The sequence below is a fragment of the Acinetobacter nosocomialis NIPH 2119 genome (genome assembly GCF_000368085.1).
Classification (GTDB): Bacteria; Pseudomonadota; Gammaproteobacteria; order Pseudomonadales; family Moraxellaceae; genus Acinetobacter; species Acinetobacter nosocomialis.
Genome location: NZ_KB849239.1, coordinates 130544 through 188214, shown reverse-complemented (window position 1 = coordinate 188214; position 57671 = coordinate 130544). Strand labels below are relative to the sequence as shown.

Sequence of the window (57671 nt, the reverse complement as noted above, 5' to 3'; positions counted from 1 at the left end):
CATCAACCGCGCCATCATCTATGACCAGACGACCTGCTGTTTGTAAATGTGCAGCAAGCCACTGTTGATGTGCTGTCATACGGTCTTTATCAGTCGTGAACAATGTGCCAAGCATTTCACCAGCCATGACTCGTGACAATACATTATCACTTTCACCACTAGCGATCAGTGTTGGACAGCCCGACTTAGCCGCTAAACGGGCAGCACGGACTTTAGTGACCATGCCTCCTCGCCCAAGTACACCACCACCGCCAGCCATTTCAAATAAAACATCATCCATGGCACGAACAGTTGATAACAGCTTTGCATCAGGGTTGTGACGTGGGTCTGAGTCAAACATGCCTTGCTGATCTGTTAAAATGATCAGTAAATCAGCATGTACTTGACCAGCAACCATTGCCGCTAAGGTATCGTTATCACCAAAACGAATCTCGTCAGTAGAGACTGTATCGTTTTCATTAATAACCGGAATAACACGCCAGTCAATCAAGTTCTGCAACGCATCGCATGAGTTCAAATAACGACGGCGATCTGCCAAATCGTCATGTGTTAATAACACTTGAGCTGTTCGAATACTATGATTTTCAAGCACGCTAGACCATGTATGAATTAGGCCCATCTGCCCAATTGCGGCACATGCTTGTAAACTGGGTAGATCGGTGGGTCGACTCGCAAGCTTCATACGAACCATACCTTCTGCTACAGCTCCTGAAGACACTAAAATAATTTCGTGCCCAGCATTGTGTAAATCTGCAATCTGTTTCGCCCAATGCGAAATAGCATCCAGATCTAGCCCCTGCCCATTTGCTGTGAGTAAAGATGATCCGATTTTAACAACGATTCGTTTACATTCACTGAGCTTACGTTGCCCATCGACCACTTCTATCATGTTTTCCTCGGTTTTTTAGTCACGAACGTAGATGCTTTCTACATCATTGTCGTCTTCATCATCGTCAAAATCATCATCATCATCCATCATGCTTTCAAGACGTTGTGCTCGACGCATTGCACGATATGCTTCTTTTGCCGCAATGGTTTGTTCACGTGTTTCAACTTCTAGTTGTTCACGGAAAGCTCTTACTTCTGCTGCGTACTCAGGATCTTCAACTTCGCGTTCACGTTGCTGTTCAATCTGATCCATCAGGTAGTACACAACTTCCTTTGTACCTTCACTTAATAAGCCCGATGTTTTAAAGACAGGTCCAGTCCACTCTAATTCATCTAGAATGTGCTGACACCACTCTTCACGGCTTTCCTCAGCAATTTGATCCAGTTTATTGAGCACTAAAACAACTGGTAGTTTCGCCAAAGTAGGTGAGAACTTAACCAACTCATTCATAATTGCTTTTGCATTATGAGCTGGATCTGAACCATCAATTGGTTGTACATCAATAATATGTAAAAGAATACGAGTACGCGCCAAATGTTTAAGGAAACGAATTCCTAGACCTGCACCTTCTGCCGCACCTTCAATAAGGCCCGGAATATCGGCCATTACAAATGAACGATGACGGTCAGCATCTACAACACCCAAGTTTGGAACCATGGTTGTAAATGGATAGTCTGCCACTTTTGGCTTTGCAGCACTTACAGCACGAATGAAAGTAGATTTACCAGCATTTGGCATACCTAATAAGCCAACATCTGCCAATACTTTCAACTCAAGACGAATTTCACGAAATTCACCTTTAGTACCCGTAGTACATTTACGTGGAGCACGGTTAGTTGATGATTTAAAGTGTGTATTTCCCAAACCACCTTCACCACCACCTGCAACCAGAATTCTTTGGCCGTCTTCAACCAAGTCGCCAATAATATCGCCAGAATCTGTATCAACAATTGTTGTACCAACAGGTACTTTTAAAACCACATCTTCACCACCGCGTCCGGTACAGTTAGCACCTGCACCGTTTTTACCACGTTCAGCGCGGAATTTACGGGTGTAACGGTAATCGACTAAGGTACTTGTATCATCATCGGCTTGAATATAGATACTTCCACCACGTCCGCCATCACCACCATCTGGGCCACCAAATGGTACAAATTTTTCACGGCGAAAACTGGCTACGCCATTGCCACCGTCGCCAGCCTCTACGGTAATGACTGCTTCATCAACAAAGCGCATTTGCCAATCCTCTAAAAACTCTAAAACCGCCTATTCTGCCATATTTTCATAAAATTCTCGAATAGAAAATCGAGAGAATTCTACTTTCCCAGGTCTTATTTTATTACTTTTTATATTGATAAAAACTTATAGCAGAACATAGCCTCTCTTTATGTATTTATTCCTTAAGGATGTACATTACGCAGAGGTAAATCCATCTTCATATCTAAATTAGCTTTAGTGTGTTGCACAGAGTTATACATAATGGCATTAAAGCTTGAGATATTGCCCATTTCCATTGCATCATTAATTTTTAAGCTTGGATTAAATTGGTGTTTAATCGGTAAATTTACCGATTCATCGAACTCGAAATAAACTGGACCATTAAAAGCAATCTTAACAGGAATGGTATAGCTACGTTTTAACTGAAATGGAATATCCAGATTGATGGGTATATTTAGTTTTAGTGGAAACCTAGGTAACAACTTATTTTGGTATATTAAATCGGTTGTTGTTTCCAAAGGCATCACCTGATCAACTTTCAGCGTTGTTGCATAATCAACACTTACTGTAATTGGAGTCTCAACTTCAAACGCTAAATCAGCCAAATATCTCCCCTTTAAAGGCACCGAAATCTGACGATTAATATCAATTGATGTATCTAGTTTACCTATGGACTGGACCTGTAAATTATTACCAACATGTATTTTAGTTTCTAATGATTCTGGTAATCGAATATCTGATTCGTGCGCAGAAACCACTACCGAAGCTTGTATATTTAAATAGAGCCAAAATAAAATTGCCGTGAGTACCATAATCAGAAAGAAACTGATGAGCATACTTTTTATTGAACCCAGCATAAGTCACCTTCCTACTTATTCTGGTTCTGTGCAGGTAAAGATGTAGAGTTATCATCTTTAACACGATTAAGGCTCATGCTTGATAGAGGTATTTTTAACTCGCCATGCTCAATTTTAACTGGCAAAGTATTTTTGACATCTACTGAAGCATTTAAAGCAGTTTTTACAGGTACATTTAAACTACCCTGAATTGGAATATTTGTTTTTAATTGGGCATTTAGTGGAATATGAAGATCTTCTTTTAAAACCGTTTTAACTGGAGCATCAAACTTCAAATGAACTTTTTGATCGAGCGGTACTTGAATATCAATAGGTACATCAAGCTTTAAGGGAATATTCCCTTTTAATGGTAAAGTAATATCCTTACCCAATACTCTGACTTGAACTTTGGTGTCTATCGGTAGGCTTTGATCAACTTTTAACGTTTCTTTTACAGGAATAACTGTACTGATTGGCACCATATTATCGAAATAGACACGAGGAGTTAACGTCTGTGTTAAAGGTATCGTTAACTTTTCATTAATAGGAATATTCGCATTTACTCGGCCTTTTACATCGACATTTAAAGCATCTTTTACTTTGACCTGTACCTGTAATGGTTCTTGTAAATCAATCGCTACAGCTTGGTTTTTCAGCGGAATATAAATATTAAAATGCTTGAAAACCCAAATGGCGATGAGCACACCACATATATTCGCGATGATGATGAAAAAGAAGACTATCAATAATCTTTTAAACTGCTGCAATTCCAATCCCTTACTATTTCTTTTTGTTCCTTAAATCCTATTCTCATTGATTTCCAAAAAATAATCAGCATATATTTTGTACGGTTGTAAAAAAACCCAGTCTAAACTGGGTCTTTTTGTCACATACTTTTATCTAACGTTAAATCAAATTAAGCATTAGTTTCTGCAGGGATTTTTGTATAGCTTACGCCACACATTTGTTCAGCAATACGTAATACTTGGCAGCTATAACCTACTTCGTTATCGTACCAAACATATGCAGTTAAACGGTTACCTGAAGTAATTGTTGCTTGAGCATCATATACACCAGCAGTACGAGAACCGATAAAGTCACTCGATACAACTTCTGTAGAGTTGGTATAACCGATTTGTCCTTGAAGTTTAGAGTTAATCGAAATTTGACGAATGTATTCGTTCACTTCTTCGCGATCAACTTCTTTATCAAGTGTTAAGTTTAAGATTGCAAGAGATACGTTTGGTGTAGGAACACGTACAGAGTTACCAGTTAACTTACCTTTTAATGCAGGTAATGCTTTAGCAACAGCTTTAGCAGCACCAGTTTCAGTAATAACCATGTTCAATGTAGCAGCACGACCACGACGATCAGCTTTGTGATAGTTATCAATTAAGTTCTGGTCATTTGTAAATGAGTGAACTGTCTCAACGTGACCATTAAGAACTTTATATTTGTCATCCAATACTTTAAGAATTGGAGTGATCGCATTTGTTGTACAACTTGCAGCAGAGATGATTTTGTCTTCATCTAAGATGTCAGAGTTGTTTACACCAAATACAACGTTTTTCATTTCGCCTTTACTTGGTGCAGTTAATACAACACGTGCAACACCTGGGCATTTCAAATGTTGGCTTAAGCCTTCAGCATCACGCCATTTACCAGTGTTGTCGATTAAAAGCGCGTTTTCAATACCGTATTGAGTATAGTCCACTTCACTTGGGCTAGATGCATAGATCACTTTGATGAAGTTACCGTTAGCAATGATTGCTTCGTTTTCTTCATCAACAGAAATTGTACCAGCGAAAGTACCGTGAATAGAGTCACGACGAAGTAAAGAAGCACGTTTTGCCAAGTCACCGTCAGAAGACTTACGAACAACAATCGCTTTAAGGCTTAAACCACGACCTAAACCTGATTGGCTAATGATTAAACGAGCTAAGATACGACCAATACGACCAAAACCGTAAAGAACTACATCTTTAGGTTGTTCAGAAGTTGCGCTACCTTTAATTGACTCAACTGCTTGAGCAACAAAAGCGTCAACATCACCGCCTTTTTCTTTATATTCAACTGCAAGTTTACCGATATCAACTTCTGCAGAACCAATGTTTTCAACTTTTGCTAAAGCTTCTAAAATTGGGAAAGTATTTACTACAGAAAGCTCAACATCTACAACACGTGTACGACGGTGAGTTTTCAAAATTTGAATAACAGAACGGTTAATTAAAGAGCGACCGTAAACAGATACGACAATATTTTTTTCACGGTATAATTGACCGATTAATGCAATCATACGTTCCGCGATTTCTTCACGGTTTTTCCAACGGCCTTGGTGTTCAGCGTGCAGGGCGATGATAGTGTCTTTGCTCACAGATACGTCCTCTAATTAATTATATCTAGGCGTGATTTTTAAAACCCCGTAATTGTAATGGAATTATTAGCAAGAATGAATCAAAAGCTGACGTTAGTGACTAGATTTTCCCAAAATTCATCATAAATTCATAAAATACCTATAATTATTTTTTATTATCTTATTGTTTAAAGCAGCTAAATTTTTGCTTTTTCTTACTTTTTAGATTCTGCTGCTCTAATCATGAGCATCATTTTTTAATCTTTTTTGATATTTTTCGAGATTTAATTGCAAATTTTTGGCTTTTTTCTGCTGCTGATAAAGATGGAATGCACCTTCTAGCACAAGTACAAATACAGCACACCAAATTGGAATATAAGTAAACCATTCTTCTTGACCAATGCTTTCCCCTAGCACTAAAGATGCTAAAGCAAGTAACACTGGTTCAAGATATCCAAGTAAGCCAAACACAACTAAAGGTAAAAAACGACTTGCTAATATGTAACATCCCAAGCCTATAGCACTAAGTACTCCTAATCCTGCAATTACTAAGGCAAGAGTTGGTTGATCGAAAAATTTACTATATGGCAATAATCCTGTATGTGTTAGATAAATCGCCACAGGCATGATGATCAAAAGGTCCCACCAAAAACCACCTAAATTATCTGTTTTAATTTTCTTGCGTAACAAGAAATAAGCTGAGTAACCAATGGCCACCAAAGCAGTTTCCCAAGCAATACTTCCTAAACGAAAAATCTCATGGCCGACACCAACTATTGCCAGAATAATAGCGACCCACTGAAATTTTGATATTTTTTCCCCATATAGCACACTACCAGCCAAAACCAGCACAAGCGGTAGAAGGAAATATCCCAAAGATACTTGTAAACCACGTCCATGCATGGGTCCCCATAAAAAGAGCCATAGCTGTACCGACGTTAAAATCGAGGTTGTTATGAGTAACAAAAGTAAAGAAGGTTTTGCCAAAATACGTTGATAGATATTTTTAATATGACTTAAGTCACCACTCCACCACATAAATAGAGTTAAAAATGGCAAAGTAGCAATAATACGCCACCCAAATGTTTGCTCGCTATCAAGTTGACCAAGTAGTTGAGTATAGAAATAAAGAACACCGAAAGTTAATGATGCCATGACAGAGAAAATCACGCCTTTTAACATCACTAACCTCTTTACACTTTAAGAAAAATAAAGCGATACAATACTTGATTTATCCACTATAAAAAAGAAAAAACCATGCGAAAACATGGTTTTTTATTAAGCAGAATTTATTTATTCTTTGTGCTCAGTATGAATAACATCACGAATATCAAATCCTAATGTTTTGGCATAATTTAGATATTCATCAATCAATTCTTTTTTAGGATGTGGTGTCCTAGATAATACCCAAAGATACTTACGTGAAGGCTCCCCTACTAAAACAGTTTGATAGTCTTCATCCAGCTTTAAAATCCAGTAATCTCCACGAATAACCGGAATCCATCTCACAGCTTCAGGTAAAAAACTTACTTTTAATTTTGTGTTATAGGGTGGATTGACTACAAAAGCTTCGCCAATAGATTGCTGTAATTGCTTCTGATTATCGTAGCAGCGATTATCTACAACGATATTTCCATTTTCATTTAAAGTGTAAGTTGCAGATACGTTGTAAGCACATTTTTTTTGGAAAAAAGCCGGTTTACGTGCGACTTCATACCACACACCTAAATAACGGTCTAATTCAACTTTATCGACAGTTGGTAAAGGCTTCTGCTGGGCATAGGCATATGTTCCAACGGCTAAGCCAGTTAGAACAATCCCGCCCAATGCAATTTTTGCCAAGCGCCAACTGGCTTGCGGAACATTATTTCGAAACGCCATTGTTGCCCTCAACTATTAGTTGTGAATACAAAAATAACTTAAACATCTACAGTAGCTTGTTTTTTAAACAAATCATGTAGTGTTATGTATCCATTTATTGCAACATTTGCGCTTTTAAACGAACGATTTCATCACGAATACGAGCCGCTTGCTCAAATTGTAGATCTTTAGACGCCTTTAACATTTCTTTTTCAAGCTTAGTAATATGCTTACTGAACAATTTAGGATCAGAAAGAATATGACGGTCATCAGCACTTAGTGCTTGTGCCTGCTCCAATATTTTCTCATCAATTTGATCATCTGAAAGCACCTCACCCGTATCAATTTCTTTCACAGCCTGACGGACTGCACTACGTGGTGTAATACCATGCAGCTCGTTAAACTCGATTTGTTTAGCTCTACGGCGTTCTGTCTCATCAATTGCTTTTTGCATAGAGTCGGTAATTCTATCTGCATATAAAATTGCTTTACCTTTCACATTTCGCGCAGCACGACCAATGGTCTGAATAAGTGAACGTTCTGAACGTAAGAAGCCCTCTTTATCTGCATCTAAAATAGCAACTAAAGAAACCTCTGGCATATCTAAGCCTTCACGAAGTAAGTTAATACCGACCAAAACATCAAATACGCCTGTACGTAACTCATGAATAATTTTGACACGTTCAACCGTATCAATATCCGAGTGCAAATAAGCAACCTTAACACCATATTCTTTTAAATAAGATGTTAAATCTTCCGCCATACGTTTTGTTAAAGTCGTCACCAATACACGTTCATTTAAGTTCTTACGAATATTAATTTCAGACAGAACATCATCGACTTGGGTAAGCACTGGACGAACTTCAATTTCAGGATCAATCAAACCTGTAGGACGAACGACCTGCTCAACCACTTGTTCTGACTTCTCCAACTCGTATTTGGCTGGCGTTGCACTCACAAAAATAGTGGTCGGAACAATACGTTCCCACTCTTCAAATTTCATTGGACGGTTATCAAGCGCACTTGGTAAACGGAAACCATAATTCACCAAGTTTTCTTTACGTGAACGGTCACCTTTATACATTGCGCCAATTTGAGGAACAGTTACATGTGACTCATCAATAATAAGTAAAGCATCGTCCGGTACATAATCAAATAATGTCGGTGGTGCTTCACCTGCTGGACGGCCTGATAAATGACGAGAGTAGTTTTCAATACCATTGGTATAACCTAACTGCTGCATCATTTCCAAATCATAACGAGTACGCTGTTCGATACGCTGAGCCTCAAGCAACTTGTCATGTTCACGGAAGAACTTAAGCTGGTCTTGAAGTTCATCCTTAATGGTATCAATAGCACGCGTTAAATTGTCTTTTGGCGTTACATAATGACTTTTCGGATAAATCGTAACACGTGGTACTTTGCGCACCATCTTACCGGTGAGTGGATCAAACCAACGGATTGAATCTACTTCATCATCAAAAAGTTCAATACGAATTGCGTGTTGGTCAGATTCTGCCGGGAAAATATCAATAATTTCGCCACGAATTCGATAAGTACCACGTAAAAATTCAAGCTCATTACGGGTATATTGCATTTCAACCAAACGGCGAATAATTTCGTCTCGACTCACTCGGTCACCCTGAACCACATGCAATAACATTTGCATATAGGCATTTGGGTCACCCAAACCATAAATAGCAGAAACAGAAGCTACAATAATTGCATCACGACGCTCTAACAAGGCACGTGTTGCAGATAAACGCATCTGGTCAATATGGTCATTAATTGCTGCATCTTTTTCAATAAATGTATCTGAAGACGGAACATAAGCCTCGGGTTGATAGTAGTCGTAATAACTTACGAAGTATTCAACTGCATTATTTGGGAAGAAGGCTTTAAATTCACCATAAAGCTGGGCTGCTAATGTCTTATTGTGCGCCATCACAATGGTTGGTCGCTGTGTTTGGGCAATCACGTTTGCCATGGTATAGGTCTTACCGGAACCAGTCACGCCCAAAAGTAACTGATTACGAAAACCTTTTTCGACGCCATTTACCAGCTTTTCAATTGCCTGTGGCTGATCACCCGCTGGCTGGTAATGAGTGACCAAATCGAAAGGTTGATTTTCGTTCACAGTTCTCTCTCTTTATAAAAAATTTGAATTTATCGTCTAGCAATTTAATGGGGATTTTTTCCCTAATTTAAAGTCTGTAGCCAGATTAATATACAGCGAAAATATTAAGCATCTTGACACTTGACCAATGCTTTAAACGGTTGCAACATGAACTTATCCATTAGATAAAAAGCATAACCATGACCTATCAATATCATGATGAAAGTATTGTAACTGAACTCCCTGAAGATACAGTGTTTGTCTTCGGTAGTAATATGGCTGGGCAACATGGTAGTGGAGCCGCACGTGTTGCCAGTCAGCATTTTGGGGCTGTAGAAGGTGTGGGACGTGGCTGGGCTGGACAAAGCTTTGCAATTCCAACCTTAAATGAACACATTCAACAAATGCCTCTCTCCCAAATCGAGCATTATGTTGAAGACTTTAAAATTTATGCAAAAAATCATCCTAAAATGAAATACTTTGTCACTGCTTTAGGATGTGGGATCGCGGGTTATAAAGTTTCTGAAATTGCCCCGCTTTTTAAAGGCATATATCACAACGTGATTTTTCCTGAATCATTTAAACCTTATGTTGAAGATAATGCTGTTTCACAGTTTCCGACACTCACTCAAAAAATGGTTCAAAGTTTTATTAACGATGAGGTTATTTTTTACTTTAATCATGGCAGTGAATCTTTTGAAGATGCTTTAGATAAAACTGATTTATCAGATGCTGAAAAAGCAATAGCGCTGATTGTTTTAAATGAAGAGTTGTACCCTCGTGACCGCTATGGCAGAGGCCGAGAGCACGAATTGAGTGATATTTTAGGGAAGCTCAATGGCAAGATTTTCAATATTCATGGTAACTCAGAAGGCGCAATAATTTTTGTCAGTGTCATTGTGGCACTGATGGAACTTTATGATTTTGATGAACAAGACTTTATTAAATTATGGCGCGGCGAGAAAAATATCGACCACCCGATTAACCGTTAATTTATTTTGATATTTTATGAGTAAAGCAGATAAATTCTGCTTTCTCATTATTTTAATTATTCTAAAGATTTAAATTGATTATTTTCCCAAATCCTAATTTTTCTCATTATACTTTAAGACAAACTGAATACTTAAAGAAACAAATGGAAACTTTAGATTCTTCAATTTTTGACCTAACCCCAATTCCAATGTGGATTGAGGACTTCAGTGAAGTTAAACAGCTATTTGATCTATGGAGAAATCAAGGGGTCGAAAACCTTTATGAATTTCTAAGTCAAAATGAAAATTTGATTGTCGAATGCGCCCATAAAATTAAAATTATTAAGGTCAACCAAAAAGTATTAGAACTCTTTGAAGCAAAAAACCAAGAAGAATTATGCGCCAATTTAAATCTTATTTTTAAAAAAGAGATGTTTGAAGCTCATATTCATGAACTCGAAGCGTTATGGAATGGCAAAACTCATTTCTCAAGTACCACTATAAATTACACGCTCTCTGGTAAACGTATTGATGTACAACTACGGGGAGCAATTTTACCGGGTTCTGAAACTACATTTGACCGTATTTTAATTACCACCGAAGACATTACGCCTTATCAAAATGCACTTCGTCAGGAAGAGAAAAATCGACGCCTAGCAGAATCAATGTTTATCTACTCCCCGACTTCTCTTTGGGTTGAAGATTTTAGCCGTATTAAAAATAGAATTGATCAGCTTAGGCTATTAGGTATTGAAGACTTTAGAACTTTTCTAGATGTACATCCTGAGTTTGTGCGTCAATGTATCGAAGATATTTTAATTTTAGATGTTAACCAGTCGACTCTTGATTTATTTAAAGCACCCGACAAAACCTCTCTTTTAAAAAATACGCATAAAATTTTTGCTGAAGAGATGGTGGAAACTTTTAGAGAACAACTAATTGAACTCTGGCAAGGAAATATTCACCATAAGCGTGAAGCCGTTAACTATGCATTAGATGGCCAAATCAGAAATGTTTTACTGCAATTTACCGTATTCCCCGGTTATGAAGATACTTGGGGATTGGTACAGGTTGCTCTTACAGATATTACCGCACGAAAGAAAGCTGAAAATTATTTAGAATATTTAGGTCAGCATGATGTACTGACTAAACTTTATAATCGTGCTTTCTTTACAGAAGAGCTTAATCGTTTAAACCGCAGCATTATTCGTCCTGTTTCTTCAATTTTTTTAGACATGAATGGTTTAAAAGAAACGAATGATCAACTTGGCCACGATATTGGTGACGGTTTATTACGTCGTGTGGGGAATATTTTAAACCAAGCTATTACGAATACTGCTTATACTGCCTCCCGAATTGGTGGAGACGAGTTCGTAATTTTGATGCCTGGTGCAGATGAGGCAAATGTATTGATTATGCTTCAAACTATTCAGGAGCTTTTTAATATCGATAATCAATATTACTCAAGCCATCCTATTAGTATTGCAATTGGACACGCAACGACAAAAGAAAATGAACAAGTGGAAGAGATGTTAAAACGCGCAGATCATCACATGTATCAAAAGAAAAAAATTTATTATCAAGAAGTACTACAACAATAAAAAAACAGGCATATTGCCTGTTTTTTTAATTAACGCTTACCCATAGAACGACGAGTACCACGAGGCGGCATCCAAGTTCTATCTGCATATTGCTCTGGCTTCGGACGCACTTGGTTGTGTACAGCATCGCCAGCTTGGTTGCTTTCATTAGGCATTGGGAATGGCAATTTCACCAAAGCCTTTTTCTGTTTTGGCTGTTGCTCAGTCATAATTCAGTCTCGATATTTCGATTGCGATTTATTATAAAGGATTTTTCTCATTTCTTTCGAAAAAAGCTTCAATTGAATAAAACCGCAACAAGATCGTTTCTAAATTAAACTTTTTTACATCTAAAAATACCCACATCCGCAAATTACTTAATTTTTGCGATAAGATAGTATGCTTTTTATTTTTTAATCCCATAAGAGGAATATTGCCGTGGACGTACGTCTTTCTGATCGTGTCAATGCCATCAAACCGTCCCCTACACTTGCTGTAACTAATAAAGCAGCTGAGCTTAAAGCTGCTGGCAAGAATGTGATTGGTTTAGGTGCTGGCGAGCCAGATTTTGATACCCCTCAACACATCAAAGATGCTGCAATTGAAGCGATTAATAATGGTTTCACAAAATATACGGCTGTAGATGGTACTCCTGGGTTAAAAAAAGCAATTATTGCTAAATTGAAGCGTGATAATAATCTTGATTATCAACCAAACCAGATTTTGGTTTCATGTGGTGGTAAACAAAGCTTCTTTAACTTGGCACTTGCATTATTAAACAAAGGTGATGAAGTGATCATCCCTGCGCCATTCTGGGTAAGCTATCCAGATATGGTTATTATTGCTGAAGGTACGCCAGTTATTGTGAAATGTGGTGAAGACCAACGTTTTAAAATTACACCTGAACAACTAGAAGCAGCAATTACTCCTAACACTCGCTTAGTAGTATTAAACAGCCCATCTAACCCAACAGGTATGATTTATAGCAAAGCTGAATTAGAAGCTTTAGCTGAGGTTTTACGTCGTCATCCACAAGTATTTGTTGCTTCTGATGACATGTATGAACCAATCCGTTGGGAAGATGAGTTCTATAACATTGCAACTGTTGCTCCAGATTTATATGACCGCACAATTGTTTTAAATGGTGTATCTAAAGCATATGCAATGACAGGTTGGCGTATTGGCTATGCAGCTGGTCCAGCAAAAATCATTGGTGCAATGAAAAAAATTCAGTCTCAATCAACTTCAAACCCAACTTCAATTTCGCAAGTTGCTGCTGAAGCTGCATTAAATGGTCCACAAGATGTATTAAAACCAATGATCGAAGCGTTTAAACGTCGTCACGACTTAGTGGTAAACGGCTTAAACGACATCAAAGGCATCTCTTGTTTACCGGCTGATGGCGCATTCTATGCATATGCAAATATTCGCCCTCTTATTCGTGCAAAAGGCTTAAAGTCTTGCACAGAATTCTCTGAATGGTTACTTGAAGAAACTGGCGTAGCAGTTGTTCCTGGTGATGCATTTGGTTTAGGCGGCTTCATGCGCATTTCATATGCAACAGCTGATGAAGTACTCGTTGATGCTTTAGCACGTATCAAAAAAGCTGCTGAATCAATCGAAGGTGTTGACGCTGCGATTGCATCTATCGAAGCTGAAAAAGCTGCAAAATAATTTGTAAAACTAAAAAAGGCCTCAAAATTGAGGCCTTTTTTATAATTAAAATTATTCTGGGTTAAATAGCGCAACCACCTCGGCCCCAGTTAGTTTCTTGGTATCATTCTGAAAATTATAAAAATCGGGTTTTGAATCAATAAAAATTTCCATATCAAGGTGTAAACCTTCTACTGGCTCATTTAAGGAAAATGCATTGATATTGCAATAACTATGATCTTTCGTTCTCCAAAAAATTGTTGTTCCACAAGCATTACAAAATCCCCTTTCACCCCATTCAGAAGAGTTAAATACACTAAGATGCTTTTGCTGAAGAAAATTTAAACTACCTTTAACTACATCAACTGTCATAATGACACCACTGGTTTGTCTTCGACACATCGAACAATGACAAACATGAACATCATGATTTTTTAATTCAACTTCAAAGGTTGTTTCACCACATAAACACTGACCGTTCATTATTATTTTCCATACGAAATTTATATTTTTAGATTTATAAAATATTCTGCCCAATCCAACTTTACAAGTTTATAAACAGTTAACTCAACTATTTTTCTGGTATTTAGCAACTTGACAATTGTTTTTTTAACGCCTAACTTATCAACAAGTTCCATTTTAGAACTTTATTGATTGAAGGACTCAAAAATGAAAAATCCTATGGAAATGACAGGCCTCGAATTTTTACAAGCCATGGTTGAAGGCCACATTCCGCCTGCGAGTATTAGCAAAACTATACCTATGCAACCCACTGAAATTTCTGAAGGATCAGTAACTTTTAAAGCACAAGCAGATCATAGCCATTTAAACCCTTTAGGTGGCGTACATGGTGGTTTCGCTGCAACTGTTCTAGATTCAGTGACTGGCTGTGCTGTGCATACGATGTTACCCGCCGGTGTAGGTTATGGAACTATCGATCTGAATGTAAAAATGTGTCGCCCTATTCCTCAAAATCAGACTTTAATTGCTACAGGTAAGATTATTAATATAAGTAAAAATTTGGGTATTTCCGAAGGCAAAATTATTGATGAAGAAGGTAAACTTTATGCTTATGCAACAGCGACTTGTATGATTATTCGACCATAAAAACTAAGGCAGCTTTAAACGGCTGCCTTTTTTATTAAGTCAGGAAGATCTGGACGGTCACAAGTTTGTGCAACCACATAAGGTGCCCAAATATTCTTAAGTTGAAGCTCTATCACTTTATGAAACTGAGTAGACCAAGCTAAAACTTTATTTTTACCCCACAATAACTCCCCTTCGAGCTGGAAAATATAAAGGGGTTTAGATTGATCTAATATATTGCAAGACTTTAAAACTTTCAGTGAAGTATGCGCATCCCATTTTGAACTAAACCAGAGTTGTAATAAGTCACCTAAGTACAAATCCTGCTTTTTAAATGGAAAAGCATTGATCCATGCATCTTCTACAAGTGTGTAATAAGATTCTGGTTGATTTAAAATATTGAGATAATTCCGTTGATAAAAATCAAAATTAGAAAAAATAGAAGCAACAGTAAGTGTTTTCATACTTATCTCCGATTTAGCCATTTTAGTGCTGGCAAGTTGGTTTAAATCCACACTGTTTGGATTACTCCAAACGCTTGTTCTTTTTTGAATCTAGCAATTGAGTTTTTAAAGTGCAAGTAATTTATATCCTCGCCACTCAACTTGATCAAATAAAAAGCATACAACACAAAAATGAAGGAAACATGACGATTTTCACTTGACCCTTGTCAAAATCTCCTTATAATCGCATGCAGATTCTCCCATAGCTCAGTCGGTAGAGCGACGGACTGTTAATCCGCAGGTCCCTGGTTCGAGCCCAGGTTGGAGAGCCATCTACTAGTCTCCCATAGCTCAGTCGGTAGAGCGACGGACTGTTAATCCGCAGGTCCCTGGTTCGAGCCCAGGTGGGAGAGCCAAATATTAAAAAGCCCGCAGCATTAAAGCGGGCTTTTTTTATTGCCTTCTATTAAAGTATACCTATAAAAAAAATCCCCTACTGCCTGTAGAGGATTTGCTTTTCATAATTCAAATATTTACCAGATCGAATCATCAGTTCTAAACTTAGGTGACCTTCTACGCTTAGATCTTTTTTAAAATTACATTATTCCACTTCTACAACTTTTAAAGGGTTAAAAGACTGAGTCGTTGGCATCATCTCTATACGGTTAATATTAATATGCGGTGGTTGTGATGCAATCCATGCGACCGTATTTGCAATATCTTCAGGCAAGATTGGATTCTTTTTATCATATAAACTACTAGCTTTCTCCTGATCCCCCTTAAAACGCACAAGAGAAAATTCAGTACCGCCACATAGTCCCGGCTCAATATTTGTTACTCGTACACCAGTACCAGCCAAATCTGCACGAAGATTTAAACTAAACTGCTCCACAAAAGCTTTTGTTGCACCGTAAACATTACCACCAGGATATGGATATGTACCTGCAATTGACCCCATATTAATAATTAGACCCGATTTCTTCTGCACCATACTTGGTAAAATTAGTCGGGTAACAGTAACAAGCCCCTTAACATTGGTATCAATCATCGTGTACCAATCATCTAATTCAGCTTTATCTGCTGGCTCTAGACCCAATGCCAAGCCTGCATTATTGACCAGTAAGTCAATTTGATCGATTTGAAATTCATTTGGTAATTCTTTAAATAACTTATTTATATTTTCTACTGTATCTGTCATATCAAACACGAGTGGGTAGAATTTCTCACCAAGTTCTTGTTTTAATTCTTCTAGTTTTTCTGCCCGTCTTCCGCAACCAATAACTTTATAGCCCAACTCAATCAATTTTTTTGAAATGCTATAACCAAAACCTGCCGATGCACCTGTAACTAATGCTAACATTCTTATATCCTTAGAAATAATCAACTATTTCAGTTGAACTCATGATGAACATATCAGCCTTTATATTTACATAATATTTATTATTAGCCTAAAAAAATAAAAGTTTTTTTAAAAATTTTATGAGAAATTAAAATCTATAAAAAATATATTTATTAAATAATTATATGCATTAAAGAACTAAAAGCAGGACATGTCTGCTGCCAAAGGATGAAGCTCACCTAATAAAAAAGTTTACCATGAAAGGTAAACTTTTTTATTTGAGGCACCCAAGACTATGCAGGAATACCACTATGAAAGCGGAAAGTATCATCCGGAGTCAAAATCAGGTTCTTTTCAACCTCACGGATATGTTCAATACGCTGCTGAATATCCTCTTCAGGATCTTTCATTTTGGCAGTTTTTGCGACATCAAGCGCTAGTGCTAAATAGTCTTCAAAATGACGAGATTCCGACTTCAGCAGATAACGATAATAACGTCCAAGTTCGTCATCTACACGCGGGGCAAGTGCATAAAAACGCTCACACGAACGTGCTTCTACAAAGGCCCCAATAACTAGTACGTCAATTAAAGCTTCTGGCTCATAGGTACGTATTTCTTTTCGTAAGCCACCTGCATATCGTCCTGCGCTTAAACCTTTCCACTCTTGGCCACGTTTCGTCATAAACTCGAGAACTTGTTCATAGTGAAGCATTTCTTCACGTACAAGTTGAGCAAGTTTGACTTGTAGATCTGTAAAAAAACTATAGCGGAACATCAAGTTCATTGCCGTACCGGCTGCTTTTTTCTCACAATTGGCATGATCTTGCATCAAGATGTCTAAATTATTAACGGCCTCATCTAACCATTCATTTGGAGTTTGACACCCCAAAAATGCCAACACAGGCTGCATTAATTCATCGTAATTGATACTCGACATTACTACTTATCCTGCTGCCTGAATCGCTTTTTTCATATCTTTAACAGCCTGTGCCAGACCTACAAAAACACTATCTGCAATAATTGAATGACCAATATTTAATTCATGGATTTGTGGAATTGCTGCAATTGGTGCAATATTTTTTAGGTTAAGGCCATGTCCTGCATTTACAACCAAACCTTTTGAAGCGGCATATTCAACACCTTTTACAATACGAGCCAGCTCTTCTTGTTGTTCTTGTTCTGTTGCTGCATCAGCATATGCACCTGTGTGTAATTCAATCGTAGGTGCGCCACATGCAACTGCCGCATCAATTTGAGCAAAATCCGCATCAATAAATAATGATACGTCACATCCCAAAGCAGCTAAAGTCTGGGTTGCAGCCTTAACTTTTTCAAAGTTAGTTACTACATCTAAACCACCTTCAGTTGTTACTTCCTGACGTTTTTCAGGAACGAAACACACGTGCTGTGGTTTAATTTCTTTGGCAAACTCAACCATTTCATCAGTAACGGCCAACTCTAGATTCATACGTGTTTTTAACAATGGGCGCATGCGACGCACATCATCATCTTGAATATGGCGGCGGTCTTCACGAAGATGCAAAGTAATCCCCTCTGCACCAGCTTGTTCACAAATAAGAGCAGCTTCTACAGGGTCTGGGTAAGTAGTACCGCGCGCCTGTCTTAGAGTAGCAACATGGTCTATGTTTACACCAAGCAATGCAGCCATAAATAAATCCTAATTACGATTGAGTTTGAGTATTTTGAATCCACAATTGTCGACTTTTTAGGGGACGATCACCTAAAAGCGATGTAATCATTTGACGGTATAGTTTACCTAATAATTGCAATTGTTCGTGAGAAAAATCCTGCCCTTGCTCATAATCCAACATAGATAAAATTGCTTTTCCCGACAAAGATGAGCGGCCTGCCTGGACAACGGGAGCAAAGCCTTCAGTCACTTGAAATTGATAAAACTGATTTGGCAAAATTTCTTTTTGTGAGCTATCAACTGAAAAATCAATTGCATAGCCCAACTCTGGAAGTAAGATATGTTCGAACTGCCTTAAGATCTGTCTGAGAAAAAGATCGGGATTTTCGTGAGAAGATAATTGTTGTAACTGAAGCAAAGTTAATTGATATTGTTCAAAAGTTTGTGGCATTGGTTCTTCTAGAGGACAAAGTCTTAGAACAATTTCATTTAAGTAAAAGCCAGCAAAAAAAGCATCACCAAAAAAGAAAACTGGCTGATTTAATATTTCCAGCTTCGTAAAATTTTTGAGTTCACTTTTACCTGTAGCTTGCAACCGAATTGGTTGATATTGGGGAGGCGGAGTCTGTCTTAAAATGCCATCGACCCGCCCGTATTCCTGAGTGAAGAGATGCACAATATGGCTTTTTTCACGATATTTACGATGGTGAATCATATATCCATGTAGGACTTCATTGCGCATCATAAAAAGAAACTATTCCTTAGATTCTTTTTCTTTTTTATCGTCATCATCACCATCAGGAATTACAGCTCCTACAACAGCAGCTGTACCCTTCACCACACCTTTAGTTGTTTTATAAGCAATACCTACTGGTACGGTTACAAGCTTATATACACAACCTTGTAACATCAATGTACACCCAATAATAACCAATATTGATGTAATTGTTTTCATACCAGTATTCCCTGCTTGTTAGATATCGCTATATCCTAAACTTTTCAAAGCACGTTCATCATCAGACCAACCGCCTTTAACCTTAACCCATAAGGTAAGCATGATCTTTTGTTCGAACATTTTTTCCATGTCTTTGCGAGCATCCATACCAATCGTTTTAAGCTTGGCACCTTTTTCACCAATCACAATCGCTTTTTGGCCAGGACGATCGACAAAAATTGTTGCATCAATATAGGTACAAGCTGGTTTTAATCGACCATTTTTCTCATTAACAGTTGCCTCTTCTGTTTTAAAAGATTCAATCTGTACTGTTAAATCATATGGTAACTCTTCACCCAACTGACGCATAATTTTTTCACGGATGATTTCACTTGCTAAAAAGCGTTCTGAACGGTCCGTAATTTGATCAAATGAATACAGTGGCGGCTGATAAGGAAGATATTTTTCAATCGTTTCACTTAAATGTTCCAAGTTTGCTCCACGAAGAGCAGAAACAGGAACAATCTCAGCAAAATTCATAAGCTTGGTACGTTCTTGAATTAAAGGAAGAATCTCTCTTTTATCTTCAAAAGTATCAGCTTTATTAATGACCAAAATAACTGGCATTTCAGCGTTCTTGAGTTTCTCAAGCACTAAATCGTCATTTTGAGTCCACTTATACGCATCGATAACAAATAAAACCAAGTTAACATCACGTAATGCAGAATGAGCAGCGCGGTTCATCATTTTATTGATCGCACGTACTTCTTTCTTATGCATTCCCGGTGTATCTACATAAACCGCTTGCATCTTCTCACGTGAATCAATACCAATAATTTTATGGCGAGTCGTTTGAGGTTTACGTGAAGTAATTGAGAGTTTTTGACCCAATAAATGGTTCATGAGGGTAGATTTACCCACATTTGGACGTCCTACAATCGCCACAAATCCGCTCTTAAAATCCGAAGGAATTGTAACGCCTTTGGAACTAAAAAATTGATCAATCAGATTGTTTGGATCTTGGTTTTCATTTGAATCTGGATTGATTTGATCAGAATGCATCGACATGCAGGTTATTGCTCCAATAACTTTAAAATTTCCGCCGCTGCTGCCTGCTCGGCAAAACGACGACTTGACCCCTCACCATAAATCTTTGGTAAACCATCTACCAAACATTCGACTTTAAAGTGTTGATGAGGTGCATCACCCTGAATATCTACAACCTCGTAAACAGGGAGAGGTTTTTTACGTGCTTGTAGATACTCTTGTAAACGTGATTTTGGATCTTTGAGTTGATCTGTTGGCTCAATATGATCTAAATAAGGTACATACCATTTTAACACAATATCTTTGAGTAGGTTCAGATCACTACTATCAAGATAAATTGCACCAATAATCGCCTCTACCGTATCCGCTAATATTGACTCACGATGATGACCACCAGATTTCAACTCGCCTGTGCTTAATATTAAACACCGACTAAGTTGCAAATCGGTTGCAATTTTACCTAATGCTTCTTGGCGAACTAAAGTCGCACGCATACGTGTTAAACGCCCCTCATTTTCATGTGGATAGGCATGGTATAAATAATTGGCAATGATCATCCCCAACAACGAATCGCCTAAAAACTCCAGACGTTCATAATTATACTTATGACTCACCGAACGATGAGTCAAAGCTAACTGTAGCAATTCGGGCTGCTTAAATTGATAACCGATTCGACTGAGTAAGCGAGGATCACTTAGTTTGAACTGATGTTTTGTCAAAACTCTTCTCAAATGTTAAAACTAAATCAATATTTAGTAAGAAAGGTTTTCTTACTTCATATTTCTTTTTGACGATTAGACCAGACTCGTTAAACACTTCAGCAATTTCCTTAAAATGGAGATCACGAATATTGTTCATTTCCAGCCGTTGGTCCATCTGTGTCATAAACTTTTGGGGTGTGATATCAGCTGAGCTTTGTTGCATGAGCTCTGTAATCTGATTATTAATCACACGATCATCCCAATATGCTGGCCAAACTGCAAGTACGGCTTTCGCCGCAATTGCAAATATAACCACCCCAAATAAAATTGCTAAATACGAAGTACCCTGTTGTGCCTTACGCATTTTTGTTTTTCCTAATGGTTGTTTTTAATCTATTTTTCCATTTCGGTTAAAGCTTGGCAGGTGGAAACCAGGTTCTTTGTGCATCCAGACATAGAAAGCTCGGCCTGTTAAATTTTCTTCAGGAACGAACCCCCAGAAACGACTGTCAGCACTTTGATCACGGTTGTCCCCCATTGCAAAGTAATGTCCTTTCGGAACAGTTACTTCCCAATATAAACCGTCTTGGTTTGAATATTTGCCATTATCAACATAGTTGATAAATGGTGCCTGACGCGCAACGTTTACACCTTCGAGTTCACGCATCGTAAAGGTATGATCACCAATTGTTTCTTTATGATAAATAGACGTTGGTGTATCTAAAGCATCTTTTTCACGACTAAATTGTGTTGGTACTTTAGGAATTTTCTGACCATTAATAATCAATTGACCATGATCGTAAACAATATGGTCACCTGGTAAACCAATTACACGCTTAATATAACTAATGGTTGGTTGTGGTGGGTAACGGAATACGATGACATCACCACGTTTCGGTTCACCTACATCAATGACTTTTTTATTTACGATAGGTAAACGCACACCATAGTCGAATTTATTAACTAAGATAAAATCGCCAGTCTCTAAAGTTGGAACCATAGAGTCTGATGGAATATTAAATGGCTCATAAAGAAATGAGCGAAGTACAAGCACAACAGCTAAAACTGGCCAAAAGTCATAGGCCCATGTAATAACAAAATTTTCGTTCTCTCGCCCTTTATTTGCACGCTGTTTAAAAACAAGCTTATCTAGCAACCACACTGCAAATAAAATCAGCGTAACTGGAACAAGAATTAAATTAAAATCAAAATCCACATGACCTCACTCGCAGCCTAGCTGCTTGCTTTATGGCTGGGAGAATATAAGTTCATCCCAGCCCTTTCTTTTATCTTTCTACTTTCAAAACAGCTAAGAACGCTTCTTGTGGAATTTCTACACTACCCACTTGTTTCATACGTTTCTTACCTTCTTTTTGTTTAGAAAGTAATTTCTTCTTACGAGACACGTCACCGCCATAACATTTTGCTAGAACGTTTTTACGCATCGCCTTAACAGTCGAACGAGCAATAATTTGAGCACCAATAGCCGCCTGAATTGCAACATCAAACATTTGACGTGGAATCAAATCTTTCATTTTTTCAACTAAAGCAATACCACGATGGCGAGCATCATTACGGTGACAAATCATAGCCAAGGCATCAACCTTTTCACTATTAATTAATACATCAACCTTAACTAAAGATGAACTTTCGAAACGTACGAAGTTATAGTCTAGCGATGCAAAACCACGTGAACATGATTTAAGCTTGTCAAAGAAATCCATCACAACTTCAGCCATTGGAATTTCAAAAGTAATCGAAACTTGATTACCTAAAAATTTCATGTCTTTTTGTACACCACGACGCTCAATACATAAGGTCATGACATTACCTAAGTATTCTTGCGGCACAAGAATATGACACTCAGCAATTGGCTCACGTAAATCTTCAACAACTGAACCATCAGGCATTTTAGACGGACTGTCGATATAGATTGTATCGCCTTTTTTGGTAACGGCTTCATAGACTACTGTTGGTGCAGAGCTAATCAAATCGAGATCATACTCACGCTCTAAACGCTCTTGTACGATTTCCATATGCAACATGCCTAAGAAACCACAGCGGAAACCGAAACCAAGTGCATCTGAACTTTCAGGTTCAAAGAACAAAGCAGAATCGTTAATTTGCAATTTCTGTAATGCTTCGCGGAATGGTTCAAAGTCGCTTGAATCGATTGGGAAAAGACCCGCATAAACCTGTGGTTTAACCTTTTTAAAACCAGGTAAAGTTGCAACATCTGGTGTAGACGCAAGCGTAATAGTATCACCTACTGGTGCACCAAAAATGTCTTTAATACCAGCAATAACAAATCCTACTTCGCCAGCTTCAAGAATATCGGTTTCAGTATGTTTAGGGTTAAATACACCTACAGAAGTTACCGGATGAGTTTGTCCTGTCGACTTAACCAACATTTTATCGCCCTTACGGATACGACCTTCTTTAATGCGGACAAGAGAGACTACACCTAAGTAGTTATCAAACCATGAATCGATGATTAACGCTTGAAGTGGAGCTTCACGATCACCTTCTGGCGCTGGAATAACATCGACTAAACGTTCTAATACACCTTCAACGCCCAAACCTGTTTTTGCTGAACAAGTTGGCGCATCCGTCGCTTCAATCCCGATAATTTCTTCAATTTCATGAATTACACGTTCAGGTTCAGCCTGCGGTAAATCAATCTTATTTAAAATAGGAAGAACTTCGAGGCCTTGTTCAATCGCGGTATAACAGTTTGCAACTGATTGAGCTTCTACGCCTTGCGCCGCATCTACGACCAATAACGCGCCTTCACACGCTGCTAATGAACGCGATACTTCATACGAGAAGTCGACGTGCCCCGGGGTATCAATAAAGTTAAGCTGATATTCTTGCCCATTTGGATGGGTGTAATACAATGTCACAGACGCTGCTTTAATGGTAATCCCACGTTCGCGCTCAAGCTCCATTGAGTCCAAGACCTGAGCTTGCATCTCACGATCTTGTAAGCCACCGCACATCTGAATAAAACGGTCAGCCAAAGTAGACTTACCATGATCGATATGAGCGATAATCGAGAAATTTCGGATATTTTTGATATCAACTGATTTTTTAGCTTGCGCCATGGGCTACCTTGAGAAAATATAAAGTGCTATGTAGCTTGATTTAATACATAGCCAAAGCGGTTTAACAAATTGCGAGAGATTATAGCAGATGGATATTTTAAAGTATCCAAAATAATCATGAGCTTTGTACTTATGTTCTAAAAAATGACAATTCAAAACACATGTAATACTTCCGACTATCGAGCATACGAAATAGTAAAATCTAAAGGATTTATACTTGAGTCAAGTGGCTTATAGGCTTGTGTAAAAGTCGGTGACATACGTTTTGGTCGGCCAGATTCAATTTCAATACATGCCCACTTGGTATTCCCAACAAATAAGACAGCCTGATCAGAAGGGCGAAAAAAAACATACTGACGAAATGAATAAAGTGCATTGATATCATCGAGCCATGTCCGTAGTACGATTTCTTCGCCTTCAAACGCAGCTTTACGATATTGCACATGATGCTCAACAGCAACCATTGCATGCTTGAGCTCAAGATATTTGGTTACGCCTACTCCTAATGTTTCAACATGAGCAGCTGCAACATCTTGCATCCATTGGACATACATTACATTGTTAACATGGCCCAAAGCATCAATATGCTGTGGCTGAACCTGAATATGTAAATCGAAAATACTGCTCACAAAACACCCACTTTAATTATTAAATCTAAAGCTACATTCAAATTAGCTAGATCACATTATGCCGAATCCAAATAATAAAAAACCACCCATTTTCAGGGTGGCTCATTTTTATGTCATATTACTGGATGCGCAAACCAAGCATTGCTCGTTGGCCTTGACGAATAATCCCAACCCGAGCAACCGTATTTTTTTGTAAGCTAGAAACAACTTTAGCAAAATCTTGGCTATTCAAAATTTGAGTATTATTAACCTGAACAATTACATCACCAGGAATGATATTTGACAATGATGCTAGCCCACCACGGCGAACATCTTGAACATAAATACCACCTTTCACGCTTAACGCATTTTTCTCTGGTTCAGCCAAATCACGAATACTCATGCCTAATACTGGACCTTTAGAAGTAGAAGCCTGAGTACCTGTAGCAGGTGTTTCATCTGGTGCAGTTGCCAGAGTTGCCGAAATATTACGAGTTTTATCATCGCGTAATACTTCAAACTGAACTGTTTGGTTTGGCTGTACTTTGTTTAAGGCATAGAGCAAATCACTTGTACGAAGTACAGAAGCACCATTAAGTTTTAAAATCACATCGCCAGCTCTAAGTCCTGCTTTTTGAGCAGGTGAATTTGGCGTAACTTGTGTGATAAGAGCACCTTCTGGTTTAGGCAGTTTGTAAGCATCGGCAAGGTTACGGTCAATATCTTGCATCATAACGCCTAGGTATGAACGAGTAACTTTGCCTTTTGTTTTAAGCTGTTCAGCTACATCCATCGCTACATCGATTGGAATAGAGAAAGACAAGCCCATATAACCGCCAGTACCACTAAAGATACGTGAGTTCACCCCGACAACTTCACCATTTTGGTTAAACAATGGACCGCCTGAGTTACCAGGGTTTAAAGCTACATCTGTTTGAATAAATGGTACAGAGGTTTCACCGCTCATGTTACGTGATTTAGCGCTGACAATACCTGCTGAAGCTGAGTAGTCAAAACCAAATGGCGAACCAATCGCTAAAACTGGCTCCCCCACTCGTAAACGGTCAACATTTCCTACTTTTAAAGCAGGATAATTATTTCCATTCACTTTTAATAATGCAACGTCTGTCCGCTCATCACTACCGACCACTGTTGCATCAATTTCACGACGGTCATTTAAAGTAATACTGATGCGGGAAGCATTTTCAATCACATGATGGTTTGTAAGTAAGTAACCATCTTTACTAATAAAGAATGCACTACCGTATGCGGTTTTTTCTTGAGGACCTTGTTGCTGTGGAATGATGACCTGATTACCAAAGAAACGTTTTAAAATTTCAGGAACTTGCTGCTGTAACAGTTCATCCTGCGTCATTTTTTTTACAACGTTTACACTCACCACAGCCGGACTAACTTGTTCAACGAGGTTTGAAAAATCAACAGCAGCGTTTGCTTGAACAGCAGCAACTGTAAATACCGCTGCATACATTCCTTGTTGTAAATAGCGAGATTTCATTCGGTGCTCACCCACAATTGGTCTACGAGAATAAGAATAAAACTGTTGTATCACAACGCTTTGGAATTGTGCGTAACAATATGTTTATTTGTAAGGCATCCTCATCACGTTTATTTTACACATTGCAATTTTTTAAGCTAATTGCAATTTTTCTGTGACTTAGAGCGCTTAAGCTCTTGCCTTTTTAGGTAAAAAGGGGTGTCATTAGCGGACGTTTTAAATTGATGCGAATGGACATGCCTAATCAACAGACAATTCACCACTTTGACGTGATTATTGTGGGCAGTGGCGGTGCTGGTTTAAGCTTAGCTTTATCGTTACCAAGTCATTTTAATATTGCAGTTTTAGCCAAAGCTGCTTTAACTGAAGCAAGTACCTTCTATGCACAAGGTGGTGTTGCTGCAGTTCTTGATGAAACTGACTCTATTCAACAACATATTAATGACACTATGATTGCAGGTGCTCATTTATGTGAAATAGATGCAGTACAGCATACTGTAGAAGGTGGTCGTCCTTCTGTTGATTTTCTTTTAAAGCAAGGCGTGCAGTTCACCTTAGATGAAGATGAACAGCTTCATTTAACACGTGAAGGTGGTCACTCACAGCGCCGTATTATCCATTCTGCTGATGCAACAGGCAAAGCTATTTCAACTACATTGGTTGAACGAGCGAAAGAACGCAAGAATATTACAATTTTTGAAAATTACATTGCGATTGATTTAATTACGTCGCATAAGTTGGGTCATATAGATCAAGCGAATCGTGCTATTGGTTTATATGCATTAGATGAAAAAACAGAAAAAGTTCATACTTTTCTTGCTCCATTTACCGCACTTGCTTGCGGTGGTGCCATGAAAGCTTATCTTTATACATCTAACCCAGATATTGCTACAGGTGATGGTATTGCTATGGCTTACCGTGCAGGTTGCCGTGTAGCCAATATGGAATTTAACCAGTTTCATCCAACCTGCCTATATCATCCGCAAGCACGTTCTTTCTTAATTACTGAAGCGATGCGTGGTGAAGGTGCTTATTTACGTCTGCCAGACGGCGAACGTTTTATGCTACGTTTCGATAATCGTGCAGAGTTGGCTCCTCGCGATATTGTGGCACGTACCATTGACCACGAAATCAAGCGTCTCGGTATTCGTCATGTCTGGTTAGACATTACCCACAAATCACCTGAGTTTATTAAAGAGCACTTCCCTACACTCTATGCAAGATTGCTTGAGCTAGGTATCGACATCACTAAAGACATGATCCCAGTGGTACCCGCAGCACATTATACATGTGGTGGTGTTGTAGTTGATTCCAACAGCCAGACCGATATTGAAGGTCTATATGCAATTGGTGAAACCTCTTATACAGGCTTACATGGCGCAAACCGTATGGCAAGTAACTCGTTACTTGAGTGCTTTGTTTACGGTATGAGTGCAGCAAAAGACATCGAAAATAAATTTGATGAAAACTTCAAATTACCAGAAGTACCAACTTGGGATGATTCACAAGTAACCAACCCAGATGAAGATGTGGTTATTTTACAAAACTGGGATGAGTTACGTTCGACCATGTGGAACTATGTAGGTATTGTCAGAACCACAAAACGTTTAGAACGTGCTTTACACCGTATTGAGATGTTAAAGCGTGAAATCACTGAATATTATCAAGACTACCGTGTCAGCAAAAACCTAATTGAACTGCGTAATCTTGTGCTTGTTTCTGAAATGATTGTGCGCTGTGCCATGCAACGTAAAGAATCGCGTGGCCTACATTACACTCTAGATTATCCTGAAACTTCGAGTGAGATTCGTAAAACGGTTCTAACGCCTCCAAACTTTGCAGTAGAGCAGCCCTTGGTTAATACTGACATTTAGGCTATTTTTCTACAAAAAGCACAGCTCTGGCTGTGCTTTTTATTTAGTTTTATATTTGTGGTCTTGGTGGAATTGAATAAGTCGCGGTCACATGCGCTACTGGTTCTTCTAGCCCAACTGAATAAATCCAGACCTCACCCACGACTAAGCTTTTTCCTACTTTCATAAGCTTACATTCACTACGTAAGTCTTTATCACCTGCAGGTTTTCTTAAAAAATTAATATTAAAATTCGTCGTTACCGCCAAACCCACAATTCCAATTTCACCGAGTATTGCAATATACAAAGCAAAATCTGCCAAAGTCATCATGGTTGGACCAGATATGGTACCGCCTGGGCGTTGATGTCTTTGATCTACATGATAATAAACGACAGCAGCTCTAGGCGTAACTGATTCAATCGTGCAATGTTCAAGACTTGAGGGAAATTCCTTTTCAAGAAACGCCATGATTTCTTCTTTTGAACTTTTCATCCTTATTTTTCTTCAATTTTAGAACAGTATTCAAAATAGCATAAAATACTGTTCAATATGTTCTATGATCTTTTTAAGCAGATTTGTCGTCATTTTTAACCACTCCCACAGAACTGAGAGTGGCTTTTATTATTTATCCTAAGTATTGCAAGGCTTGCTCAAATACCTGTTCAGGACTTTGCGTAGCATCTAAACGTTTAATACGTTCTGGTTCAGATTTCCATAAAGTCTCATAACCTTCGCGAACTTTAGTAAAGAAGCTTAACTTTTCTTGCTCGAAACGGTCTAAAGCTCCACGCTCACGTGCACGATTCATACCGAGTTCAATCGGTGCATCTAACCAGAAAGTCACCTCTGGCATACGTGAAACAAAGTTCTGATTTAAAAGCTGTAATTTATCTTGGCTTAAACCACGACCAGAACATTGGTAAGCAAAGCTGGCATCTGTGAAACGATCACTTAAAACAATTTTGTTAGAGGCTAAAGCCGGCAAAATCACTTGTTGTAAGTGTTGAGCACGTGCCGCATAAATTAAGAGTAGCTCAGTATCATGACTCATATTTTCATCATGATTTACCGCTAAAAGCATCGAACGTATTTGTTCTGCGAGCGGTGTACCACCTGGCTCGCGAGTTAAAACAACTTGTTTACCTTGCTCTTCAAAATGCTGATGAATTTTTCGAATGAGTGTAGTTTTACCTACCCCTTCCGTGCCTTCAAAGCTAATAAACATCTCTTTTCCTTATTTCTTCGATCTCAACACGGATAAGTACTCTTGCACCGCTTGATTATGAGCCTGCAAGTCTGCCGTAAATTTATGGCCACCATTACCAGTTGCCACAAAATAAATATTATTTGAGTCATCTGGATGTAGTGCTGCTTCAATTGCTTTTTGACTTGGCAAAGCAATTGGTGTTGGCGGTAGGCCATTAATTGTATAGGTATTATATGCGGTTGGTGTACGTAAGTCTTCGCGACTGATCTTACCCTTATAGTTATCACCCATTCCATAAATCACGGTTGGGTCAGTTTGTAAACGCATACCAATTTTCAGACGGCGTACAAATACACCAGATACTTGCTCAAGCTCACTATCTACACTTGTTTCTTTCTCAACAATTGAAGCCATAATTAAAGCTTCATACTTATCTTTATAAGGTAAGTTTGGTGCGCGATTTGCCCAAGCAGTATCTAAAGCTTTCATTTGATGATGATATAAATCGGTGAGGATTTTTTTGTCAGTCTCACCCTTTGCGAAGAAATAAGTGTTAGGCGCAAATAAACCTTCCGGATGATGATAAGGAATACCTAAAGCCTTCATAAGCTGGTCATCTGGTAAATCGAGTATTGTATTTTTTACATTTTTATCATTTTTGAGTGCAGTAATAAGCTGTTTAAAAGTCGTACCTTCAATCACTAAAATACGGTTCATCTGAGCATTATCAGCATTAGACAACATCTCCAATACTTGTCTTACGCTCATTCCCTGTTCGATTTCATACACACCAGCTTTCATGCTGTCATGAATCATAAACTTTTGATAAAGCTTAAGTACAATTGGGAAATGGATTTTATTTTCTTTGGCTAAACGATCAATAAAACCAGAATAGGTCTCACCTGATGTGATCGATAGCATCTGCTTTTTCCCTTCAACAGGATAAGCTTTAAATAAACTTGACCACAAAATAGCAAAAATAGAAATTAAAACGATAAAAAAGCCAATCAGCACCAACTTTTTAGGAAAATGAGATGCTGTTTTCTTGCCCTTTTTTTTAGCATTTTTTGCTTTCGCGTTCACAGGTGGCTTCGGCATATTAATGAATCTGATTCAAGTTAAGATTATGAAATAAATTTAGGCACGCCTGTGAATCTAGAGTTTGTTCACCGATTTGAGTAACCACTCGCATTGGATGTAAAGCATTACAAAAGAATAGACTCTGTATTTGTGGCACTTCATCTAATTCAATTATTCTGACTTCGCAGGCATTTCCATGGTGCTGCATACGTGCCAAAATTTCTGCACGCATCACACCGTGGACGCCATTATAGCGAAGTTCCGGTGTAATCCATCTATCATTTAAACGAATAAAACAATTACTGCTTACCCCTTCAACAATATAACCTTGTACATCAGATACTAATGCTTCTGCCCACCCTTGTTGATCTGCTTCTTTTTTTAGCAGTACCTGTTCCAGACGGTTTAAAGATTTAAGTCCAACTAGACTCGGCATAGTTAAACCCAAGGCCTGATTTAAAACCCCGCACTGTATAAAGTCGGGTTGGAATTGCTCCAGTGCTTTTGGATAAAACCAGACATAAATATCTGCTTCATGCTTTGGCAAACTATAACCACGGTCACCTTCACCGCGGCTAATCACAATTTTTAAAGTACCGTTGAGTACAAGGTTTTGTTGGTATAAATGCTGCAAACTTTGTTCAATTAATTCAAAATTTGCAATTAAAGCTAGTTTTTGACAAGCAAGTTTTAGACGTTCCCAGTGACGAGCTTTAAGCTCTATCTCATTCTGAAAAACACGAATTGTGCTAAAGCAACCATCTCCATAATGAAATGCTCGGTCTAGTAACGGAATGGTTTCAACAGGTTGTCCATTTTTAAAACACCACATGTTTAATCCGTCCTTTATTTAAAAACCGCTCAACAATACAACACCATTCATTTACTTAATAAACGACTGATTTTTAAAAATTATACCGATTTAGTTTGTACTTTTGAAACTTGTTATATATCAAGATTTAAGAATAGTTTATCCATTTTTATTATTTCTATTTTTTTCATATTAAATTCGTTTTTTATTATTTTTTTAGAATAAAGAGTAGCGCTATTCTGCGTTCATGTTTTGAACATTTCGTATTTTTGAGGGGTTATCTCATGCGTTTTTCTCAATTAAAAGTTGGGGTTATTGCTGCGCTTCTTTCTGTTTCATCATTTGCAGCACAAGAGTTTTTAAACGTTTCTTACGATCCTACTCGTGAGTTATATACAGACTTTAATAAACAGTTTGGTACTTACTGGAAGCAGCGTACTGGTCAAGACATTCAGTTTAAGCAATCACACGGCGGTTCTGGTAAACAGGCTCGTGCAGTAATTGATGGCTTAAATGCTGACGTCGTGACATTAGCACTTGCAGCTGATATTGACGAAATTGCTGAAAAAGCAAAATTGCTTCCAACTGATTGGCAAAAGAAGTTGCCACAAAACTCTACACCATACACATCAACAATCGTGTTTTTGGTACGTAAGGGTAACCCTAAACAAATTAAAGACTGGGGTGACTTAATCAAACCAGGTGTAGAAATTATTACACCAAACCCGAAAACTTCTGGCGGTGCTCGTTGGAACTATCTTGCAGCTTGGGCTTGGGCAAAACATCAACCAGGTGGTAATGATGCTAAAGCACAAGAATATGTCCGCCAAATTTATAAGCACACTAAAGTTTTAGACTCAGGTGCACGCGGTGCAACAACAACTTTTGCTGAACGTGGCATTGGTGACGTATTGCTTGCTTGGGAAAACGAAGCTCATTTAGCTGTTCGCGAACAGCCAGGCAAGTTTGAAATTATTACCCCATCTCTATCTATTTTAGCTGAACCACCAGTTGCTGTTGTTGAGAAAAACGCTGCCAAAAAAGGCAATCTCACCATCGCGAAAGGTTACCTCAACTACCTGTACTCACCTGCTGGCCAAGAAATTGCAGCACGTAACTTCTACCGTCCGCGTAATGCAGCTGTACTCAAAAAATACAGCAATGTATTTAAACCATTGAAACTCGTGACAATTGATAAAGAGTTTGGCGGTTGGACAAAAGTACAAAAACAACACTTTGATAATGGTGGTGTTTTCGATCAAATCGTGAAAATCAATAGTGCAGAGAAGTAATTCTTTGTACTAACGATAAGGAGAACAGACATGACTCACTCTGTAATTGTCCCAGGTGTAGGTGGAAGTGAACATCAACATTGGCAATCTTGGTTGCAGCGTCAACTCGTGTCTAGTTCTCGTGTTGAGCAAAAAAACTGGGATAGACCCGTATTAAGTGAATGGATTGAGCAATTTGTTAAAACAGTTCAAGCAGTACAAGCACCCGTACAAATCGTTGCACATAGTTTCGGTTGCTTAACCAGTGTTGCTGCTTTGGCTGAGCATCCTGATTTACAACTTCAAGTTAAAAAATTAATTTTGGTTGCTCCTGCAAATCCAGCACGTTTTGGTGAAGCAGGTTTTGCCCGCCATAGCCTGACTGACTACAAAGATTATTTTCATCAGTTAAAAATTAATGTGCCTACAACACTGCTAATTAGTGAAAATGATCCTTGGCTAGATTTTTTCGATGCTTTACAACTTGCTAAAGCTTGGCAATTAGACCCGATTAATCTTGGACAAGTTGGGCATATTAATGTTGCTTCTGGTTTTGGCCCATTTCCTGACTTACTGAACTATCTATTTCCTGAAGATTCGATGTGTAGCCACTCATCTATTGATCCGGTAAAGACACATTTCTCTTTGAAATTTGCTTAATACCCAGCTTTATACCGCGCCGTTTATCTTTATTTATTCGCTTACTGGTTTCAGCAGGCTTTTCTCTTTGAGGAAATATCATGTCGCAGCGATCCCGAGTGCTGCCTGGGTTTGGTCTATCATTGGGCTTCACCCTCGCCTACGTTTCTTTTATTGTGCTTATTCCATTAGCCGCAGTCTTTATCAAATCATTTGGAATCGGATGGGACGGACTATGGGAAATTTTAACCTCTGAACGTATTTTAAAATCGCTTCAACTCAGCTTTAGTTCAGCTTTAATTGCGGCGTTTATTAATGTTGTTTTCGGACTACTTTTAGCTTGGTGCCTTGTCCGTTATAACTTTCCCGGAAAACGTCTAGTTGATGCTTTAGTAGACTTACCTTTTGCACTACCAACGGCAGTCGCAGGTATTGCACTCACTTCGCTTTATGCTCCTACTGGCTGGATTGGTCAATATTTAGAACCACTTGGTATTCATGTTGCTTATACCCCTATCGGGATTACGCTAGCTTTAGTATTTATTGGTATTCCTTTTATTGTTCGAACTGTTCAACCGGTATTAAGCGATATCGAAACCGAGCTTGAGGAAGCGGCTTCTGCACTTGGGGCAAATCGCTGGCAGACCATTACTAAAATTATTTTACCAATACTACTCCCTGCCCTATTTACAGGCTTTGCTTTAGCATTTGCTCGCGGTGTAGGTGAATATGGTTCTGTAATTTTCATTGCAGGTAACCAGCCGTTTAAAACAGAAATTGCCCCGCTCATGATCATTTCTCGCCTTGAAGAATATGACTATGCAGGTGCAACGACTATTGCAGCAGTGATGTTAGTTCTCTCTTTCATTATTTTATTTGTCATTAACTTACTTCAAGCATGGGCAAACCGTCGTACAGGGAGAAATATCACATGAACCTACATACCGACAGCAATGCACTTGCCTTGAAATTGCAATCCCGTGATGCAACTCGTGAACCAACTTGGGTACGTTATACGCTCATTACAATTGCGCTGATCTTTTTCCTTAGCTGTCTGATGTTGCCTCTTATTTTGGTTTTTGTTGAAGCATTTAAACAAGGCCTTGAAGTTTATGTTCAGGCTCTAATTGATCCAGATACCCTGTCAGCAGTGAAACTAACACTATTAACCGCAGCAATTGCCGTTCCGATTAATGTGATTTTTGGTGTTGCGGCGGCATGGGCTGTTTCTAAGTTCCAGTTTAAAGGCAAAGCAGTTTTAACCACCATTATTGATATGCCCTTTTCAGTTTCACCTGTTATTGCAGGTTTAATGATTGTACTGATTTTTGGTGCTCAAGGTTGGTTAGGCGGCTGGTTAATGGATCATGACATTAAGATTTTATATGCCGTACCTGCAATTGTTTTAGCGACCATTTTTATTACCGTTCCTTTTGTCGCGCGTGAATTAATTCCTCTTATGGAAGCACAAGGAACAGAGGAAGAAGAAGCAGCTATTGTACTTGGTGCATCAGGTTGGCAAACCTTTTGGAAAGTGACATTACCTAACATTAAGTGGGGTCTGATTTACGGCGTAATTTTATGTAATGCCCGTGCAATGGGTGAGTTCGGTGCAGTATCGGTAGTTTCTGGCCACATCCGTGGTGAGACCAATACCCTGCCACTTCATGTCGAAATTTTATATAACGAGTACACCTTCAGTGCAGCCTTTGCCGTGTCCTCATTGCTTGCTTTCTTAGCCTTATTAACACTGGTATTGAAAACTTGGTTAGAACTACATCAAGACAAACCAGAACCGCATTCAACTGATTCGTAAGGAATGAAATCATGAGTATTCAAGTTAAGAATATTGAAAAACACTTTGGTGCATTCCATGCGCTTAAAAATATTTCCCTAGACTTTCCAGAGGGCGAGCTGGTTGCGCTACTCGGACCATCTGGCTGCGGTAAAACCACACTACTTCGTATTATTGCCGGCTTAGAATCGGCCGATGGCGGTCAAGTATTACTTGAAGGCGAAGATGCAACTAATGTCCATGTTCGCGAACGTCAAGTTGGCTTTGTATTTCAGCACTATGCTTTATTCCGCCATATGACTGTATTTGACAATATTGCTTTTGGTTTACGTGTTCGCCCTCGTGCGACACGTCCTTCGGAAGCTGAGATTAAAAAACGTGTTACTCGTCTGCTTGATCTGGTTCAACTGGGCTTTTTAGCAGACCGCTACCCTGCTCAGCTTTCTGGTGGTCAACGTCAACGTATTGCCTTAGCGCGAGCACTCGCTGTAGAGCCTCGTGTGCTATTGCTTGATGAACCATTTGGTGCACTTGATGCCAAAGTCCGTAAAGAACTACGCCGCTGGTTACGTAACTTGCATGACGAATTACATATCACTTCAATTTTCGTAACCCATGATCAAGAAGAAGCACTTGAGGTAGCTGATCAAATTATTGTGATGAATAAAGGTAACGTCGAACAAATTGGTTCGCCGCGTGAAGTTTACGAGAAACCTGCCACACCATTCGTATTTGATTTCTTAGGTCAAGCAAACCGTTTTGAAGGCGAACATGCTGGCGGTATTATCCGTATTGGCAATGATCGTATCGAATTACCGACTACAGTTCAGGCACCGCAAGGAAAAGTGATTGCTTTTGCCCGTCCGGATGAGTTACATATTCATTCGCAACCACAGGCAAATACAATTGAAGCAACTTTTGTACGTGAAGTCTGGATTGCTGGAAAAGTAGTGGCGGAATTACAAGATCGTAATGGACGTTTAATTGAGATTGCTTTGAGCAGTGAAGCTGCAAAACAACATGCATTTAAACCGAATCAAACTGTTTGGGTGAGTGCATCTCAACTTCACCTATTTGCAGATCAAGTTGCTTAAGGAATTATTTGGTGAGGAGCCATCTCGCGGAATTTAAAGCCGTTCCTCACCTCTTTCGAGGAAAAGTGTAAATGAACTTTCAACAATTAAGAATTATCCGAGAAACAGTACGCCAAAACTTTAATTTAACGGAAGCATCTGCCGCGTTATATACCTCTCAATCAGGTGTAAGTAAACATATTAAAGATTTAGAAGATGAGTTAGGTGTACAACTTTTCGTTCGTAAAGGTAAACGTTTACTTGGTTTAACTGAACCAGGCCAATCGCTACTTAGCATTGTGGAACGTATGCTTGTAGATGCAGAAAATATTAAACGTCTTGCAGATGACTTTAATAAAGTGGACGAAGGTACTTTAACAATTGCGACAACGCATACTCAAGCACGTTATGTGCTACCACCGATTGTCAATCAATTTAAAAAGCTGTTCCCTAAAGTCCATTTGATTTTGCAACAAGCCAGTCCTGTCGAAATTGCAGAAATGCTTTTACAAGGCGAAGCCGATATTGGTATTGCGACAGAGTCTTTAACAACTGAAGAAAACTTAGCAAGTATTCCATACTATCAGTGGCAGCACAGTATTATTACTCCGCAAGATCATCCACTTGCAAAGCTCGATAAAATCGATCTTGATGCTTTATCTGAATATCCATTGATTACTTATCACGGTGGTTTTACAGGTCGCTCTAAAATTGATAAAGCATTTGAAGATGCTCAAATTGATGCAGATATCGTAATGTCTGCACTTGATGCCGATGTTATTAAAACTTATGTTGAACTTGGTATGGGCGTCGGAATTGTCAACGATGTTGCATATGATGCAGAACGTGACTATCGTTTAAAGCAAATTAAAACTGATATCTTTGGTGTTAATACTACATGGATTGCTGTTCGCAAAGGTCACTTATTACGCGGTTACGGTTATGAGTTTATTTCTTTATGCTCACCTGATGCTGACATTAAAGCGTTGAAGAAAATTGCTTATCCAGATGAATAAGAACTGCAAAAAATAAAAGAGCTTTTTAGCTCTTTTATTTTTATCTATAAAAAAACGAGCCGAGGCTCGTTTTTTTATAGGATATTATTACCAGAAGAAGTTCACACCAACTTTACCAACTGGTAACCATTTGTATTTGTCATCGTTAGCAATCTTACGAGCTTCAGCATTCACTGCTTCTTCAAGAGACTGACTACCTGTAGTTGTAGCTGAACCTGTTGAAACTAATTTAACTGTTGGATTACCAGTGTAGTAAGCACCTACTTCACCAAATACACCCCAGTTTTTATTAATTTTAGGCGCGAAACCAAATCCTAAATAAGGAGCAATATCATTTTTATATGACATTTTACCGTTAATTTTTACTCCACCTTCATTAGCAAGGAAGTCTTGGTTATTTACGCGGAATGAACGTGTAGCGTCAACATTACGATTTAGGTCATAGTCATTATCAAGATATGCTGCACCCGCAGCTACATATACACCTTGAGCCCAACGGTTAGTACTTGCACCCCATGGATGAATTTCAGCATTTAAATAAACGTTGTTATTATCCATATCTAGGTCATATGTTGAACCGTTGACTTTTACATCATCAGACCAAGAAATATCACCACCGTTATAACCCAATGCTAAACCTACATATGGATTTGCTTGCCATAATAAAGCGCCACCGTAACCTGTAGTACCTACCTCAGCACGAGCACCTACTGGAATTAATTGGTTTTTATCGAATGCATAACTGTCATGAACAACAGCTTCATCTGCCATTGCAGCACCAGCAGCAAGTAAAGCTGTAGTTGTCACTAAAACACGTAATACTTTCATCGTTTTCTCCTCAAGAAAAGGCTCTGTTTTTAATTTATTCAGCTTGTGACAAAAATTATATTCAAGAGCATAGATTCTTTTTTATACAAAAACTGCTAGATTTCTGTTATTTTTTGATACAAATTGAGTTAAATTTTTATTTTCAAATCATTTTTGTGTAAAAAACACTTGATTATCTAATAAGCTTTTCCACTTTAACTCTCGCTTTAAACGTAACACGTTTTTTCAAAGATTCTTGTCACAAATTAGTGTAAAATCTTTAAAATTTTTTATGGAAGGAAGATCATGTCTCAGCTTTCTACGATCATTGAGCAAGCATTTGAAGACCGCGCAAACTTTACTGCAGCAGATTGCTCAAGCGAAATTCGCCAAGCTGTTGAAGAAGCAATTGCTGGATTAGATAACGGTACACTTCGTGTTGCAGAGAAAATCAATGGTGAATGGGTTGTTCATCAATGGTTAAAAAAAGCTGTTTTATTATCATTTAAACTAAATGACAATAAACCAATCGAGTCATGTGATCTTCGTTTCTACGACAAAGTTGAAACTAAATTCTCTGGTTGGACTGAAGAGCAATTTAAAGCTGCTGGTGTTCGTGTTGTTCCTCCTGCTGTTGCTCGTCGTGGTAGCTTCCAAGCTAAAAATGTGGTGTTAATGCCATCTTATGTCAATATCGGTGCTTATGTAGATGAAGGTACAATGGTTGATACATGGGCAACTGTAGGTTCATGTGCTCAAATCGGTAAAAACGTTCACTTGTCTGGTGGTGTTGGTATCGGTGGTGTTTTAGAGCCATTACAAGCTAACCCAACCATTATTGAAGACAACTGCTTTATCGGTGCGCGTTCTGAAATCGTTGAAGGCGTTATTGTTGAAGAAGGTTCAGTCATTTCAATGGGCGTTTTCATTGGTCAATCAACCAAAATTTATGACCGTGAAACTGGCGAAATCCATTATGGCCGCGTTCCTGCTGGTTCAGTTGTTGTACCAGGTAACATCCCGTCTGCTGACGGTAAATACAGCTTATATGCTGCAATTATCGTGAAAAAAGTTGATGCGCAAACACGTGCAAAAACAAGTTTGAACGATTTGTTACGCGCTGACTAATTTCAGTTTGATCAAGCATCTCTACGGTCAACACTGATCGTAGAGATTTTATTTTTTATATAGTGTGGTATTTCTAGAATGGCTTCCTTACGTTCCTCTGCAATTCCTGTCTCTGACCCTGCGTCTGGTTTACGCATTACCGAGATTTTTTACTCGTTGCAGGGTGAAGCAAATGCCTCTGGTCTACCGACTGTATTTATTCGCTTAACGGGCTGCCCTTTACGTTGTAGTTATTGTGATACCACCTATTCTTTTGAAGGAGGTGAACGTTTATCACTAGAGCACATTATTGAAACGGCTGAAAAATATCAAACGCCTTATATTTGTGTGACTGGTGGCGAACCTCTAGCACAGCCAAATTGCTTAATTTTATTACAACGTTTATGCGATGCCGGTTTTGACGTTTCTTTGGAAACCAGTGGCGCGCTCGATGTGTCAAAAGTAGACCCACGTGTTTCTAAAGTTCTCGATTTAAAAACTCCAACTTCTGGTGAAGAACATCGTAATCTCATCAGTAATCTTGACTACCTAACTTCACATGACCAAATCAAATTTGTGATCTGTAATCGTGAAGACTATGAGTGGTCAAAACAACAAGTTGAACAATATCAACTGCAGACCAAAGTCAGTACCGTTTGGTTCTCCCCTGCCTTTGCAGTTGAAAAAGGTGCTGTTGGCCTACCACGTTTAGCACGTGATCTGGCACAGTGGATACTGGACGATAAACTGCCTGTTCGTTTCCAGCTACAGTTACATAAACTGCTCTGGAACGATGAATCAGGTCGTTAGTCATTCAATAAAACAAATCATTCCGAATATGGAGAAAAATATGCGCCCTCGTGCCATTGTTTTACTTTCAGGCGGCTTAGACTCAACCACTTGCCTAGCTTGGGCACAAGCGCGCTATGAATGTATCGCTATTAGTTTTATGTATGGTCAACGCTCAACCACTGAACTTGATGCAGCAAAAGCATTAGCGCAGCGCGCAGGCGTTGAACATCGTGTTATTAATATCGATTTAGCCAATTTAGGTGGATCTGCACTTACAGACCATAACATTGCTGTACCAGAACAATTACAAGAAGGCATTCCTGTAACTTATGTACCAGCACGTAACACAATTTTCCTCTCTTATGCCTTAGCAGCAGCAGAAGTTTTCAATGCTGAAGCGATTGTTATTGGTATCAATGCTGTTGATTATTCAGGATATCCTGATTGTCGCCCAGAATTTATTGATGCTTTTGCCAATATGGCTCGTTTAGCAACCAAAGCTGGCGTTGAAGGAAAACCACTTAAATTTGAAACACCCCTGTTACATTTATCCAAAGCGAATATTATACGTTTAGGGATTGAACATGGCGTAGACTATAGTCAAACGGTATCTTGCTATCAAGCAGATGCTCAAGGACGTGCGTGTGGCAAGTGTGACAGTTGCCGTTTGCGTAAAGAAGGCTTTATCGATGCTGGTGTTACCGATCCAACACGCTATATACCGCAATAAGTAGGTAAAATTTATGAAGTTGTTAAAATCAAATCTTATTCTTTCATCTTTATTCTCAGCAGCTGCACTTATGGCTGGTTCAGTTCATGCAGCTGATAACCCAGTTCAAGCAGCATATAAAAGCACTAACGTTAAAGGTGCATTAATCAACGTTTGTAAAGACCAAACTGCAAAAGGCGGTAAATTAAGCTCAGCTGAAGTTAGCAAATTCTGTAGCTGCCAAGTGGAAGCACAAGGTAAAGTGACTGAAGCACAAAAATGGGAAATCCAAAGCGCAATCAATGCGAAGAAAAGCCCAAGCTCTTTAGCTTTTGTACAACAACAAAACCGTGATCTTAAAGCATGTTTCGGTCCTCAGTTAACAACTAAGCTTGAAAAATTAACTGAAGAAGCGATGAAAGCAGCTCAACAACAAGCTCCTAAAAAATAAGCTTTTGTTGCTCCAAATTAAGCCTGCATTTATGCAGGCTTTTTTTATAGCTCTGTTAAAATGACACTGACCTCATCATTCGAAATAAACCATGCAAGAACAATGGAAAACCAACGCACATAACAGACAGTCAATTGTCTCCTTTAGTGGAGGTAAAGACAGTTCTCTTGCACTGTATGATGCAATGCGAACTGGGAATGTAATTGGTTTAATCGTTATGCTGGAAGAACATGGCCAACGCTCCCGTTCCCATGCTATGCCACTTGATATTATTCGAGCACAAGCGAAAGCAATTGGCTTACCCGTGTTTATGGCTTCATCTAGTTGGAATGACTATGAAAGTAAATTCATTAACTTATTGGATGAAGCTAAACAAAAAGGTGCAGAAGTACTGGTTACAGGTGACTTAGATATGCCTGAACATGGTTGTTGGCATGATCGCGTCACTCAAATGGTTGGACTTAAACTAGGCATGCCACTTTGGCTACGCCCTCACCGTGAAGTTGTTGAAGAGTTTATTCAACTTGGATTTCAGAGCATCATTGTGACCGTAAACCTTAAACTCGGGATGAAGGTAGAAGATTTAGGTCAAGTGTTATCGCTAGAGTATATACAGGAACTTGAAAACCGCGGAATTGATCCATGTGGTGAGGGCGGCGAATTCCATACCACTGTCATTGACGGCCCAATTTTTAACAAAGCTATTCCTGTAAGAAAACTCGATATTGTTTATCATGAAGAATATGCTTTTCTACCACTTGAATTAGATCGAATTTAACTTTTAAAGGATAAGAAATGTCTGAAAATATTCAACTGCCAAATCAGGTTTTCCCAACTACACACGGCGGAGTTAATTTGGCTGAAGTCGATAATGAATGGCTGATTATTTACTTCTACCCTAAAGACTCAACTCCTGGCTGTACCACACAAGCTGTCGGTTTTTCTTGTTTAAAAGACCAGTTTGATGCTTTGGGTGCTCGTATTTTTGGAGTATCACGTGACTCAGTAAAAGCCCACCAAAACTTTACAGAAAAACAGGCTCTAACTATTGATTTAATTAGTGATAAAGAAGAAGTGCTTTGTAATCACTTTGATGTCATTAAAGAAAAGAATATGTATGGAAAAAAAGTAATGGGTATCGAGCGCTCTACTTTTATTTTCCATAACAAAACTTTAGTTAAAAGCTATCGCAAAGTAAAAGCTGCTGGACATGCAGAACAAGTTTTAGAAGACTTAAAAGCATTACAAACGGCTTAATAAGCTTGAGCAACAAAAAAGCGGGTTTAAGACTCGCTTTTTCACATGTACAAAAATTACTCATATATTTTAATTTGGCGTATGATAAAAATATTAAAATAATTCGAACTCAAGCATTATTATGAATCTACTAAAAGTTTGTACTTTATTGCCTTGTAGCCTTATTACTGCTGCCTGCTCAGTTAACTCATCAAGCATGCCTCTTACACTGAGCTCTTCTACACCACAAGTTCAGAAATCATTTATAGAAATAAACTGCCAAGATTTACAAAACCCTGCCTACCAACAAGCTATTCTTAATACAATTAATCAAATTCGTCAGCAATCACGCCAATGTGGTCCGCAGTATTTTTCCGCAACCACTCCGCTGAGTTGGAATAATAATTTATATAAAGGCGCACTTTCTCATAGTGAAGATATGGCGACACATAACTTTCTTGGGCATGTTGGCTCGACTGGCCTCGATCTAAAGTCACGATTAAAACTTTATAATTCACTTGGTAAAGCCAACGGTGAAAATGTCGCGAGTGGGCAGAAAACTTTAAATGAGGTAATGTCTAAATGGCTATCGAGTCCCCTACACTGTAGCAATTTAATGAATCCAAAATTCACTACTTACGCAATTGCTTGTGCTTCTGACCAAACAGGTAAACAAAAGAGCTATTGGACTCAACAATTTGGTACACGTTAAAAGGAAAAATGATGCAATCAGGTTCTATTACACCAATTTTAAGAATTTTTGATGTTGATTTAGCTCAATCATTTTACCTTGAGTTTTTAGGATTTCAGCTCGATTGGCAACACCAGTTTGAAGACAACTTTCCACTGTATTTACAGATTTCCAAAGATGATTGCATCATTCATTTATCTGAACATTTTGGAGATGCAAGTCCGCACAGCGCAATCCGTATTTATTGGGAACATATTTATGAGTTACATAGTGAACTCAGTCAAAAAGATTATAAATTTTCTAAACCTCAGGTTGAAAAAACAGATTGGGAAACGCTGGAACTCAGTATTACCGATCCTTTTTCCAACCGAATTATCTTTTGGGCAGATGCTTAATCTATATTTAATTACTCAATTTCATCTAAGTTAGAGCGGTCATCTTGCTCAAAACGTTGTTGAAGTTGTTGGTAAGTACGTGTTTTTTTAAATTCATCTAAAAATTGAATAGTTCCAACAGGGAAAAATTCCGTTTGGATTTCACCACGATAATACGCCTCACGCATTGGTGTTGCTGAAATAGAGTCTTTTAAACTATCCAGCTCCACCATTACCCATTCTGGAAATAATCTTAAATAATAAGATGACTCATCTTTAAAGTGGCCAATTAAACCAACTTTTGAGTTCGGCTCTATCACGCCATTTACCAGTGATTTGACTTGTTTTACCCATTTCTCATCATTATAAACATCGACAACATGCACAAATCGAATACGCTTTTGCTCATCTAATGAAAAATTAGATAAAATCATTTGCTCTCGTTCAATCGCGAGAAACGGATTTTTAATATTACGTTCCATTTGAGCGGAACCTAATGCCAAAATCACATAACGGCTTTGTTGTAGCGCGATTTCGATCGTTTGCATATGTGCCAAGTGAAATGGCTGAAAACGACCTATAAAAACGAGATAATCAAATGTATACATAATGAGTTTTTCACTTTTTATGAACTCACCAGTTACGCTTATTACAAAAAATATGCGCCATAATGAGAACCTAAAAATCAACAACGTGGTTTAAAGCAAGGATAGTACGATGACACTTAGCTGTATTCAACAACCTCATCAACATTTACAAGCAAATTTAGAAGGTGGCGTACTCACCTTAGCCATAAATCGCCCAGAAGCAAAAAATGCATTATATGGCGAACTTTATTTATGGATTGCCAAAGCACTTGATGAAGCTGACCAAAATAAAGATGTACGAGTAGTCGTTCTACGTGGTGCCGAACATGACTTTACCGCTGGTAATGACATGAAAGACTTTATGGGTTTTGTACAAAATCCAAATGCTGGCCCAGCAGGTCAAGTTCCTCCATTTGTACTCCTTAAATCTGCTGCCAGACTATCAAAGCCGCTTATTATTGCAGTAAAAGGCGTAGCAATTGGTATTGGTGTTACGATTTTATTACAGGCAGACCTCGTTTTTGCCGACAATACGGCCCTCTTCCAAATTCCTTTTGTTAGCCTTGGGCTTTCTCCTGAAGGTGGTGCAAGTCAATTATTAGTTAAACAAGCCGGTTATCACAAAGCAGCTGAACTTCTGTTTACTGCGAAAAAGTTCAATGCAGAAACTGCTCTACAAGCTGGCTTAGTGAATGAAATCGTTGTAGATGCTTATGCAACTGCTCAGGCAACTGCTCAACACTTAACAGCTTTACCACTTGCTTCATTAAAACAAACCAAAGCATTAATGAAACATGATTTAGATCAGATTATTGAATGTATTGACCATGAAGCAGAAATCTTTATGCAACGCGTTCAATCACCAGAAATGCTAGAAGCTGTGCAGGCATTTATGCAAAAACGTAAACCAGACTTTTCACAGTTTAATTAAAAATCAACTTCTATGATTTGAATAAACTCAAAGGCAGGCTCTTCGTAAGGATGGCTTGCCTTTAATGCTTTTGCCACTGCATTTGCCTTTTCTTCAAGCACAATCGTTTCAACACGCCATTCGTCAACTTGCTCAAGTTCACCTAGCTCTCCAATATAAGGATCAGCTCCTTTAACTGGCTTGAATTGCCCTATTCCTTTAACTTGCCAAGCACATTGTTCATAGTTCCCTATCCCCCCTGCTCCAGCCGCAAATATAGACTCTTTAGTCGACTCAAGATGTGACTCAGGTACGTAATAAATCAGCTTTAACATGAATAGAATGACTCAAAACTAGTAAATTTGCTTTAAATCATACCCTTTAAGAAGAGCCCGAATCAAAGTCAGCTCATCATTAATAAATAATTTGCTCCAATAAAAAGTACTTGTATGGCAAGCGCCAAGCCAAATAAGCGCCAACCTTTATCTCTTGTGTACATCGTTCTTATGTGATTTTTGTTTTTCATCATTTTGATCTCCGATTTTTATCGTTGTTACAGAGAAAGCAAAAATTGAACCAACAGCAATCCAAGCATAAGGGGTTAAATACACCTATGTCTATACTCTTGTAGATTTTCTTAAAGTCCTTAAAGAACGTACTTTCTTACCTTTACTTTAAGTTTAAAGAAAATTTTTCTAATTCAGTGAGCTATCATTATTCTGAATCATTTTAAGCATTCGATTTCTTTAAATATCTGTTCTCATATACGGTCATCATAAATGCTAAACCACATAAAATGACAAAACCGCAAGTCATTGGAATTAATGTGCCGTTATATAATTGCCCAATAATAGAGGCAAGAATAAGTGACAAAACGGAGGACGCTGCACCAATAATAGCCGATGCCATGCCGGCAACATGCCCCATTGGCTCCATTGCAATCGCATTTAAATTACCAAATAGAGTTCCAAATAATAAGAACAGAATGCAGGCATAAAGCATGAACATCCAAAATGCTACACTCACGCCTAAAAGCTGAATTCCTAAGAAAATGAGTGAAATTAAGCACAGACCGAGAAAGCCATAAATACAGATTGGACGCATACCGAATTTCATGACAATTTTAGAATTGGTAAATGAAGCAATGCCCATTACACCAGCAAGCACAGCAAAATAAGCACTAAACTCTTGCCCTGTTTTACCAAACTGCTGCATAAAAATTTGCTGAGAAGTACCTAAGTAACCAATAAATCCACCAAAACAAAAGCCTGCACATAGCAAATAGCTCATAGTGGTTTTATTACTCACTACTTCTTTAAAGCCCTCTTGAAATGCTTGTAAACGCATAGGTAAACGGTTTTCAGGAAGTAGTGTCTCTTCTAATCGTAGAGCGACCCATGCCCCAACGACTAGCGCATACGCCATGTATAAAACAAAAATATCACGCCAACCAAAGAAATGAATAATAAGCTGCCCCAGACTTGGTGCAATCGCAGGTGCAACCATAAAGACCATCATGATTAAAGACATGATACGGGCCATTTGAGCACCGCTGTATTTATCTCTAACAATTGAAATAGAAGCAACATAAGGCCCAGAAACCCCAATACCTTGAATGAAGCGTCCTACTAAAAACCATTCAAAACTTTGTGTGGTAAAGCACAATAAACTTCCCAAAAAGTAAATGATGATACCGGTAAATAAAATGCGCTTACGGCCGATTGCATCGGATAGCGGTCCCGCTATAAGCTGACCTATTGTCATACCGGAAAAAATACCAATGATGACCCACTGTGTCTGATTATTATTTTTTAAGTCAAAAACACGTCCAATCTCACCTAAAGCAGGTAAGACAGCATCTATTGAAAAAGAAACAATAGACATGAGTAATGCCATCAGAAGTGCAAACTCACGGAAATGGATTTTTGAATTCATTTTTCTTCTCTACTATTTATTTTATTCACATTGTACTACATACAAATAAGCCACCTGACGGTGGCTTATTTCAATTTTTATATTATCCAATAAACTTACGTGCGTTACGGAACATACGTAACCAAGCACCGTCTTCAGTCCACTCTTCTGGACTCCAAGAATGCTGGATAGCACGGAAAGTACGCTCTGGGTGCGGCATCATAATCGTTGCACGACCGTCTTTAGATGTTACACCAGTAATCGCTTCCGGCGAACCGTTCGGGTTCAATGGATAATGTTGAGTCGGGTTACCGTGACTATCAACATAACGCAATGCAACTTGATTCGCTGCATTTAAGCTTGCAATATCAGCTTCGCTAGCAACTGCACGGCCTTCACCATGTGCTACAGCAATCGGTAAAATCGAACCTTCCATACCATCTAGTAATACAGAAACAGATTTTTCAACACGAACGTTTACGCTACGCGCTTCAAAAACTTCTGACATATTACGGTGGAAACGTGGCCAGTGTTCAGCACCCGGAATAAGCGGTGCTAATTGTGACAACATTTGGCAACCATTACAGATACCTAAGCTAAACGTACCTTCACGGTGGAAGAATTGCTCGAATTGATCACGTAATTTTGCATTAAACAGAACTGATTTTGCCCAGCCACCGCCAGCACCCATTACGTCACCGTAAGAGAAACCACCACAAGTTACCAAGCCTTCGAAATCACTTAGGCTTACACGACCAGCAAGTAAATCACTCATGTGCACGTCAACGGTATTGAAACCAACCTTGTCAAAGGCTGCCGCCATCTCAATATGACCATTTACGCCTTGCTCACGCAAGATTGCCATATTCGGACGACGTGTGTTAATGAACGGTGCTTCAATAGGTTCATTCAAGTCAAATGTTGGTTTAGCAATTAAGCCTTGATGTGATTTATCTGCAATTAAAGCAAATTCTTGGTCAGCAGTTTCTACGTTATCACGTAAACGTTGGATCTGATGAGATACTTCAGACCAAGCTTGTTGTAACTCTGCACGCTCTAAAGTTAAGCCATTTACAGATAATTGATCGGTGTTATTTACACGACCAACTACAGCAATTGCATCTTTTAAGCTAGAAGCAGCAACTTCTGCTTGTAAAGCTTCCCAATCAGCTGCTTTGATTTGAACTACTGCACCAATTTCTTCTGCAAATAAGCCCGCAGTAGTTTGGTTCTCTAATGCTACACCTAAACGTGAAGCAAACATCATTTCAGCTACAGTTGCAAGTAAACCACCATCACCGATGTCGTGGTAAGCTTGAATCAAGCCACGGTTATTCCAGTCTTGAATTAAAGCAAAGAACGCTTTGAAATCATCAAAACTATCAACATCTGGAGTGACTGAACCAATTGCTTTATATACTTGCGCAAGAATCGAACCACCTAAACGGAACTGACCTTTAGATAAATCAATACGTACAAGTACTGAATCTTCTAAATTCTTAAGTTCAGGCGTTAAAGTCTTACGAACATCAGCTACTGGAGCAAATGCAGTAATTACACCAGTCATTGGAGATGTTACAGCTTTATCTTCGCCGTTTTCATTCCAAGTGGTACGCATTGAAAGTGAGTCTTTACCTACAGGAATCGCAATTCCTAAAGCAGGACACATTTCCATACCAATCGCTTTCACACCTTCAAACAATGCTTGGTCTTCACCTTTTTGACCAGCAGCAGCCATCCAGTTTGCTGAAAGTTTGATATCGCTAATTTGTTCAATGTTTGCACATGCAATATTGGTAATTGCTTCAGCAACTGCCAAACGAGCAGACGCTGCTGGATTCAACAATGCAACTGGCGGACGCTCCCCCATTGCCATTGCTTCACCAGTGAAGCCTTGTAGGCTTGTAGTCGTTACTGCTGCATCTGCAACAGGAATCTGCCAACGACCAACCATTTGGTCACGTGCAACCATACCTGTAATTGAACGGTCACCAATGGTGATCAAGAATGACTTAGATGCAACTGTAGGATTTTTCAATACACGGAAAATGGCATCTTTCAAATCAACTTTTGAAGCGTCAAATTCGTTACCTTTACGTTCAATTGTTTCATAAGAACGTTGCATACGCGGTGTACCACCAAGCATCACTTGCATTGGGATATCAACTGCGTTGTTTTGGAACAATGGATCTTCAACAGTTAAGTGACGAGCTTCAGTTGCTTCACCTAACACGGCAAACGGACAACGTTCACGAGCACAGATTGATTCGAACTGTTCTAAAGACTCTGGACGAATTGCAAGAACATAACGCTCTTGTGCTTCATTTGACCAGATTTCCATTGGGCTCATGCCCGGCTCTAATGAAGGAATCTTACGAAGGTTAAGAACTGCACCTAACTCATGGTCGTTTACAAGCTCAGGCATTGCATTTGATAAACCACCTGCACCTACGTCATGAATAGATACGATTGGGTTGAAGTCTTCTAAACGCCAGCATGTATCAATCACTTCTTGACAACGGCGTTCCATTTCTGGGTTTTCACGTTGTACAGATGCGAAATCAAGGCTTTCACCCATTGTGCCGCTATCTACAGAAGAGGCTGCACCACCACCAAGACCGATTAACATCGCAGGACCACCCAATACAATGAGCAGATCACCCGGTTGAATCGCATCTTTTTCTACATGGTCAGGACGAATGTTACCGTAACCACCAGCAATCATGATTGGCTTATGGAAGCCCTTCACTTCACCATTTACATTTTGTTCGAAAGTACGGAAATAACCATTTAATGCAGGACGACCGAATTCGTTGTTAAATGCCGCGCCACCTAATGGACCTTCAATCATAATTTGTAATGGCGATGCCATACGTGAAGGTTTACCGTAGTTTTCTTCCCAAGGTTGTTCAAAACCAGGAATATTTAAGTTAGAAACTGTAAAGCCTGTTAAACCCGCTTTTGGTTTACCACCACGACCAGTTGCACCTTCATCACGGATTTCACCGCCTGAACCTGTTGCTGCACCAGCAAATGGAGAAATTGCTGTTGGGTGGTTGTGCGTTTCAACCTTCATTAAAATATGAGCAGCTTGGCTCTTATATTTGTAAACAAAATGACCGTTTTCATCTGCTTTCGGATAAAAACGCATCGTGTCATAACCAACAATTACAGAAGCGTTATCTTTATATGCCGATAACACGTCAGTTGGTGATTCTTTATAAGTGTTTTTAATCATTTGGAACAATGATAATGGTTGTTTTTCACCATCAATTGTCCATTCAGAACCGAAGATTTTATGACGACAATGTTCAGAGTTTGCTTGTGCAAACATCATTAACTCGATGTCATTTGGGTTACGACCAAGTCGAGTAAATGCTTCTGTTAAATAATCAATTTCTTGTTCAGATAAAGCAAAACCAAATTCGTTGTTGGCTTTTACTAATGCTTCTTTACCTTGACCTAAAATATCAATTGAATTTAAAGGTTTTGGTGCTGTTTCTGAAAATAGTGCTCTTGCATCTTCAATTTGTGCAAAAACAGTTTCAGTCATACGGTCATGAAGTACTTGTTTTACTTCATTAGAAATTTCAGAAACACCTTTTAACGTAAATAAAAGACCACGTTCTAAACGGTGAACTGGCGTATTACAGTTTTTGAAAATGTCAGTTGCTTTAGAAGACCAAGGTGAAATAGTACCCACACGTGGTGTCACTAAAATCTGAATCTCATCACTTGCAGGTTGACGAAGTTCAAAAGACTCACCGTCATTTAATAATTGCAAAGCAGATTGATGTTGCTGCTCGTTGAGCGCTTGATCAAACAAATAGACCCATTGGCTGTCAAAAGATTGAACAGAACTAATTGACGATAAACGTGTTAATAGTTGAGCTTTCTTAAAAGAAGAATGTGCTGCTGCACCGGCCACGATAAACATGTTGATTTTGGCTCCACGGGCAGGTCTTGTGAACCTTACCGCAATGTGACTTTAGAGAGAGCGCATATTCTACTGTGTCTTGCTAAAATCAGCTAGATGTAGAATCAGTATTCTGTAACCTAATTCTGCAAGAAGTGACGTGTTTTTTGTTCAAAATCATTTTTTTAATCATTCTCACTCAAAATAAATTGTTTCATGTTTATTCAATAACATAATAAAACCTGAACTAAGACAAACTATGTCGCACCACGCTAGTGCTTTTAAGTTTTTTTTGGCATGATCAGGCTTTATAGTTTTGAATAATGATAAATGGAACAAATGCGTTGGTTAGAACTGCTTTCTGCGGTTCGTTTAGGTAGCAAAAAAAGCAGTACAGAGCTGGCTCGTAGCCCATTTCATAAAGATTATGACCGCATTATATTTTCACAAAGTTTTCGTCAGTTAAACCGTAAGACCCAAGTTCACCCTTTAGCACAGCATGACGGTATCCATACCCGTTTAACTCACTCCCTTGAGGTTTCCTGTATTGGCCGTTCCATGGGCATGCTGGCAGCCGAAAAAATAAAAGATGAATTGCCCGTTTGGATTTCTCCTGCCGATGTCGGTGCAATCATTCAAGCAGCCTGCCTTGCTCATGATATTGGCAACCCACCCTTCGGTCATGCCGGCGAGTATGCGATTCGTGAATGGTTTGACGATGCCTCACATAATGATTTTCTAAAAAAATTGACGCCCGAAGAAGAAGCCGATGTTCGTCAGTTTGAAGGTAATGCTCAAGGTTTACGCCTATTAACCCGTATTGACTATCATCCAGATGATGGAGGCATGCGTTTAACTTACGCGACCTTAGGCGCTTATTTAAAATATCCTTGGCTTTCAAAAACAATTGCTTCCCAAGGCGATCGTCCCTCTCACCAACGGGCGAAATTTGGTTGTTATCAGTCTGAAAAAGAAATTTTAAAACAAATTGCTGAACAGCTTGGTCTCATTCAATTAGGTGAATATCACTACTGCCGCCATCCACTCACCTATTTATTAGAAGCAGCAGATGATATTTGCTATGCCCTCATCGACTTAGAAGATGGCATTATTTTAAATATGCTGCACTATCAAGAAGTTGAACCGATTTTTCTGAACTTAATTGCAGATTATGGTCAACCTGAAGAGTTGTCACAGCCGAGCAGTACATGGCAACAAAAAATTTCGGCATTACGTGGCCGTGTTATGAAACGTTTGGTCGATGAAGTCACAACAGCTTTTGCTAAGCATCAGTATGAAATTATTACGGGTCAGCTTCAAGGTAGCCTTTTACAATACTGCTCGCCAGATATTGCTAAAGGTATTGAAACAGCTAAAAATCTGGCTCGTGAAAAAATATTTGAACATCCACAAAAGTCTGGTTTAGAAATTATTGCTCATCAAAGTTTGCAAACTATTCTTGATGCATTTGTACCATTAACCATGCCGCATAAATCTTTAAGCTTTAAAGAGCAACGTTTAATGTCTATTCTCCATTTATACGGTGCTCGCTTTAGCAACAACCACTACAACAATATCATGCAGGTACTCGATATTATTAGTAAGTTTTCAGATCATCAGGCTTATAGCTTGGCGCAAGAGCTACAAGGTAATAAAATCGGCTTGTTTTAAGTTGCCTTAATATAGAAAGAAATACAGCTAGTGTCGTTTTAATAAATTTAGAACGACCAGATTTACAGTTATGAATAAGTGAAATTACGCTATGATCGGATGTTTAATTGGCGAAGTGTTTGCCTTAGAAGCCCCAACTGTCTTACTGAATGTAAATGGTGTGGGCTATGAAATTGATACGCCACTTTCAACATTTTGCCAATTACAAAAAGGCCAGAAAGTTACGCTATGGACGCATTTGGTCGTCCGTGAAGATGCTCAGCAGCTTTATGGTTTTAGTGATGCTCAAGAGAAAACAATTTTCCGCACCTTATTAAAAGTAAATGGTGTTGGCCCGAAAATGGCATTAGGTATTCTCTCTACTTTAAGTGTTGAATTGCTAGTACACACAATTGAACATGACGATGTAAACACTTTGGTCAAAGTTCCAGGCGTAGGTAAAAAAACGGCTGAACGTTTAATGATTGAACTACGTGACCGTTTCAAAACCTTGGCTCAAGGCACTTCAACTGTGGCTACCATGCCTCAAATTCAATTTGCTGCGAACTCTCCAGTTGCTGAAGCAGAAGCAGCATTACAGTCTTTAGGTTATAAACCACTTGAAGCACAAAAAGCTGTAGCTGCGGTTAAAGCCGATTACACTGAATCAGCCGATATTATTCGTGCTGCTCTTAAATCAATGATGAAGTAAATACACTTATGCAAGACCGTCTAATCAGTGGAACAGAAAAACCTGAAGATCATTTTGATCGGGCTATTCGACCGACTTCACTTGCCGATTATATTGGACAGCCAGTTGTACGCGAGCAAATGGAAATTTTCATCGGTGCGGCTCGTGGTCGTGGTGAAGCACTCGATCACACACTGATTTTCGGTCCACCGGGCTTAGGAAAAACCACGCTTGCCAATATTATTGCGCGTGAAATGGGTGGCAATCTCAAATCCACTTCAGGACCTGTTTTAGAGCGTGCGGGTGATTTGGCTGCAATGCTCACCAACCTTGAAGAAGGCGATGTTTTATTTATTGATGAAATTCACCGTCTTTCTCCAGTGATTGAAGAAATTCTGTATCCGGCAATGGAAGATTACCAACTCGATATCATGATTGGTGAAGGCCCTGCTGCTCGTTCAATTAAACTAGATTTACCACCTTTTACGCTCGTTGCTGCCACCACACGTGCCGGCTTACTCACCTCACCTCTACGCGACCGTTTTGGTATTGTGCAGCGTCTTGAGTTCTACTCTGTAGAAGATCTAACTCATATTGTTTCTCGTTCTGCAAACCTCATGGATGTACCAATTACAGTTGAAGGTGCAGAAGAAGTAGCTCGTCGCTCACGCGGTACACCGCGTATTGCCAATCGCTTATTACGACGTGTTCGCGACTATGCACAAGTAAAAGGTACGGGTGAAGTGACTCATGAAATGGCACAACGTGCGCTTGATATGCTCAATGTTGATAAAGCTGGCTTAGATACTTTAGACCGACGTTATTTGAGCATGTTACTCGAGCGTTTTGATGGCGGTCCTGCTGGAGTTGAAGCGCTTGCAGCTGCCATGGCTGAAGACAGCGGTACACTTGAAGACGTGATTGAACCTTATTTAATTCAACAAGGTTATGTCATGCGTACCGCACGAGGTCGTATAGCAACCAACCAATCTTATTTACAGTTTGGAATAACGCCCCCTGAGCCTAAAAACTAATCAAAGGAAGAGAATTTTCTCTTCCTTTTTAATTTAACTATTCTTTTTAACTCAAATAATAATTGTCTTATCAATAAGTTAATTACTCTATACCTTTTAAGTCTTTATTTATACCTTATTGATTTTTTAATATTTTTAAAAACTGAATTATAAGAAATCTAGATATTAAATCTTATGAACAATAATATTTTTAGGATAAGGACATGTACAAAAAAGCCGCTTTACTTCTGCCATTCGCCTTAATGAGTCAACTGAGCCTAGCAGATTGGATCAAAGATGCTGCACAACAAAATGAAAATCAGGTCATTCAGTTAAGACAACATATTCATCAAAATCCTGAACTTGGCAATATGGAATTTAAAACATCTGCACTTGTTCAAAAAGAATTAAAGTCTTATGGCATTCAAGTCAAAACGGGTTATGCCAAAACAGGGGTTGTAGGTATTTTAAAAGGAAATAAACCCGGCCCTATTATTGCGCTTAGAGCCGATATGGATGCACTACCTATGGAAGAAAAAAGTGGTGTGCCATTTGCAAGTAAACAAAAAGCAATTTACCAAGGTAAAGAAACCTATGTAATGCATGCTTGTGGACATGATGCGCACACTGCAATGTTATTAGGGGCTGCAAAAATTCTGGCTGCCAATAAAGATAAAATATCAGGTACCGTTGTCTTTGTTTTTCAACCCGCTGAAGAAGGTGGAGCAGATATAGACAATTTCACGCAAGGTGATCAAATCGGATCAAGAAAAATGATCGCAGATGGAGCATTTAGAGACTATAAACCTGAAGCCATTTTTGGCATACATGTCATATCTGGTATGCAAAGTGGACATCTTTATTATAAAGACGGTGCTATTTTAAATAGTGCAGATCATTTACGTATCCAAGTCAACGGCAAGCAAGTACATGGCTCTACCCCTTGGTTAGGTAGAGATCCAATTTATGCATCGGCACAAATGATTAATAATTTACAAAGCCTTATTAGCCGAAGGACTGATCTCACCAAAGGTATGGGTGTAGTGAGCATTGGTAATATTCAGGGTGGCACAGCAGGAAATATAATTCCTGAACAAGTTAATATGGTGGGGACTATTCGTTCTAATAACGAACAGATACGGGCGAATATCTTAAAAAGTTTACCAGCCATGATAGAGCATAATGCTCAAGCCAATGATGTGACTGCCAAAGTTGAAATTGCGCCCTATGCTCCCGTAACAATGAATGACAAAGCACTGACTCAACTTATTCAACCAACATTACTCAAGGTTGTTGGAAACTCAAAACTTCATGTTTTGGATCATAATGCAAGCGCAAGTGAAGATTTTGCCTATTATGGCAAATTAATGCCCTCATTTTTTATTTTCTTGGGTGCAACACCAGAAAATCATGATTTAACTCAAGCTGCACCAAATCATAGTCCCTATTTTATTGTAGATGATAAGGCCTTAAAAACAGGAACTGAGCTGCATATAAGATTTGTATTCGATTATCCCAATATAGCTAAACAAGTTCAGGCTGCGTGGAAACAGTCTTAACTTAACAATATGCTTGCATAGAGGGTACCGTTTTAGACAACAAAGACAGCCATCGCAATTGAAAGGTTGTGCCATAGGACTTAGTATGCAATCTGCTAAACTGCCCCGTATTTAAAAGCAGATGTATGACTTGAGATAGAACTGATGTTTTATTCAGCAGTCATATTTTAAATATAAAGCTCTATAGTGAACTAAAACGGAATACTCTCATGGCGAATCATTTTGAATTCAACATTCGTGTTTATATCGAAGATACGGACGCAGGTGGTATTGTTTACCATGCCAACCACATTCGCTATATGGAACGTACCCGTACAGAATGGCTCCGCGCTGCTGGTGTTGACCATTACTGGCGTCAAAAAGATTACAACTTTGTTGTTCATAAAATTGATGTGAAATACATGCGTCCTATTTTAATGGATGACTTAATTACTGTTACAGCACGTGTAGTTTCATGTAAAGCTGCGTCATTTGTGTTGCAACAAAATATTTATCGTGGTGAAATCTTGCTTGCTTCTGGCGAGGTTGAATTGGCATGTTTAAGTAAAGAAATGATGCCACGTCGCCTTCCTGAAGAAATACGTGATCTTATTCGTAAAGAATTGGAACAAGACTAAAAAAAGCAACCGGCATATGTAACTATGGCAACAAACATTGAATCAACCCTGCATATTTCTGACCTTATCTTACAAGCAAGTCCAGTCGTCCAATTGGTCATGCTAATTTTATTGTTAGCATCAATCTTTAGTTGGTACTTAATTGCCAAGTTACATATGGGTTATAAAAAAGCACGTCAAGGTGATGAACATTTCCAAAAAATGTTCTGGTCTGGTGCTGAACTTAATACGCTCTATAACAACGCACAACTCAATTCAAAACGCTCAGGCCTTGAGGATATCTTTTATCAAGGACTGAGTGAGTTTTTCAAACTTAAAAAGCGTAACGCGTCTACCTCTCAAACGATCGAAGGCACCGAGCGTATTTTACGTGTAGGTTTAAGTCGTGATCAGGGTACTCTTGAATATGGCCTAGGTACTCTAGCAAGTATCGGTTCTGTTGCTCCATATATCGGTTTATTCGGTACAGTTTGGGGAATCATGAATGCCTTTATCGGTTTGGCTGCCGTTGATCAAGTGACTTTAGCAACAGTTGCGCCGGGTATTGCTGAAGCGCTTATTGCAACTGCTATTGGTTTATTTGCTGCAATTCCTGCGGTATTAGCTTTTAACCACTTTACGGCTAAAGGTGAAAGCGTCTACTCTGACCGCGCACTATTTGCCGAAGAAATGATTGCTTTATTGCAACGTCAATCTGTGGGTTCATCACAGGAAGATGCATAATGGCTATTCAACGTTCAGGGCGCTTTGAGCGCATAAAAAAACCATTAAAAAGTGACATGAACGTCGTGCCTTATATCGATGTAATGCTTGTGCTTTTAGTCATTTTCATGGTGACTGCTCCCATGATTACTAGCGGTATTAAAGTTGATTTACCGCAGGCAAATAATCGTCCAATTGAATCCAAAGATATGCCAGCCATGGTAACCATTGGTAAAGACGGCAATATTTATCTTCAATATCAAGACTACAAAGATAACGAACCACTTTCTCGTGAAAAACTTGAATCTGTTTTAAGTGAAGCACAAAAGCAAGCTGAACAAGAAAACAAACAGCTTACAGTTTTAGTGAATGGTGATAAATCTCGTCCTTATGGCGAAGTCGTATCATTGATGGCAAGTTTACAAGAAGCAGGTTTAACGCAAGTTGGCCTTCTGACAGAGCCTTTAAAATAAGCTATGAACAAAAATCAAAAGCCTCCTTTTAAACAAAATGCAATTGCATTGGGCTTCACACTTGGAGTTCATGCAATTGCTATTGTCGGCTTGCTTTTTTTAGGCTTGAGTAAACCACCTGAACAGCCAAAAAAGCTGACGACTATTTTAGTTAAGCCAGAAGATTTACCACCGCCTTTAGCAAAAGAAGTTGAGCAACAAACCACAGCAGAAAATCAGGCTGAAGAAGTTTTAAGTCCGATTGTGGATGAAAATGTTCCTCAAAATATTCCAGCAGCACCAGTGCCACCTCCTCCACCAACAGCACAACATCTGGTTGCCCAAAAGCAAAAAGCTGAGCAAGCAAAATTAGCTGAGGAAAAACGTAAAGCTGAAGAAGCTGCTAAAGCGAAGCAAGCTGTGGAACAACAACGTTTAGAGGAAGCTCAAAAACAGCAGGCTGAAGCTAAGCGTCAAGCTGAAGCGAAAGCTGCAAAAGTTGAAGCTGAACAAAAGCGTAAAGCTGAAGCTGAAGCAAAAACTAAACATGAACAAAGTGAAGCTCGCAAAGCTGCTGAGGAAGCCAAACGTAAAGCTGAGGCTGACGCAAAACTAAAACGTGAAGCAGAAAATGCAAAACTTCAGGCACAGCAAGAAGCAAAACGTAAAGCTGAAGCTGAGGCAAAAGCTAAACATGAGGCCCGCAAAGCTGCGGAAGATGCTAAACGTAAAGCGGCTGAAGATGCGAAAGTTAAACAGCAGAAAGTAGCTGAGGAAGCCAAGCGTAAAGCTGAAGCTGATGCGAAAGCCCAAAAGCAGAAAGCGGCTGAAGAGGCTAAGC

61 protein-coding genes, 2 tRNA genes and 1 pseudogene (1 of these 64 cut by a window edge) are annotated in these 57671 nt (G+C 38.9%); 30 read left to right on the top strand and 34 right to left on the bottom strand.

Features of this window, described 5'->3' with window-relative positions; genetic code table 11:
- The 8 genes from proB to uvrB form a co-directional block, all read right to left on the bottom strand.
- On the bottom strand, positions 1 to 889 hold the 5' portion of the coding sequence (proB, locus tag F984_RS05045; protein WP_002052602.1) for a glutamate 5-kinase. It extends 245 nt beyond the left edge of the window; only the first 889 of its 1134 coding nucleotides appear in the window; its start codon is at positions 887 to 889; its stop codon lies off the left edge, out of view.
- Positions 890 to 904: 15 nt separating this feature from the next.
- The gene (cgtA, locus tag F984_RS05040) at positions 905 to 2125 is read right to left on the bottom strand and encodes an Obg family GTPase CgtA (RefSeq protein WP_002052725.1); all 1221 of its coding nucleotides are present in this window, start codon (positions 2123 to 2125) and stop codon (positions 905 to 907) included.
- Between the two features lie 164 nt (positions 2126 to 2289).
- Positions 2290 to 2964 (bottom strand): hypothetical protein, encoded by a 675-nt coding sequence (locus tag F984_RS05035; RefSeq protein ID WP_002052875.1) that lies wholly within the window; start codon positions 2962 to 2964, stop codon positions 2290 to 2292.
- A gap of 11 nt (positions 2965 to 2975) precedes the next feature.
- Positions 2976 to 3710, bottom strand: a complete 735-nt coding sequence (locus F984_RS05030; RefSeq protein WP_004707574.1) for a hypothetical protein — start codon at positions 3708 to 3710, stop codon at positions 2976 to 2978.
- 149 nt (positions 3711 to 3859) lie between these two features.
- Positions 3860 to 5317, bottom strand: coding sequence for a glyceraldehyde-3-phosphate dehydrogenase (locus tag F984_RS05025; RefSeq protein WP_002052743.1), 1458 nt, complete (start codon positions 5315 to 5317; stop codon positions 3860 to 3862).
- A gap of 216 nt (positions 5318 to 5533) precedes the next feature.
- A complete protein-coding gene (gene rarD, locus F984_RS05020; protein ID WP_079376984.1) occupies positions 5534 to 6481 on the bottom strand; it encodes an EamA family transporter RarD in 948 nt (315 codons plus the stop codon).
- Between the two features lie 108 nt (positions 6482 to 6589).
- Positions 6590 to 7177 (bottom strand): lipocalin family protein, encoded by a 588-nt coding sequence (locus F984_RS05015; protein WP_002052730.1) that lies wholly within the window; start codon positions 7175 to 7177, stop codon positions 6590 to 6592.
- Positions 7178 to 7271: 94 nt separating this feature from the next.
- Entirely contained in the window at positions 7272 to 9293 is a 2022-nt protein-coding gene (gene uvrB / locus F984_RS05010; protein ID WP_004707569.1) for an excinuclease ABC subunit UvrB, read from the bottom strand.
- A 179-nt stretch (positions 9294 to 9472) separates the two neighbouring features.
- On the opposite strand from uvrB, the gene F984_RS05005 reads away from it, so the two are divergent.
- Together F984_RS05005 and F984_RS05000 are read left to right on the top strand one after the other, a co-directional pair.
- A complete protein-coding gene (locus tag F984_RS05005; protein ID WP_004707567.1) occupies positions 9473 to 10264 on the top strand; it encodes an A1S_2505 family phage non-structural protein in 792 nt (263 codons plus the stop codon).
- 143 nt (positions 10265 to 10407) lie between these two features.
- Positions 10408 to 11844, top strand: coding sequence for a sensor domain-containing diguanylate cyclase (locus F984_RS05000; protein WP_004707564.1), 1437 nt, complete (start codon positions 10408 to 10410; stop codon positions 11842 to 11844).
- 29 nt (positions 11845 to 11873) lie between these two features.
- Here the strand turns inward: F984_RS05000 and F984_RS04995 are convergent, their stop codons facing one another.
- Entirely contained in the window at positions 11874 to 12053 is a 180-nt protein-coding gene (locus tag F984_RS04995) for a hypothetical protein (protein WP_000139632.1), read from the bottom strand.
- A 208-nt stretch (positions 12054 to 12261) separates the two neighbouring features.
- Here F984_RS04995 and F984_RS04990 point away from each other — a divergent pair, with 208 nt between their 5' ends.
- Positions 12262 to 13497, top strand: a complete 1236-nt coding sequence (locus F984_RS04990) for a pyridoxal phosphate-dependent aminotransferase (protein WP_004707562.1) — start codon at positions 12262 to 12264, stop codon at positions 13495 to 13497.
- 51 nt (positions 13498 to 13548) lie between these two features.
- On the opposite strand, the gene F984_RS04985 is transcribed toward F984_RS04990, so the two are convergent.
- On the bottom strand, positions 13549 to 13959 hold the full coding sequence (locus F984_RS04985; RefSeq protein WP_004707560.1) for a GFA family protein: 411 nt from the start codon (positions 13957 to 13959) through the stop codon (positions 13549 to 13551).
- A 186-nt stretch (positions 13960 to 14145) separates the two neighbouring features.
- Between F984_RS04985 and F984_RS04980 the strand changes: the two genes are divergently transcribed.
- On the top strand, positions 14146 to 14583 hold the full coding sequence (locus tag F984_RS04980) for a PaaI family thioesterase (RefSeq protein ID WP_004707558.1): 438 nt from the start codon (positions 14146 to 14148) through the stop codon (positions 14581 to 14583).
- 14 nt (positions 14584 to 14597) lie between these two features.
- Here F984_RS04980 and F984_RS04975 read toward each other — a convergent pair whose 3' ends face one another.
- Positions 14598 to 15026 carry a hypothetical protein gene (locus F984_RS04975; protein ID WP_002052864.1) on the bottom strand — a complete coding sequence of 143 codons (429 nt, stop codon included), beginning with the start codon at positions 15024 to 15026 and terminating at the stop codon, positions 14598 to 14600.
- 41 nt (positions 15027 to 15067) lie between these two features.
- Positions 15068 to 15212 (bottom strand): annotated as a pseudogene (locus F984_RS22740) (hypothetical protein); the annotation flags it as partial.
- A gap of 49 nt (positions 15213 to 15261) precedes the next feature.
- On the opposite strand from F984_RS22740, the gene F984_RS04970 reads away from it, so the two are divergent.
- Together F984_RS04970 and F984_RS04965 are read left to right on the top strand one after the other, a co-directional pair.
- Positions 15262 to 15337: transfer RNA gene (locus F984_RS04970), tRNA-Asn, on the top strand.
- Positions 15338 to 15345: 8 nt separating this feature from the next.
- Positions 15346 to 15421, top strand: a tRNA-Asn gene (locus tag F984_RS04965).
- A 185-nt stretch (positions 15422 to 15606) separates the two neighbouring features.
- Here the strand turns inward: F984_RS04965 and F984_RS04960 are convergent.
- The 12 genes from F984_RS04960 to F984_RS04905 form a co-directional block, all read right to left on the bottom strand.
- Positions 15607 to 16365: an SDR family oxidoreductase gene (locus F984_RS04960; protein WP_004707555.1), complete on the bottom strand. Its 759-nt coding sequence runs from the start codon at positions 16363 to 16365 to the stop codon at positions 15607 to 15609.
- A 272-nt stretch (positions 16366 to 16637) separates the two neighbouring features.
- On the bottom strand, positions 16638 to 17282 hold the full coding sequence (gene miaE / locus F984_RS04955; RefSeq protein ID WP_002052437.1) for a MiaE family protein: 645 nt from the start codon (positions 17280 to 17282) through the stop codon (positions 16638 to 16640).
- A gap of 6 nt (positions 17283 to 17288) precedes the next feature.
- On the bottom strand, positions 17289 to 18014 hold the full coding sequence (gene pdxJ / locus F984_RS04950; RefSeq protein ID WP_004707553.1) for a pyridoxine 5'-phosphate synthase: 726 nt from the start codon (positions 18012 to 18014) through the stop codon (positions 17289 to 17291).
- 13 nt (positions 18015 to 18027) lie between these two features.
- Complete coding sequence (gene recO, locus F984_RS04945; RefSeq protein ID WP_004707550.1) at positions 18028 to 18741, bottom strand: DNA repair protein RecO; 714 nt, start codon at positions 18739 to 18741, stop codon at positions 18028 to 18030.
- 9 nt (positions 18742 to 18750) lie between these two features.
- Positions 18751 to 18951: an NF038104 family lipoprotein gene (locus F984_RS04940; protein ID WP_004707549.1), complete on the bottom strand. Its 201-nt coding sequence runs from the start codon at positions 18949 to 18951 to the stop codon at positions 18751 to 18753.
- Between the two features lie 18 nt (positions 18952 to 18969).
- Positions 18970 to 19992 (bottom strand): GTPase Era, encoded by a 1023-nt coding sequence (gene era, locus F984_RS04935; protein WP_079376989.1) that lies wholly within the window; start codon positions 19990 to 19992, stop codon positions 18970 to 18972.
- An 11-nt stretch (positions 19993 to 20003) separates the two neighbouring features.
- Entirely contained in the window at positions 20004 to 20696 is a 693-nt protein-coding gene (rnc, locus tag F984_RS04930) for a ribonuclease III (RefSeq protein ID WP_004707545.1), read from the bottom strand.
- On the bottom strand, positions 20668 to 21042 hold the full coding sequence (locus tag F984_RS04925) for a DUF4845 domain-containing protein (protein WP_001224037.1): 375 nt from the start codon (positions 21040 to 21042) through the stop codon (positions 20668 to 20670). The genes rnc and F984_RS04925 overlap by 29 nt, the downstream gene beginning before the upstream one ends.
- A gap of 24 nt (positions 21043 to 21066) precedes the next feature.
- Entirely contained in the window at positions 21067 to 21894 is an 828-nt protein-coding gene (gene lepB, locus F984_RS04920) for a signal peptidase I (protein WP_002052421.1), read from the bottom strand.
- 70 nt (positions 21895 to 21964) lie between these two features.
- Positions 21965 to 23782, bottom strand: a complete 1818-nt coding sequence (gene lepA, locus F984_RS04915; protein WP_002052578.1) for a translation elongation factor 4 — start codon at positions 23780 to 23782, stop codon at positions 21965 to 21967.
- A 176-nt stretch (positions 23783 to 23958) separates the two neighbouring features.
- The gene (locus F984_RS04910; RefSeq protein ID WP_002052732.1) at positions 23959 to 24411 is read right to left on the bottom strand and encodes an acyl-CoA thioesterase; all 453 of its coding nucleotides are present in this window, start codon (positions 24409 to 24411) and stop codon (positions 23959 to 23961) included.
- A 118-nt stretch (positions 24412 to 24529) separates the two neighbouring features.
- A complete protein-coding gene (locus F984_RS04905; protein WP_004707541.1) occupies positions 24530 to 25906 on the bottom strand; it encodes a Do family serine endopeptidase in 1377 nt (458 codons plus the stop codon).
- Positions 25907 to 26136: 230 nt separating this feature from the next.
- Here F984_RS04905 and nadB point away from each other — a divergent pair, with 230 nt between their 5' ends.
- On the top strand, positions 26137 to 27780 hold the full coding sequence (gene nadB / locus F984_RS04900) for an L-aspartate oxidase (RefSeq protein WP_031944741.1): 1644 nt from the start codon (positions 26137 to 26139) through the stop codon (positions 27778 to 27780).
- A gap of 49 nt (positions 27781 to 27829) precedes the next feature.
- Here nadB and F984_RS04895 read toward each other — a convergent pair whose 3' ends face one another.
- The 4 genes from F984_RS04895 to pabC form a co-directional block, all read right to left on the bottom strand.
- A complete protein-coding gene (locus F984_RS04895; protein ID WP_004707537.1) occupies positions 27830 to 28252 on the bottom strand; it encodes a PaaI family thioesterase in 423 nt (140 codons plus the stop codon).
- 133 nt (positions 28253 to 28385) lie between these two features.
- On the bottom strand, positions 28386 to 28985 hold the full coding sequence (gene tmk / locus F984_RS04890) for a dTMP kinase (protein ID WP_002052412.1): 600 nt from the start codon (positions 28983 to 28985) through the stop codon (positions 28386 to 28388).
- A 9-nt stretch (positions 28986 to 28994) separates the two neighbouring features.
- Positions 28995 to 30065, bottom strand: coding sequence for an endolytic transglycosylase MltG (gene mltG, locus F984_RS04885; protein WP_004707534.1), 1071 nt, complete (start codon positions 30063 to 30065; stop codon positions 28995 to 28997).
- 1 nt (position 30066) lies between these two features.
- Positions 30067 to 30879: an aminodeoxychorismate lyase gene (gene pabC / locus F984_RS04880; protein WP_004707532.1), complete on the bottom strand. Its 813-nt coding sequence runs from the start codon at positions 30877 to 30879 to the stop codon at positions 30067 to 30069.
- A gap of 263 nt (positions 30880 to 31142) precedes the next feature.
- Here pabC and F984_RS04875 point away from each other — a divergent pair, with 263 nt between their 5' ends.
- From F984_RS04875 to F984_RS04850, 6 genes are all read left to right on the top strand, one after another.
- Positions 31143 to 32150: a sulfate ABC transporter substrate-binding protein gene (locus F984_RS04875; RefSeq protein WP_002052521.1), complete on the top strand. Its 1008-nt coding sequence runs from the start codon at positions 31143 to 31145 to the stop codon at positions 32148 to 32150.
- Between the two features lie 30 nt (positions 32151 to 32180).
- The gene (locus F984_RS04870) at positions 32181 to 32789 is read left to right on the top strand and encodes an RBBP9/YdeN family alpha/beta hydrolase (protein ID WP_004707530.1); all 609 of its coding nucleotides are present in this window, start codon (positions 32181 to 32183) and stop codon (positions 32787 to 32789) included.
- A gap of 80 nt (positions 32790 to 32869) precedes the next feature.
- The gene (cysT, locus tag F984_RS04865; protein WP_004707527.1) at positions 32870 to 33703 is read left to right on the top strand and encodes a sulfate ABC transporter permease subunit CysT; all 834 of its coding nucleotides are present in this window, start codon (positions 32870 to 32872) and stop codon (positions 33701 to 33703) included.
- Entirely contained in the window at positions 33700 to 34584 is an 885-nt protein-coding gene (gene cysW, locus F984_RS04860; protein WP_004707525.1) for a sulfate ABC transporter permease subunit CysW, read from the top strand. Before cysT ends, cysW begins: the two co-directional genes overlap by 4 nt.
- An 11-nt stretch (positions 34585 to 34595) precedes the next feature.
- Positions 34596 to 35657 carry a sulfate/molybdate ABC transporter ATP-binding protein gene (locus F984_RS04855; RefSeq protein WP_002052588.1) on the top strand — a complete coding sequence of 354 codons (1062 nt, stop codon included), beginning with the start codon at positions 34596 to 34598 and terminating at the stop codon, positions 35655 to 35657.
- 71 nt (positions 35658 to 35728) lie between these two features.
- Positions 35729 to 36652 carry a CysB family HTH-type transcriptional regulator gene (locus F984_RS04850; RefSeq protein ID WP_002052645.1) on the top strand — a complete coding sequence of 308 codons (924 nt, stop codon included), beginning with the start codon at positions 35729 to 35731 and terminating at the stop codon, positions 36650 to 36652.
- 87 nt (positions 36653 to 36739) lie between these two features.
- Here the strand turns inward: F984_RS04850 and carO are convergent, their stop codons facing one another.
- Entirely contained in the window at positions 36740 to 37480 is a 741-nt protein-coding gene (gene carO / locus F984_RS04845) for an ornithine uptake porin CarO type 3 (RefSeq protein WP_004707522.1), read from the bottom strand.
- Positions 37481 to 37765: 285 nt separating this feature from the next.
- Between carO and dapD the strand changes: the two genes are divergently transcribed.
- From dapD to F984_RS04805, 8 genes are all read left to right on the top strand, one after another.
- Complete coding sequence (gene dapD, locus F984_RS04840; RefSeq protein ID WP_002052807.1) at positions 37766 to 38587, top strand: 2,3,4,5-tetrahydropyridine-2,6-dicarboxylate N-succinyltransferase; 822 nt, start codon at positions 37766 to 37768, stop codon at positions 38585 to 38587.
- Between the two features lie 78 nt (positions 38588 to 38665).
- Positions 38666 to 39376, top strand: coding sequence for a 7-carboxy-7-deazaguanine synthase QueE (gene queE, locus F984_RS04835; RefSeq protein WP_002052669.1), 711 nt, complete (start codon positions 38666 to 38668; stop codon positions 39374 to 39376).
- A gap of 40 nt (positions 39377 to 39416) precedes the next feature.
- Complete coding sequence (queC, locus tag F984_RS04830; RefSeq protein ID WP_001247780.1) at positions 39417 to 40088, top strand: 7-cyano-7-deazaguanine synthase QueC; 672 nt, start codon at positions 39417 to 39419, stop codon at positions 40086 to 40088.
- A 13-nt stretch (positions 40089 to 40101) separates the two neighbouring features.
- Entirely contained in the window at positions 40102 to 40518 is a 417-nt protein-coding gene (locus F984_RS04825) for a hypothetical protein (RefSeq protein ID WP_002052853.1), read from the top strand.
- 91 nt (positions 40519 to 40609) lie between these two features.
- Complete coding sequence (locus tag F984_RS04820; RefSeq protein ID WP_004707517.1) at positions 40610 to 41296, top strand: Dph6-related ATP pyrophosphatase; 687 nt, start codon at positions 40610 to 40612, stop codon at positions 41294 to 41296.
- A gap of 17 nt (positions 41297 to 41313) precedes the next feature.
- On the top strand, positions 41314 to 41775 hold the full coding sequence (locus tag F984_RS04815) for a peroxiredoxin (protein ID WP_004707515.1): 462 nt from the start codon (positions 41314 to 41316) through the stop codon (positions 41773 to 41775).
- A 121-nt stretch (positions 41776 to 41896) separates the two neighbouring features.
- Positions 41897 to 42466, top strand: coding sequence for a CAP domain-containing protein (locus F984_RS04810; protein WP_004707512.1), 570 nt, complete (start codon positions 41897 to 41899; stop codon positions 42464 to 42466).
- An 11-nt stretch (positions 42467 to 42477) separates the two neighbouring features.
- The gene (locus F984_RS04805; protein WP_004707511.1) at positions 42478 to 42840 is read left to right on the top strand and encodes a glyoxalase superfamily protein; all 363 of its coding nucleotides are present in this window, start codon (positions 42478 to 42480) and stop codon (positions 42838 to 42840) included.
- Positions 42841 to 42851: 11 nt separating this feature from the next.
- On the opposite strand, the gene F984_RS04800 is transcribed toward F984_RS04805, so the two are convergent.
- On the bottom strand, positions 42852 to 43427 hold the full coding sequence (locus F984_RS04800) for a nicotinate-nicotinamide nucleotide adenylyltransferase (RefSeq protein ID WP_004707509.1): 576 nt from the start codon (positions 43425 to 43427) through the stop codon (positions 42852 to 42854).
- Between the two features lie 109 nt (positions 43428 to 43536).
- Between F984_RS04800 and F984_RS04795 the strand changes: the two genes are divergently transcribed.
- Positions 43537 to 44337 carry an enoyl-CoA hydratase-related protein gene (locus F984_RS04795; RefSeq protein ID WP_004707508.1) on the top strand — a complete coding sequence of 267 codons (801 nt, stop codon included), beginning with the start codon at positions 43537 to 43539 and terminating at the stop codon, positions 44335 to 44337.
- Here the strand turns inward: F984_RS04795 and F984_RS04790 are convergent.
- The 4 genes from F984_RS04790 to purL form a co-directional block, all read right to left on the bottom strand.
- Positions 44334 to 44651 carry a YqfO family protein gene (locus tag F984_RS04790; RefSeq protein ID WP_004707506.1) on the bottom strand — a complete coding sequence of 106 codons (318 nt, stop codon included), beginning with the start codon at positions 44649 to 44651 and terminating at the stop codon, positions 44334 to 44336. The genes F984_RS04795 and F984_RS04790 overlap by 4 nt on opposite strands.
- Before the next feature lie 68 nt (positions 44652 to 44719).
- Positions 44720 to 44845 (bottom strand): KGW motif small protein, encoded by a 126-nt coding sequence (locus F984_RS23105; protein WP_004707503.1) that lies wholly within the window; start codon positions 44843 to 44845, stop codon positions 44720 to 44722.
- A gap of 200 nt (positions 44846 to 45045) precedes the next feature.
- A complete protein-coding gene (locus F984_RS04780; protein WP_004707501.1) occupies positions 45046 to 46251 on the bottom strand; it encodes a multidrug effflux MFS transporter in 1206 nt (401 codons plus the stop codon).
- Between the two features lie 82 nt (positions 46252 to 46333).
- A complete protein-coding gene (gene purL, locus F984_RS04775; protein WP_004707500.1) occupies positions 46334 to 50167 on the bottom strand; it encodes a phosphoribosylformylglycinamidine synthase in 3834 nt (1277 codons plus the stop codon).
- A gap of 309 nt (positions 50168 to 50476) precedes the next feature.
- On the opposite strand from purL, the gene F984_RS04770 reads away from it, so the two are divergent.
- The 8 genes from F984_RS04770 to tolA form a co-directional block, all read left to right on the top strand.
- A complete protein-coding gene (locus F984_RS04770) occupies positions 50477 to 51817 on the top strand; it encodes a deoxyguanosinetriphosphate triphosphohydrolase (protein WP_002052941.1) in 1341 nt (446 codons plus the stop codon).
- A 91-nt stretch (positions 51818 to 51908) separates the two neighbouring features.
- Positions 51909 to 52508 (top strand): Holliday junction branch migration protein RuvA, encoded by a 600-nt coding sequence (ruvA, locus tag F984_RS04765; RefSeq protein WP_004707498.1) that lies wholly within the window; start codon positions 51909 to 51911, stop codon positions 52506 to 52508.
- An 8-nt stretch (positions 52509 to 52516) separates the two neighbouring features.
- Entirely contained in the window at positions 52517 to 53521 is a 1005-nt protein-coding gene (ruvB, locus tag F984_RS04760) for a Holliday junction branch migration DNA helicase RuvB (RefSeq protein WP_004707494.1), read from the top strand.
- Positions 53522 to 53724: 203 nt separating this feature from the next.
- On the top strand, positions 53725 to 55059 hold the full coding sequence (locus tag F984_RS04755; protein WP_004707493.1) for a M20 family metallopeptidase: 1335 nt from the start codon (positions 53725 to 53727) through the stop codon (positions 55057 to 55059).
- Between the two features lie 209 nt (positions 55060 to 55268).
- Positions 55269 to 55676 (top strand): tol-pal system-associated acyl-CoA thioesterase, encoded by a 408-nt coding sequence (gene ybgC, locus F984_RS04750; protein ID WP_002052673.1) that lies wholly within the window; start codon positions 55269 to 55271, stop codon positions 55674 to 55676.
- Between the two features lie 24 nt (positions 55677 to 55700).
- Entirely contained in the window at positions 55701 to 56399 is a 699-nt protein-coding gene (gene tolQ / locus F984_RS04745; RefSeq protein ID WP_002052880.1) for a protein TolQ, read from the top strand.
- Positions 56399 to 56851, top strand: coding sequence for a protein TolR (tolR, locus tag F984_RS04740; RefSeq protein ID WP_002052868.1), 453 nt, complete (start codon positions 56399 to 56401; stop codon positions 56849 to 56851). The genes tolQ and tolR overlap by 1 nt, the downstream gene beginning before the upstream one ends.
- Before the next feature lie 3 nt (positions 56852 to 56854).
- Positions 56855 to 57671, top strand: an 817-nt coding sequence (gene tolA, locus F984_RS22985; RefSeq protein ID WP_004707490.1) for a cell envelope integrity protein TolA, incomplete at its 3' end; no start/stop codon positions are given.

Coding starts and splice junctions, on each gene's coding strand:
- pabC (WP_004707532.1), bottom strand. CDS start 30,879: ATGTGGTGTTTTAAAAATGGACAACCTGTTGAAACCATTCCGTTACTA.
- F984_RS04960 (WP_004707555.1), bottom strand. CDS start 16,365: ATGTTAGCATTAGTTACAGGTGCATCGGCAGGTTTTGGTTATAGCATT.
- F984_RS04790 (WP_004707506.1), bottom strand. CDS start 44,651: ATGTTAAAGCTGATTTATTACGTACCTGAGTCACATCTTGAGTCGACT.
- F984_RS04825 (WP_002052853.1), top strand. CDS start 40,102: ATGAAGTTGTTAAAATCAAATCTTATTCTTTCATCTTTATTCTCAGCA.
- F984_RS04770 (WP_002052941.1), top strand. CDS start 50,477: ATGGAACAAATGCGTTGGTTAGAACTGCTTTCTGCGGTTCGTTTAGGT.
- cysW (WP_004707525.1), top strand. CDS start 33,700: ATGAACCTACATACCGACAGCAATGCACTTGCCTTGAAATTGCAATCC.
- tmk (WP_002052412.1), bottom strand. CDS start 28,985: ATGTTTATTAGCTTTGAAGGCACGGAAGGGGTAGGTAAAACTACACTC.
- ybgC (WP_002052673.1), top strand. CDS start 55,269: ATGGCGAATCATTTTGAATTCAACATTCGTGTTTATATCGAAGATACG.
- F984_RS04855 (WP_002052588.1), top strand. CDS start 34,596: ATGAGTATTCAAGTTAAGAATATTGAAAAACACTTTGGTGCATTCCAT.
- F984_RS05035 (WP_002052875.1), bottom strand. CDS start 2,964: ATGCTGGGTTCAATAAAAAGTATGCTCATCAGTTTCTTTCTGATTATG.
- cysT (WP_004707527.1), top strand. CDS start 32,870: ATGTCGCAGCGATCCCGAGTGCTGCCTGGGTTTGGTCTATCATTGGGC.
- F984_RS05005 (WP_004707567.1), top strand. CDS start 9,473: ATGACCTATCAATATCATGATGAAAGTATTGTAACTGAACTCCCTGAA.
- mltG (WP_004707534.1), bottom strand. CDS start 30,065: ATGCCGAAGCCACCTGTGAACGCGAAAGCAAAAAATGCTAAAAAAAAG.
- F984_RS04870 (WP_004707530.1), top strand. CDS start 32,181: ATGACTCACTCTGTAATTGTCCCAGGTGTAGGTGGAAGTGAACATCAA.
- F984_RS04905 (WP_004707541.1), bottom strand. CDS start 25,906: ATGAAATCTCGCTATTTACAACAAGGAATGTATGCAGCGGTATTTACA.
- F984_RS04805 (WP_004707511.1), top strand. CDS start 42,478: ATGCAATCAGGTTCTATTACACCAATTTTAAGAATTTTTGATGTTGAT.
- F984_RS04875 (WP_002052521.1), top strand. CDS start 31,143: ATGCGTTTTTCTCAATTAAAAGTTGGGGTTATTGCTGCGCTTCTTTCT.
- F984_RS04980 (WP_004707558.1), top strand. CDS start 14,146: ATGAAAAATCCTATGGAAATGACAGGCCTCGAATTTTTACAAGCCATG.
- F984_RS04995 (WP_000139632.1), bottom strand. CDS start 12,053: ATGACTGAGCAACAGCCAAAACAGAAAAAGGCTTTGGTGAAATTGCCA.
- F984_RS05000 (WP_004707564.1), top strand. CDS start 10,408: ATGGAAACTTTAGATTCTTCAATTTTTGACCTAACCCCAATTCCAATG.
- recO (WP_004707550.1), bottom strand. CDS start 18,741: ATGATGCGCAATGAAGTCCTACATGGATATATGATTCACCATCGTAAA.
- F984_RS04810 (WP_004707512.1), top strand. CDS start 41,897: ATGAATCTACTAAAAGTTTGTACTTTATTGCCTTGTAGCCTTATTACT.
- cgtA (WP_002052725.1), bottom strand. CDS start 2,125: ATGCGCTTTGTTGATGAAGCAGTCATTACCGTAGAGGCTGGCGACGGT.
- tolQ (WP_002052880.1), top strand. CDS start 55,701: ATGGCAACAAACATTGAATCAACCCTGCATATTTCTGACCTTATCTTA.
- F984_RS04780 (WP_004707501.1), bottom strand. CDS start 46,251: ATGAATTCAAAAATCCATTTCCGTGAGTTTGCACTTCTGATGGCATTA.
- F984_RS04795 (WP_004707508.1), top strand. CDS start 43,537: ATGACACTTAGCTGTATTCAACAACCTCATCAACATTTACAAGCAAAT.
- F984_RS23105 (WP_004707503.1), bottom strand. CDS start 44,845: ATGATGAAAAACAAAAATCACATAAGAACGATGTACACAAGAGATAAA.
- carO (WP_004707522.1), bottom strand. CDS start 37,480: ATGAAAGTATTACGTGTTTTAGTGACAACTACAGCTTTACTTGCTGCT.
- miaE (WP_002052437.1), bottom strand. CDS start 17,282: ATGTCGAGTATCAATTACGATGAATTAATGCAGCCTGTGTTGGCATTT.
- F984_RS04975 (WP_002052864.1), bottom strand. CDS start 15,026: ATGAAAACACTTACTGTTGCTTCTATTTTTTCTAATTTTGATTTTTAT.
- ruvA (WP_004707498.1), top strand. CDS start 51,909: ATGATCGGATGTTTAATTGGCGAAGTGTTTGCCTTAGAAGCCCCAACT.
- F984_RS04815 (WP_004707515.1), top strand. CDS start 41,314: ATGTCTGAAAATATTCAACTGCCAAATCAGGTTTTCCCAACTACACAC.
- purL (WP_004707500.1), bottom strand. CDS start 50,167: ATGTTTATCGTGGCCGGTGCAGCAGCACATTCTTCTTTTAAGAAAGCT.
- ruvB (WP_004707494.1), top strand. CDS start 52,517: ATGCAAGACCGTCTAATCAGTGGAACAGAAAAACCTGAAGATCATTTT.
- pdxJ (WP_004707553.1), bottom strand. CDS start 18,014: ATGGCTGCATTGCTTGGTGTAAACATAGACCATGTTGCTACTCTAAGA.
- F984_RS04850 (WP_002052645.1), top strand. CDS start 35,729: ATGAACTTTCAACAATTAAGAATTATCCGAGAAACAGTACGCCAAAAC.
- tolR (WP_002052868.1), top strand. CDS start 56,399: ATGGCTATTCAACGTTCAGGGCGCTTTGAGCGCATAAAAAAACCATTA.
- nadB (WP_031944741.1), top strand. CDS start 26,137: ATGGACATGCCTAATCAACAGACAATTCACCACTTTGACGTGATTATT.
- era (WP_079376989.1), bottom strand. CDS start 19,992: ATGCATTCTGATCAAATCAATCCAGATTCAAATGAAAACCAAGATCCA.
- queE (WP_002052669.1), top strand. CDS start 38,666: ATGGCTTCCTTACGTTCCTCTGCAATTCCTGTCTCTGACCCTGCGTCT.
- F984_RS04755 (WP_004707493.1), top strand. CDS start 53,725: ATGTACAAAAAAGCCGCTTTACTTCTGCCATTCGCCTTAATGAGTCAA.
- dapD (WP_002052807.1), top strand. CDS start 37,766: ATGTCTCAGCTTTCTACGATCATTGAGCAAGCATTTGAAGACCGCGCA.
- F984_RS04800 (WP_004707509.1), bottom strand. CDS start 43,427: ATGTATACATTTGATTATCTCGTTTTTATAGGTCGTTTTCAGCCATTT.
- F984_RS04985 (WP_004707560.1), bottom strand. CDS start 13,959: ATGAACGGTCAGTGTTTATGTGGTGAAACAACCTTTGAAGTTGAATTA.
- F984_RS04940 (WP_004707549.1), bottom strand. CDS start 18,951: ATGAAAACAATTACATCAATATTGGTTATTATTGGGTGTACATTGATG.
- queC (WP_001247780.1), top strand. CDS start 39,417: ATGCGCCCTCGTGCCATTGTTTTACTTTCAGGCGGCTTAGACTCAACC.
- F984_RS04895 (WP_004707537.1), bottom strand. CDS start 28,252: ATGAAAAGTTCAAAAGAAGAAATCATGGCGTTTCTTGAAAAGGAATTT.
- F984_RS05015 (WP_002052730.1), bottom strand. CDS start 7,177: ATGGCGTTTCGAAATAATGTTCCGCAAGCCAGTTGGCGCTTGGCAAAA.
- lepA (WP_002052578.1), bottom strand. CDS start 23,782: ATGGCGCAAGCTAAAAAATCAGTTGATATCAAAAATATCCGAAATTTC.
- F984_RS04820 (WP_004707517.1), top strand. CDS start 40,610: ATGCAAGAACAATGGAAAACCAACGCACATAACAGACAGTCAATTGTC.
- F984_RS04925 (WP_001224037.1), bottom strand. CDS start 21,042: ATGCGTAAGGCACAACAGGGTACTTCGTATTTAGCAATTTTATTTGGG.